The sequence below is a fragment of the Duganella sp. BJB1802 genome (genome assembly GCF_013369445.1).
Classification (GTDB): domain Bacteria; phylum Pseudomonadota; class Gammaproteobacteria; order Burkholderiales; family Burkholderiaceae_D; genus Rugamonas; species Rugamonas vulcania_A.
In genome coordinates this window covers 170,479-228,149 of the sequence record NZ_JABWEF010000011.1, presented here as the reverse complement: position 1 = coordinate 228,149, position 57,671 = coordinate 170,479, and the positions used below count along the sequence as shown (strand labels likewise).

General features: G+C 65.8%; 48 protein-coding genes. 25 read left to right on the top strand and 23 right to left on the bottom strand.

Annotated elements, in window-relative coordinates; all coding sequences use genetic code 11:
- Window positions 1–105 precede the first annotated feature (105 nt).
- A complete protein-coding gene (locus tag HUX88_RS18635; protein WP_176362727.1) occupies window positions 106–1,839 on the top strand; it encodes a bifunctional diguanylate cyclase/phosphodiesterase in 1,734 nt (577 codons plus the stop codon).
- On the opposite strand, the gene HUX88_RS18630 is transcribed toward HUX88_RS18635, so the two are convergent.
- The 4 genes from HUX88_RS18630 to HUX88_RS18615 form a co-directional block, all read right to left on the bottom strand.
- Window positions 1,829–2,992 (bottom strand): esterase-like activity of phytase family protein, encoded by a 1,164-nt coding sequence (locus HUX88_RS18630; protein WP_176362726.1) that lies wholly within the window; start codon window positions 2,990–2,992, stop codon window positions 1,829–1,831. The genes HUX88_RS18635 and HUX88_RS18630 overlap by 11 nt on opposite strands.
- A 35-nt stretch (window positions 2,993–3,027) precedes the next feature.
- Entirely contained in the window at window positions 3,028–4,209 is a 1,182-nt protein-coding gene (hmpA, locus tag HUX88_RS18625) for an NO-inducible flavohemoprotein (RefSeq protein WP_176362748.1), read from the bottom strand.
- A 105-nt stretch (window positions 4,210–4,314) separates the two neighbouring features.
- The gene (locus tag HUX88_RS18620) at window positions 4,315–6,585 is read right to left on the bottom strand and encodes a TonB-dependent receptor (protein ID WP_176362725.1); all 2,271 of its coding nucleotides are present in this window, start codon (window positions 6,583–6,585) and stop codon (window positions 4,315–4,317) included.
- Window positions 6,586–6,658: 73 nt separating this feature from the next.
- Window positions 6,659–7,018 (bottom strand): DUF2946 domain-containing protein, encoded by a 360-nt coding sequence (locus HUX88_RS18615; RefSeq protein WP_117010610.1) that lies wholly within the window; start codon window positions 7,016–7,018, stop codon window positions 6,659–6,661.
- A gap of 95 nt (window positions 7,019–7,113) precedes the next feature.
- Between HUX88_RS18615 and HUX88_RS18610 the strand changes: the two genes are divergently transcribed.
- Window positions 7,114–9,183 carry a TonB-dependent siderophore receptor gene (locus tag HUX88_RS18610; RefSeq protein WP_176362747.1) on the top strand — a complete coding sequence of 690 codons (2,070 nt, stop codon included), beginning with the start codon at window positions 7,114–7,116 and terminating at the stop codon, window positions 9,181–9,183.
- Window positions 9,184–9,190: 7 nt separating this feature from the next.
- Here the strand turns inward: HUX88_RS18610 and HUX88_RS18605 are convergent, their stop codons facing one another.
- From HUX88_RS18605 to HUX88_RS18565, 9 genes are all read right to left on the bottom strand, one after another.
- Entirely contained in the window at window positions 9,191–9,421 is a 231-nt protein-coding gene (locus HUX88_RS18605; protein ID WP_161088589.1) for a hypothetical protein, read from the bottom strand.
- 157 nt (window positions 9,422–9,578) lie between these two features.
- Entirely contained in the window at window positions 9,579–10,004 is a 426-nt protein-coding gene (locus HUX88_RS18600; protein ID WP_176362724.1) for a DUF29 domain-containing protein, read from the bottom strand.
- A gap of 57 nt (window positions 10,005–10,061) precedes the next feature.
- Window positions 10,062–12,434 (bottom strand): hypothetical protein, encoded by a 2,373-nt coding sequence (locus HUX88_RS18595; protein ID WP_176362723.1) that lies wholly within the window; start codon window positions 12,432–12,434, stop codon window positions 10,062–10,064.
- Entirely contained in the window at window positions 12,431–13,162 is a 732-nt protein-coding gene (locus HUX88_RS18590) for a hypothetical protein (protein ID WP_117010479.1), read from the bottom strand. Before HUX88_RS18590 ends, HUX88_RS18595 begins: the two co-directional genes overlap by 4 nt.
- 61 nt (window positions 13,163–13,223) lie before the next feature.
- Complete coding sequence (locus HUX88_RS18585) at window positions 13,224–14,663, bottom strand: catalase (protein WP_176362722.1); 1,440 nt, start codon at window positions 14,661–14,663, stop codon at window positions 13,224–13,226.
- 75 nt (window positions 14,664–14,738) lie between these two features.
- Complete coding sequence (locus HUX88_RS18580) at window positions 14,739–16,064, bottom strand: chloride channel protein (protein WP_117010481.1); 1,326 nt, start codon at window positions 16,062–16,064, stop codon at window positions 14,739–14,741.
- 62 nt (window positions 16,065–16,126) lie between these two features.
- Window positions 16,127–16,654: an OmpA family protein gene (locus HUX88_RS18575; protein WP_117010482.1), complete on the bottom strand. Its 528-nt coding sequence runs from the start codon at window positions 16,652–16,654 to the stop codon at window positions 16,127–16,129.
- A 114-nt stretch (window positions 16,655–16,768) separates the two neighbouring features.
- Entirely contained in the window at window positions 16,769–18,943 is a 2,175-nt protein-coding gene (locus HUX88_RS18570) for an ATP-dependent helicase (RefSeq protein WP_176362721.1), read from the bottom strand.
- A 3-nt stretch (window positions 18,944–18,946) separates the two neighbouring features.
- Window positions 18,947–20,080, bottom strand: a complete 1,134-nt coding sequence (locus HUX88_RS18565; protein WP_176362720.1) for a LacI family DNA-binding transcriptional regulator — start codon at window positions 20,078–20,080, stop codon at window positions 18,947–18,949.
- Window positions 20,081–20,271: 191 nt separating this feature from the next.
- On the opposite strand from HUX88_RS18565, the gene HUX88_RS18560 reads away from it, so the two are divergent.
- The 7 genes from HUX88_RS18560 to HUX88_RS18530 all read left to right on the top strand — a co-directional run bounded on the left by HUX88_RS18560 (window position 20,272) and on the right by HUX88_RS18530 (window position 27,309).
- Entirely contained in the window at window positions 20,272–21,522 is a 1,251-nt protein-coding gene (locus tag HUX88_RS18560) for an Hsp70 family protein (RefSeq protein WP_176362719.1), read from the top strand.
- A 16-nt stretch (window positions 21,523–21,538) separates the two neighbouring features.
- Window positions 21,539–22,159: a PolC-type DNA polymerase III gene (locus tag HUX88_RS18555; RefSeq protein ID WP_117010486.1), complete on the top strand. Its 621-nt coding sequence runs from the start codon at window positions 21,539–21,541 to the stop codon at window positions 22,157–22,159.
- 55 nt (window positions 22,160–22,214) lie between these two features.
- Window positions 22,215–22,562, top strand: coding sequence for a hypothetical protein (locus HUX88_RS18550; protein WP_117010487.1), 348 nt, complete (start codon window positions 22,215–22,217; stop codon window positions 22,560–22,562).
- 75 nt (window positions 22,563–22,637) lie between these two features.
- The gene (locus tag HUX88_RS18545) at window positions 22,638–24,122 is read left to right on the top strand and encodes a hypothetical protein (protein ID WP_176362718.1); all 1,485 of its coding nucleotides are present in this window, start codon (window positions 22,638–22,640) and stop codon (window positions 24,120–24,122) included.
- A 9-nt stretch (window positions 24,123–24,131) separates the two neighbouring features.
- A complete protein-coding gene (locus HUX88_RS18540) occupies window positions 24,132–25,037 on the top strand; it encodes a metal ABC transporter solute-binding protein, Zn/Mn family (protein ID WP_176362717.1) in 906 nt (301 codons plus the stop codon).
- Window positions 25,034–25,816 carry a metal ABC transporter permease gene (locus HUX88_RS18535; protein WP_117010490.1) on the top strand — a complete coding sequence of 261 codons (783 nt, stop codon included), beginning with the start codon at window positions 25,034–25,036 and terminating at the stop codon, window positions 25,814–25,816. The genes HUX88_RS18540 and HUX88_RS18535 overlap by 4 nt, the downstream gene beginning before the upstream one ends.
- Before the next feature lie 107 nt (window positions 25,817–25,923).
- Window positions 25,924–27,309, top strand: coding sequence for a tetratricopeptide repeat protein (locus HUX88_RS18530; protein WP_176362716.1), 1,386 nt, complete (start codon window positions 25,924–25,926; stop codon window positions 27,307–27,309).
- Between the two features lie 5 nt (window positions 27,310–27,314).
- On the opposite strand, the gene HUX88_RS18525 is transcribed toward HUX88_RS18530, so the two are convergent.
- On the bottom strand, window positions 27,315–29,135 hold the full coding sequence (locus HUX88_RS18525; protein WP_229213195.1) for a GGDEF domain-containing protein: 1,821 nt from the start codon (window positions 29,133–29,135) through the stop codon (window positions 27,315–27,317).
- Window positions 29,136–29,299: 164 nt separating this feature from the next.
- Between HUX88_RS18525 and HUX88_RS18520 the strand changes: the two genes are divergently transcribed.
- From HUX88_RS18520 to HUX88_RS18495, 6 genes are all read left to right on the top strand, one after another.
- The gene (locus HUX88_RS18520) at window positions 29,300–29,944 is read left to right on the top strand and encodes a methylamine utilization protein (protein ID WP_176362715.1); all 645 of its coding nucleotides are present in this window, start codon (window positions 29,300–29,302) and stop codon (window positions 29,942–29,944) included.
- Between the two features lie 14 nt (window positions 29,945–29,958).
- The gene (locus HUX88_RS18515; RefSeq protein WP_176362714.1) at window positions 29,959–32,358 is read left to right on the top strand and encodes a bifunctional diguanylate cyclase/phosphodiesterase; all 2,400 of its coding nucleotides are present in this window, start codon (window positions 29,959–29,961) and stop codon (window positions 32,356–32,358) included.
- A 129-nt stretch (window positions 32,359–32,487) separates the two neighbouring features.
- Complete coding sequence (locus HUX88_RS18510) at window positions 32,488–33,570, top strand: DUF5694 domain-containing protein (protein WP_117010494.1); 1,083 nt, start codon at window positions 32,488–32,490, stop codon at window positions 33,568–33,570.
- A 157-nt stretch (window positions 33,571–33,727) separates the two neighbouring features.
- A complete protein-coding gene (locus tag HUX88_RS18505) occupies window positions 33,728–35,899 on the top strand; it encodes a prolyl oligopeptidase family protein (protein WP_176362713.1) in 2,172 nt (723 codons plus the stop codon).
- Window positions 35,896–38,385, top strand: a complete 2,490-nt coding sequence (locus HUX88_RS18500) for a zinc-dependent metalloprotease (RefSeq protein WP_176362712.1) — start codon at window positions 35,896–35,898, stop codon at window positions 38,383–38,385. The genes HUX88_RS18505 and HUX88_RS18500 overlap by 4 nt, the downstream gene beginning before the upstream one ends.
- Before the next feature lie 182 nt (window positions 38,386–38,567).
- Window positions 38,568–39,770, top strand: coding sequence for an ammonium transporter (locus tag HUX88_RS18495; protein WP_161082743.1), 1,203 nt, complete (start codon window positions 38,568–38,570; stop codon window positions 39,768–39,770).
- On the opposite strand, the gene HUX88_RS18490 is transcribed toward HUX88_RS18495, so the two are convergent.
- Entirely contained in the window at window positions 39,771–40,346 is a 576-nt protein-coding gene (locus tag HUX88_RS18490) for a helix-turn-helix domain-containing protein (protein WP_176362711.1), read from the bottom strand. It lies immediately after the preceding gene.
- A gap of 159 nt (window positions 40,347–40,505) precedes the next feature.
- Between HUX88_RS18490 and kbl the strand changes: the two genes are divergently transcribed.
- From kbl to HUX88_RS18475, 3 genes are read left to right on the top strand one after another with little or no spacing between them, the layout of a single operon-like run.
- Window positions 40,506–41,711, top strand: coding sequence for a glycine C-acetyltransferase (gene kbl / locus HUX88_RS18485; protein WP_117010499.1), 1,206 nt, complete (start codon window positions 40,506–40,508; stop codon window positions 41,709–41,711).
- Between the two features lie 26 nt (window positions 41,712–41,737).
- Window positions 41,738–42,709, top strand: a complete 972-nt coding sequence (locus HUX88_RS18480) for an NAD-dependent epimerase/dehydratase family protein (RefSeq protein WP_117010616.1) — start codon at window positions 41,738–41,740, stop codon at window positions 42,707–42,709.
- Between the two features lie 33 nt (window positions 42,710–42,742).
- On the top strand, window positions 42,743–44,146 hold the full coding sequence (locus HUX88_RS18475; protein WP_176362710.1) for an L-serine ammonia-lyase: 1,404 nt from the start codon (window positions 42,743–42,745) through the stop codon (window positions 44,144–44,146).
- Here the strand turns inward: HUX88_RS18475 and HUX88_RS18470 are convergent, their stop codons facing one another.
- Window positions 44,147–47,275, bottom strand: coding sequence for a bifunctional diguanylate cyclase/phosphodiesterase (locus HUX88_RS18470; RefSeq protein ID WP_176362709.1), 3,129 nt, complete (start codon window positions 47,273–47,275; stop codon window positions 44,147–44,149).
- 190 nt (window positions 47,276–47,465) lie between these two features.
- Here HUX88_RS18470 and thrC point away from each other — a divergent pair, with 190 nt between their 5' ends.
- From thrC to moaD, 3 genes are read left to right on the top strand one after another with little or no spacing between them, the layout of a single operon-like run.
- Window positions 47,466–48,944 (top strand): threonine synthase, encoded by a 1,479-nt coding sequence (gene thrC, locus HUX88_RS18465; protein ID WP_117010502.1) that lies wholly within the window; start codon window positions 47,466–47,468, stop codon window positions 48,942–48,944.
- A gap of 2 nt (window positions 48,945–48,946) precedes the next feature.
- Window positions 48,947–50,182, top strand: coding sequence for a gephyrin-like molybdotransferase Glp (gene glp / locus HUX88_RS18460; RefSeq protein ID WP_176362708.1), 1,236 nt, complete (start codon window positions 48,947–48,949; stop codon window positions 50,180–50,182).
- Window positions 50,182–50,436, top strand: coding sequence for a molybdopterin converting factor subunit 1 (gene moaD / locus HUX88_RS18455; RefSeq protein ID WP_117010504.1), 255 nt, complete (start codon window positions 50,182–50,184; stop codon window positions 50,434–50,436). Before glp ends, moaD begins: the two co-directional genes overlap by 1 nt.
- Window positions 50,437–50,439: 3 nt before the next feature.
- Here moaD and HUX88_RS18450 read toward each other — a convergent pair whose 3' ends face one another.
- Window positions 50,440–50,691: a hypothetical protein gene (locus HUX88_RS18450; RefSeq protein ID WP_117010505.1), complete on the bottom strand. Its 252-nt coding sequence runs from the start codon at window positions 50,689–50,691 to the stop codon at window positions 50,440–50,442.
- A gap of 39 nt (window positions 50,692–50,730) precedes the next feature.
- Here HUX88_RS18450 and HUX88_RS18445 point away from each other — a divergent pair, with 39 nt between their 5' ends.
- Window positions 50,731–51,966 carry a TIGR03862 family flavoprotein gene (locus HUX88_RS18445; RefSeq protein ID WP_176362707.1) on the top strand — a complete coding sequence of 412 codons (1,236 nt, stop codon included), beginning with the start codon at window positions 50,731–50,733 and terminating at the stop codon, window positions 51,964–51,966.
- Here HUX88_RS18445 and HUX88_RS18440 read toward each other — a convergent pair whose 3' ends face one another.
- The 5 genes from HUX88_RS18440 to hpnD form a co-directional block, all read right to left on the bottom strand.
- A complete protein-coding gene (locus HUX88_RS18440) occupies window positions 51,967–52,773 on the bottom strand; it encodes a head GIN domain-containing protein (RefSeq protein ID WP_176362706.1) in 807 nt (268 codons plus the stop codon). It lies immediately after the preceding gene.
- A gap of 12 nt (window positions 52,774–52,785) precedes the next feature.
- Window positions 52,786–53,586, bottom strand: coding sequence for a DUF1700 domain-containing protein (locus tag HUX88_RS18435; RefSeq protein WP_176362705.1), 801 nt, complete (start codon window positions 53,584–53,586; stop codon window positions 52,786–52,788).
- 4 nt (window positions 53,587–53,590) lie between these two features.
- The gene (locus HUX88_RS18430; RefSeq protein WP_158568796.1) at window positions 53,591–53,728 is read right to left on the bottom strand and encodes a hypothetical protein; all 138 of its coding nucleotides are present in this window, start codon (window positions 53,726–53,728) and stop codon (window positions 53,591–53,593) included.
- A gap of 116 nt (window positions 53,729–53,844) precedes the next feature.
- Complete coding sequence (gene hpnE / locus HUX88_RS18425) at window positions 53,845–55,251, bottom strand: hydroxysqualene dehydroxylase HpnE (RefSeq protein WP_176362704.1); 1,407 nt, start codon at window positions 55,249–55,251, stop codon at window positions 53,845–53,847.
- Window positions 55,244–56,077, bottom strand: coding sequence for a presqualene diphosphate synthase HpnD (gene hpnD / locus HUX88_RS18420; RefSeq protein WP_176362703.1), 834 nt, complete (start codon window positions 56,075–56,077; stop codon window positions 55,244–55,246). The genes hpnE and hpnD overlap by 8 nt, the downstream gene beginning before the upstream one ends.
- Window positions 56,078–56,224: 147 nt before the next feature.
- Here hpnD and HUX88_RS18415 point away from each other — a divergent pair, with 147 nt between their 5' ends.
- From HUX88_RS18415 to HUX88_RS18405, 3 genes are all read left to right on the top strand, one after another.
- Complete coding sequence (locus HUX88_RS18415) at window positions 56,225–56,659, top strand: VOC family protein (RefSeq protein ID WP_117010510.1); 435 nt, start codon at window positions 56,225–56,227, stop codon at window positions 56,657–56,659.
- Window positions 56,656–57,066: a VOC family protein gene (locus HUX88_RS18410; protein WP_176362702.1), complete on the top strand. Its 411-nt coding sequence runs from the start codon at window positions 56,656–56,658 to the stop codon at window positions 57,064–57,066. Before HUX88_RS18415 ends, HUX88_RS18410 begins: the two co-directional genes overlap by 4 nt.
- 84 nt (window positions 57,067–57,150) lie before the next feature.
- Entirely contained in the window at window positions 57,151–57,450 is a 300-nt protein-coding gene (locus tag HUX88_RS18405) for a hypothetical protein (protein ID WP_217916368.1), read from the top strand.
- Here the strand turns inward: HUX88_RS18405 and HUX88_RS18400 are convergent.
- Window positions 57,439–57,636: a hypothetical protein gene (locus HUX88_RS18400; RefSeq protein WP_117010513.1), complete on the bottom strand. Its 198-nt coding sequence runs from the start codon at window positions 57,634–57,636 to the stop codon at window positions 57,439–57,441. The two genes, HUX88_RS18405 and HUX88_RS18400, sit on opposite strands and share 12 nt — an antisense overlap.
- Window positions 57,637–57,671 lie beyond the last annotated feature (35 nt).

The following is a 57,671-nucleotide window of genomic DNA, read 5'->3' as shown; positions in this document are numbered from 1 at the left end:
CATGGTAGAGATGTGTAACTGGCGTTTCCTTGATCCAGATCAATTAATTTCTTGATTAGGATCAGTAACCTTCCCTTACTTGATGGATAGCACCAAAGGCACTACATGACTCTAACCTTGAGCGCGCGCGCACCCGCGCAGATCGCCGCTCCCGATACCGATGCGGCGTTGCGCCTCGCCGCGACCGTGTTCGAAGCCGCGCAGGGCATGATGGTGACCGACGCGCGCGGCCGCATCATGCGGGTCAACCAGGCCTTCGTACGCATCACCGGCTACAGCCCGGAGGAGGTGCTGGGGCAGACGCCCAACCTGCTGAGCTCCGGCCGGCACGTGCCCGGCTTCTACGCGTCGATGTGGGCAGCCATTGTCCGCGATGGAAAATGGGAGGGGGAGATCTGGAACCGCCGCAAGAACGGCGAGGTCTATCCCGAACACCTGAGCATCACCGCCGTGTACGACGAGGATGGCGAGATCACCAACTATGTCGCTTCGCTAACGGACATCACCCTGAGCAAGGCGGCCAACGATGAAATCCGCAGCCTGGCCTTCTACGATCCGCTGACGCAGCTGCCGAACCGCCGGCTGCTGCTGGACCGCTTGCGGCAGGTGCTATCGGCCAGCAACCACCACGACCGCTATTGCGCGCTGATGTTCATCGACCTGGACAACTTCAAGACCCTGAACGACACGCTGGGCCACAACGTCGGCGACCAGCTGCTGTTGCAGGTGGCCGAGCGCCTGCAATCGAGCCTGCGCAAGGGCGACACCGTCGCGCGCCTGGGCGGCGACGAGTTCGTGGTGCTGGTGGAGGGCCTGAGCAGCGGCGCGGAGGAGGCGGCCGGCGAGATCGAATCGCTGGGCGCCAAGATCCTGGCCGCGTTGAACCGGCCCTACGAACTGGGAAACCACAACTGCCGCAGCACGCCGAGCATCGGCGCGACCTTGTTCCACAACGGCCAGCCGCCGCAGCCGGATGAACTGCTGATGCAGGCCGATATCGCGATGTACCAGGCCAAGCAGGCGGGCCGCAACGGCATGCGCTTCTTCGACCGGCAGATGCAGGACCGCATCAGCGAGCGGGCGAAATTGGAAAACGATTTGCGGCACGCGATGGAGCGGCATCAGTTCGCGCTGCACTATCAGGTGCAGGTGGATTTGCACGGCAAGCCGCGCGGAGCCGAGGCGCTGCTGCGCTGGCGGCGCGCGGATGGTTCATGGGTGCCGCCAGCAAGCTTCATCCCGCTGGCCGAGGAAACCGGCCTGATACTGCCGATAGGCCACTGGGTGCTGAACGCCGCCTGCGCGCAGATCAAGGAGTGGCAGTCGGTGCGCGGGATGGAGCAGCTGATCCTGGCGATCAACGTCAGCGCGCAGCAGTTCCGCCAGCCCGATTTCGGCGATGTGGTGCGCGCGGCGGTGGAGCGCCACGGCATCGATCCGCGCTTGCTGAAGCTGGAGCTGACCGAGGGCGTGCTGCTGGAGAAGATCGAGGAGACCATCTCCTGCATGCACGCGCTGCGGGCGATCGGCGTGCGTTTCGCGTTGGACGATTTCGGCACCGGCTACTCGTCGCTGCAATACCTGAAGCGCCTGCCGCTGAACCAGCTGAAGATAGACCAGTCCTTCGTGCGCGACCTGGCCAGCGACAGCAGCGACCAGGTGATCGTGCGGACCATCATCGCGATGGCGCGCAGCCTGCAGCTGGACGTGATCGCCGAGGGCGTGGAGACGGAAGCGCAGCGCGTGCTGCTGGAGGAACTGGGCTGCCGCCGTTACCAGGGCTATCTGTACAGCCGCCCGGTGCCGGAGCCGCAGCTGCGGGCCTTGATCACGGGATGACTTCGAACAGCAGCAGCTGCGTGACCTGGTTCTTGCCGAAGTTGTCGTCGGAGATCAGCACCAGGCTTGCGTGGCCGTTGGCCAGCGTGGGGCCGAAGGACATGCCTTCCAGGTTGTCGACGATGGGCAGCTTGAGCTGGTTCACATCGAGCACCAGCCGCTTGCGCGCCGGTTGATAGCTGGCGCCGCGCAGCGACGGCAGTTGCCGGATGTCGGATGCGCCGTCCGTGTCGATTTCGAACAGGCGCACATAATCCTTGTACTTGCCGTCCGCGCCCTGCACGCCGGAGCGCTCCATCGCCAGCAGCCGCGTGTCGCTCAAGGCCACGATTTCCGAAATGCCGTTGTCGGCGAACTTGCCCTTGCCGGGCGTGGCTGGAATGGCGCCGAGCGGGTAGGCGAACTGCCCCAGCACCTTGCCGTCGCGGGCGAAATGGGTGATGCGGTTGACCGCGCCCTGTTCGGGCGTCGGCGCCTCGCCGTCCTGGTACAGCGGGCCTTCCATCGACACCCACAGCGTGCCGCCGTCCGGCGCGAAGCTCAGTCCCTCGAAACTCAGGTTGTTGCGCGGCCCGGTCTTGTGGTCCGCCGAGACGCTGAACAAGGCCGGCAGCGGCATCGTCGAGAGATAGCGGCCATCCCGCGTGGCGTGGCGCACGAAGGGATCGAGGCCCAGGCCGACGTCGCCCTCGCTGGCGTACCAGATGCTGCCGTCGCGCGGATCGACACGGATGGTCTCCAGGTCCGGCACGACACCGCCGCGAACCTTGTAGTCTTCCTTGGATGGGTAGGTGCTGCCATCCGGCTGCAGCAGGACAGTGACGCCGGTCAGTTCGACGGCCTTGAATGCCTGTGCGTCGTAGGCCAGGCGCGCGCTGTAGTAGCGGGCGGGGTTGTTGGCGGAACGGTCGTCGCTGATGATCACCCATTCGCCGCTGGCGGCGTCGTAGTCGATGCCGGACAGGCCGCCGACCATGGTGTTCTGGAATTGCTGGCGCCAGGGCAGTCGCTGTTCGCCGATGAAGCGAAGGCTTGCTATCGACGTTGGCGGCGCCTTGGTCTCGGTCAGCGGGGCGCAGGCGGCCAGGATGAATGTGCAGGCGATGAGCGATGCGGCCTGGCGCCGCATCGTGAAGAAAATATTCGTGTTCATCGCCGCAGTATAGCGCGGCTGACGCGCTTAGACGATCAGGCCAGTGCTTCGGCGGGGCCAAAGAACTCGTAGTAGGTCTGCGATTGCGGCACGCCCAGTTCCTGCAGGTGCGACTTGATCGCCTTCATGAACGGCGTCGGGCCGAGGAAGTAGGCTTCGACGTCGCGCGTCTCCGGCATCCAGGCGTTCAAGCGCTGCTGGTCGATGTAGCCGGTGGCGTGCGGCTGCGGGCCGCTGTCGTTGGCCGCTTCGTAGCAGTAGAAGCGCTGCAGTTGCGGGTGCTGCGCCGCCAGCGCGTCGACCTGGTCGCGGAAGGCGTGCACATTGGCGTGGCGCGCCGCGTGGATGAAGTGGATGCGGCGGCCGGTGGTCAGCGCTTCCGTCAGCATCGCCAGCGTTGGCGTGATGCCGACGCCGCCGCTGATCAGCACCAGCGGCTTGTCGCTGTCGGCCAGCGTGAAGTCACCGGCCGGCGGCACCAGTTTCAGGTTGTCGCCAATGCCGACATGGTCGTGCAGGTAATTGGACACCGCGCCGCCCGGCTCGCGCTTGACGCTGATGCGGTAGGTGCTGCCGTTGCTGGCAGCGGACAGCGAATACTGGCGGCGCTGTTCTTCGCCGTTCACGTCGACCACCAGGCCGATGTACTGGCCCGGCGCATGCGCGACGACCTTGCCGCCGTCCGCCGGTTGAAGGACGAAGGAGGTGACTTCATCGCTCTCCGCCGTCTTCGACACGACCTTGAATTCGCGCGTGCCGCTCCAGCCGCCTTCGGCCGCCGCGTTCTTGTCGTAGACGCTTTGCTCGGCGCCGGCCAGGATGTCGGCCAGCTGCCCATAGGCCGCGCCCCATGCGTCGATCACCGCGTCGGTGGCGACTTCCGCGCCCAGCACTTCGCGGATCGCCTTCAACAGCGAAGCGCCCACCATCGGATAGTGTTCGCGCTGGATCTGCAGCGACACGTGCTTGTTGACGATGGTCGACACCAGCGGACCCAGTTGCTCCAGGCGGTCGATGTTCTTCGCGTACATCAGCACCGCGTTGGCGAGCGCGCGCTGCTGGTTGCCGTCGGCCTGGTTGGCCTGGTTGAAGATCGGCTTCACCTGCGGGAAGTCGCGGAACAGCGTCATGTAGAAATGACGGGTCAGGGTCTCGCCGCCTTGTTCGAGAATGGGAACGGTGGCGCTGATGATGGCTTTTTGTTCGGTGCTGAGCATTTTGCTGTCCATGTGTGGTTTCGACATAAAGAAGTATATCACATGAATCTTTAAAGTGTCGGCGCAGGCGTAACCGAAAACCGGCGGCGCCTGGGAGGGACTGGCTTACAGATCGAACTTCAGTTCCGCCACATAGGTCCGCTGCGGGTAGGGGTGGAAGTTCCAGTACTTGTAGTTGTTGAGGTTATCGATACCCACCGCCGCGCTCCACTGCCGGTTGATGCGGTAGTGGACGCGCACATCGGTGGTGAAGTATTTGCTCGCGCCCATGTAGGCGAAGCCGTTGGGGTCCGTGTTGTCGAGCGTCGAATACTGGCTGCCGCTGTAGCGCGCGGCCAGCGTCAGCGCCAGCTTGTCGTTCGGCGCGTAGGTGGCCACGCCGGTTGCGCGCCATTCCGGAATGCGCGGCTGCCACTTGCCGACGCTGGCCTGGAACTTGTCGTTGCGGTCTATCTTCGAATCGGTCCAGGTGACGCTGGAGTTCAGCGTCAGGCCGCGCACCCAGACGTCGTCCGCCGTGTAGGCCACTTCCAGGCCCTTGGTGTTGATGCGGTCGACGTTCTGCACGGTGCTGACCACGGAGCCGGCCAGCGTATTGGTCTGCGAGTACAGCGCGTCCTGGGTGCGCTCGCCGAAGGCGGTCAGGCGCAGCAGGCCGGCGGCGAGCTTGCGTTCCGCCGTCAGCTCGGTGGTCCACGATTTTTCGGGCTTCAGGTTCGGATCGTTGTTGATCAAATCGCCGGCGGCGTTGATGCCGCCCTGGTAAAGCTCGGACACCGTCGGCATGCGAACGGCGCGGCCCAGCGAGGCTTTCAGCACCCAGTCGTCGCTGGCCTGGTATGCCAGCGCGGCTTTCGGCGACACGAAGTTCTCGCTGCGCTCCGGATGCGCTGCGGTCGCGGCGCGGTTGGAGGTGGCGCCATCGTGCGCGGTCCAGCGCTCGAAGCGGACGCCCAGCACCGTCTTCCACAAGGACGCGAAGCGCCAGCAGTCCTGCGCATACAGGCTGTTGATTTCGGTCTTGCCGGTGAAGGCGGCGTTGCGCTCGCCCGGCGCACCGTCGATCCAGTTGCTGGCGGCGTTTTCGACGCTGGCCAGTTTGTAGGCCTGCCGCTGGTAGCCGAATTCCGCGATGTGCTCCACGTTCGGACGCCATACGCCCTTGCCGGACAAGGTGTTCCAGCCGGTGCCGCCCTGGTTGACGATGCGTCCCGCGCCGCCGGACAGCGCGGCCGGCAGCGCCACGGTGGCGGCGCGCAGCACGTCCTTGTCGTAGTCGTACAGGCTGGCCGCGATCTCCCAGTCGAACACGCCCTTGGTGTGGGACTTGACGGTCAGGCCGTGCATCACGTGCTGGATGTCTTCGTTCGACAGGTTGAAGTCCGTCGGCGCCAGCGTGTAGCTGCGGCCTTCGATGTTGACGGCGCCGCTGTAGACCGGATTGCCGGCGGCGTCGCGCAGATAGGTTTGCGGACGGCCTTTCGAATCGTTGCGCCACAGGCCGAAGGTGTAGGAGGCGCGCACCGTCGGTGAAATATCGTAGGCCAGCTTGGCCTTGAACTGGTCTTGCACGGTGTGGTACTGCGTGGCCGTGCCGAGGATGAGCCATGGGTTGTTGCCGCGGTCCAGCCCTGCGACCGCGCCGGTGACGGGAAGGCCCGCGCTGCCTGGCTTGCCGGCGGCCGGCGCCTTGGTCGGGAAGGTCAGCGGCTGGCCGTCGCTGTCGGTGTGGCCGACGTCCACGTACCACGACCAGCCGCCCTGGCGGTCGCCCAGCGAGATGCTGGCCTGCTTGCCCTGGTAGTTGTCGTTGGTGTTATACAGCTTGAACGGCTGGTGTGTCAGCGACAGCTTGGCGTGGGCCTCGAACTTGGTCGGCATGCGGGTCATGTAGTCGACCACCGCGCCCACCGAGTTGCCGCCGTAGGCCGCCGAGAACGGGCCGTACAGCACATCGACACGCTCGACCTGCTCGGGGCTGACCATGCCCCAGCGCGGCGCGAACGAGGCGCCGTTGCCGAGATAGTTGGACAGCAAAATGCCGTCGGCGTACACCATCGAGCGCGCGCTGTTGCCGGTGCCGGAGGCGCGGGTGGACAGCACGGCGTGGTTGTAGTCGCCGATGTAGCGCTTGCGCACCAGGAGGCTGGGCAGGTATTTCAGCGCGTCCTCGGCGTCGGTGGCGTTGATGGACTGTTCGATGTCGTGGTGCGTGATGCCCTCGATGGTGGTCGGGATCTGCGACGGCAGCGACGTTGGCCGGTTGCCGACGATGGTCACGGTGCCCAGCATGTGGATGGGCGCCTCCTGGGCGCAGGCGAGGGTGGAGAAGGCGGCAAGCAGCGCCAGCGCCATTGGCGTTATGGTCGTTTTCATGATGTTCCTGATGTGGGGATGTTGGCCGCCTCCGCGGCTTGTGGCGGCGGGTGGCGGCGGTTACGGCAGACGATCAGGAACGGGTGGGCGGTCCGCGCGGCTTGGCGGCGGTCCAGCTGTGCAGCGGACGTGGAGCGCTGTAGAACAGTGCAGGGTAGTGGTCATGGCCGCCGATGACGGCGAAGCTGGCCGCGACCGGCGGCAGCAGCGCGTACGTGCCGCCGTGCGTGGCGCAATACGGGCAATGCTCCATCGCGTGGTCGGCGGACGGGGTGGGGGATTTCTTGACGGTGTCGGTGGAGCAGATCTCGCCGTAGCCGAACGGCGAGGCCGGGCTCATCGCCCTGGAGATCGACGGCGCGAGCGCGCTGAACAGGACGGCCAGCAGGGCGATCCAGATGTGCAGCGTTCGACGGCGCGCGAAATTGAACATGGGCAAATTATAGCGCATCCAAAAAAACGCGTACTTTCATTTGAGAATGAGAAGTGTTATCATTTGCATTGTTGAAACGCACCCTCCTGTACATCATGCCGCTGACCGCCATTCCATACCAACGTTCCCTTATTGCCGTCGCTGTCGCCTTGCTGGCGGTTCCCCTCCATGCGCAGGAAGCCGCCGGGCCGATCGAATCGATCCAGGTCTCGGGCAGCTGGCTCGGCTCGGGTTTGCAGAACAGCGTCAAGAACTTCGCCGGCGCCCGCACGGTGATGAAGAAGGAAGACATCGACAACACCGGCGCCGCCGACATCGGCGACGTGATGCGCCGCATTCCGGGCGTGCAGTCCACCGACAATTCCGGCTCGGCCGGCAGCGCGATCTCGCTCAACATCGGCGTGCGCGGCCTGACCGGGCGCTACTCGCCGCGCTCGACCGTGCTGCTGGACGGGATCCCGCTGGCGGTGGCGCCGTATGGCCAGCCGCACCTGTCGTTCGCGCCGGTCAGCCTCAACAACATTGAATCGATCGACGTGGTGCGCGGCGGCGGCGCGGTGCGCTACGGTCCGCAGAACGTCGGCGGCATCATCAACTTCCGCAGCCGCTCCATCCCGGATGCGCCGGGCGTCAGCGGCGACGCCTCGTTCCGCTACAACGACTTCGGGCAGGGTGGCCAGAACCGCCAGTACAGCGCCTTCGTCGGCACCCAGCAGGACAACGGCCTGGGCGTGGCGGTGCTGTACTCGGGCATGGCCGGCAGCGAATGGCGCGCGGGCAGCACCGAAAAGGTCAACGACCTGGCGCTGAAGTTCCGCTACCAGCTGACGCCGCACAGCGAGCTGAACGCCAAGCTGTCCTACTACGAGGTCAATTCGCGGACACCGGGCGGGCTGACGGTGGCGCAGTACAACGCCGATCCGTTCCAGAACACGCGGCCCACCGACTTCTGGAGCGGCGACCGCCGCAGCGCGGATGTCGGCTACCTGAACACCTTGTCGGCCACGCAGGAGTTCGAGGTCAAGGCCTACTACAGCGACAGCTTCCGTCAAAGCTCGCTGATCAACGCGTCCAAGACCCAGCTGACCTGGCAGCCGCGCAACTACGAGGTGTTGGGCCTGGAGCCGCGCTACACGCAGCGCTTCGCCACCGGCGGCTTGACGCATGACGTCACCGTCGGCTACCGCTTCCTGCGCGAGCGGGGCGACGACAACAACTACATCCAGACCGTGTCCACCGGCGCCAGGGGCGCGATCTCGACCTTCACCAACAGCACCGACGCGCACGCGGTCTACATCGACGACCGCATCGCCGTGGGCGCGTGGCGCATCACGCCGGGCCTGCGCTACGAGCACATCTCGTCCGAGCGCAACGACCTCGGCGCCAAGTCGGTCTTCGAGAGCGACAACAACAAGGCGCTGCCGTCGCTGAACGTGGCCTATCTGCTGAACCGTTCGCTGACCGTGTTCGCCAACTACACCACCTCGTTCGGGCCGGTGCAGAACACGCAGCTCAATTCGCAGACCCCGGCCAATCCGCTCAAGCCGGAACTGGCGAAGACGGCCGAACTGGGCGCGCGCTGGAAGACCGGCGCGGCCAGCGCCGAAATCACCGCCTTCAAGCTCAAGTTCGACAACCAGATCCTGCAGGTGCCCGGCACCGTGCCGGCCGTGTTCCGCAACATCGGCGCCACCAATCACGACGGCATCGAAACGGCGGCCGACTACACCTTCGACGACGCCGGCGCGCTGGCCGGCCTGAACGTGTACGCGAACTACACCTACACCAAGGCGATCCAGGATTCGGGCGTATCGTCGGGGATGGATGTGCCGTTCTACTCGCGCAACACGGACACGCTGGGCGCGCGCTACAGCGTCGGCGCGTGGACGGCCAACCTGTCGACCACGCATCAGAGCAAGCAGTATTCGGACTCCGCCAACACGGTGGCCGAGGCGGCCAACGGCAGCAACGGCATCGTGCCGGGCTTCCGTCTGTGGAACGCGCAATTGACCTGGAAGATGCCGGGCAAGCCGGGCTATGAGGTGATGGCCGGCGTCAACAACATCGCCGACCATCGCTATTACACCCGCAACGTCGACGGCAATGCCGGCCGCATGGTGGGCGCGCCGCGCATGGCCTACGTGCAGCTGCGCGCCAGGTTCTGAGGGGAGCTTAGTGCAGCACCCGCACTGCGGCGGGCTGCACGCTGAAGCCGGTGTAGTTCATGAACGGCGCGGCCGACATGGCCTCGGCCTGGTCCAGTTTGCGCTGGACCAGCTTGTGCCAGGCGCCGGCCCAGCGGGCCGCCAGCTGGGATTCTTCCGCCGAACGCGCACACAGCGTTCGTTCCACGGCGATTTTCTGTCTGTGCAGGGCGTAGGTGGCAGATATCAGAGTAGTCATGGTGGCGGCGAGACTGGCAAGGGTTAATTAGTATGCGGCCCTATTTTGCCCCGGCCCGCCCCCGTTTGAATGTGCGCTAGTTCACCCAAGCCATGGGAATCTCGATTTAGATGCCTAAAAGATAGATTCTGTTGCGTTTTTACATCGTTTTTCGCGGTTATGGCATGAAAGCCTGATCCATTAGTTGTTCGATGGAATAGGGCAGGCTGTGCGGAAACACGTCTTCGCCGAGGCCGGTTTCCTCCGCGGCGCGGCGGCGGGCGATCGGATAACATTCGGTGGCGTATTTCGGAACCAGTTTTCGTGTGCTGGGGCTGGTCTTCAGCAATCGCGAAAGGCGGTAGCGCTGCTCGATGAGCGTCGACCTCCATTTGTTTTGCGGATAGTCCTTTTGATACTGGCACTTGAGCAGGTGCATGATCAACACCGTCAGCCGGCTGTCCAGTTCGTGCTCATATTGCTTTTTCATGCCATCGAGCTCCGCGACCAGGTTGTCCACGTCCAGCTCGGCGAACCTGTGTTCCAGCAGCAGTTGGATTTGTGCGTCCATCCACAGCGCCAGATCCTCGTCGTAGGTATGCATGTCGCACCTCCAGAGTCGTCAGGCTAATCCTATGCCGCTTCCCGCGTTTGATGCCACTCAATAGAAATACGGGGTCTTGCGCGCCCATTCATTGTTCTTGTAACGCTTGTGCAGCAGGGTGAACGCGCTCTTCGACAGCGTCTTGGCGTCGGCGTCCAGGCAGCCGCCGCGTGTCGATTGCACGGTCACGTACAGCAGCCATGGCAGTTCCGGGTCGGTCGGCACGGCGGTGGCGCGCCGCATGACGTAGTCGCCGATGTAGCCGGTGGCCGTCTTCAGGCCGGCGAGCTGCGCCAGCTCCTGGTTGCGCGCGGCGCTGTTGCCCAGCTCGGGCATCGGCAGCGTATGTTCGGCGTCGATGTTTTCGCCGTAGCTGGCGCCGGGCTTGGCGGGCAGCTTGCACCACATGTCGGCCAGCGTCTCGTCCGGTGCGCGCATCTTGATCTCGGCGGTGGCGCCGCTGTACATCGGCGACAGGCCATACTTCACGGCGTTCAGCAGCATCCAGTAGCGGTGCTCCGGCGTGCCGGCCAGCTTGCGGTACTTCTGCATGACGGGCGCCAGCACCGGCGCGTTCTGCTCGATCTGCTGGGCCGCGTTCAACGCCGCTTCGTCCTGTCCCAGCAGGTCGGAGCGCATCCACGCCGCCACGGCGATCTGCGTGCGCAAGGGCTTGGACAGTTTGGTGTTCGCGGCCAGCGCCGACAGGTCAGCCACCGACAGGCCGCTGTTCAGCCATCGCGTGCCGTCCGCCGCGACGTCCACGCGGACCTTGTCGGCGCCGCCTTCCTCGCTGGCCTTGGCCTGTTCGCCCGTGTCGGGATCGAGATCGCGGCTGGCGGTGCGCAGCAGATAGTTGGCGGCGTCCGCCGGCGACGACGCCACCGCGAAGCGCTCCTGCAGGAACTGGTTGCGCGTGCTGCTCGAATTGCTGGTCGCCAGCGCGGGGCCGGCCAACGCCGCATCGCCCACCGCGCGCGCCTTGTCGGCCTGATTGCTCAAGCGGTAGTGGCGGGCCAGCGCGTGGCGCATGGTCAGGTATTCGGGCGTGCCGGACGCCACCTGCTGCGCCGCCTTCTCCAGCTCCGGCGTCAGCCTCTCGGACAACATGACGGCGGCCAGCAGCCACACGCGAGCCTGCGCCTTGTTGCCCTCCTTGGCGTAGCGGTTCCACAGGTCGACCGCGTGCGCGCGCTCCACCGCGCAGCTGCGTTTGGCCTCGTACTCCTGGCATTGCTGGACGGTCTGCAGCCAGTCGATGAAGCCGGCGCTGGCGCGCAGGGCGGGGCGGGCGTCGGTCTGGTCGGCGCCGGGCGGCTGCAGCAGGTCGTTGGCCAGCACGCGCCAGTCGCCCAGATGATCGTCCTGGTACGGATTGGCGCGCGGATCGTCCAGCAACTTGCTCAGTTCCGCGAAGCGCAGCGTAGGCGTGAGCCGCACCTGCATGCTGCGCACGATGGCGCGGGTGGCCTCGTGCAGCGACGCCAGTTCCGGGTTGGCGAGGATATGATCGGCGCTGGCCTGTATCGCCGCCAGCTTCTTCTGCGCCGCCGCCAGGCGTGCCGCGGCGGCGGCCGGACTTTCGCGCTTCGCGTCGAGCCGTTCCTGCCAGGCCGCCTGGTCGGCGTTCGGGCCCGGGACATACGTGGCGGCGCGCGCCTGCGAGCGCAGGCTCAGATACTCGCCCCACTGGCGCAGCGGATGCTTGTCGGTGGCGCCGATCCTGGCGAACAGGTTGGCGCTCAAGGGGTAGTTCTCGCCGTAGAACGCGGCGGAGGCCAGCTGATATTGCTGCACCTGGCGCCAGTACAGCGCTTCCGTGGCGGGCAGCTCGGCCGGCGCGGGGATCACGCGTTTGGTTTCATCGAAGCGGTTGCGTGGCGCATCCACATCGTCGCCGCAGAATTTGAAGACCTGCCGCTGCGTCGCCACCCATGCGTTGAGACGCGCCGGCGTCGCATCGGGACGGCGCGCCAGGTCGTTCAGCGTGGACGTGGCGAAGGTGTAGCCGCCGAGCGGACAATTCAGGTAGCCGTTGGCCATGCTGTCGTCGGCCTTGGGCGCTGCGGGCGCCTGCTTCAACGCGGCGCCGACGGCGGCCAGCCAGGCGCCATAGACCTTCTTGCCCTCGGTGGCATCGACCCAGCCGCCATTGCGGCTGCCGATGGCGCGCAGCAGGCCGCCCTGCGGATTGGGCACGGACTTCAAGCCGTCGGCGCCCAGTTGCACGGTGCGCCAGGCGGTGTACAGGTACATGCGGTCGTAGCTGGGCAGCAGCACGCCCAGTTCGCCGGATTGATAGCGGTTGAGCGCGATATCCGGCCCGCTGCGGTTGACGTAGGGATCCCACGGGCCGCCACTGCTGGCGGCGGCGTGGGCGCAGGCCAGCAGCGCCGTGGCGATGACGAGTGGGCGTAGAGGTTTGATCATGGGGAGCTCCTTGAAAGCGGCGGCAGGTCCGCACCGTCGCGCTTCCACGCGTAGCGGTCGAACCAGTAGGTTTTGCGATAGCGCGCCGCCACCTGCGGCGCGAAGGGTTCCTGCGGCGAGAAGCCCGCGCTGCCCGCGCGGCAGCTGGCGTGCAGCGTGGCGGGCGATTGTTCGACGATGTCGCGCATGGTGGCGCTGTCCCGGCCCATGCGGAAGAACATCGGCACCACCTCGTCGGCGGCCAGTCCGTCCAGCCAGGCCGGCGAGCGGCACCACCAGGCCAGCGCGGTCACGCTCAATTTGATCTGCGGCGGCAGCGCGCCGCGCAGCTGCCGCACCAGCGAACGATAGAACTCGCGTTGCGACGGCTTGGCTTCCATGTCCAGCTGCACCCAGCCGGAGGTGCTGGCGGCGGCCGCGTCGAGCAGCGCGTGCACGATGATCGCGCGGCTGGCTTCAATGTCCTGCGGCGGGTTGACGGTGCTCACTTCGACATGCAGCACCGGCGTGATCCGCGTGGCGGCGGGCATCGCGGGCTGGCGCATGCGCGGACGCGTACGCACGGCGTCGCCGGTCAGCAGGATGTGGCGTTGCAGGACCGCCGCCTCGGTGGTGGACCACGAAGGCAGCAGGGCTTCATCCCACAGCCAGGCGACTGCCTGCGCGCGCGCGGCGCAGTGGCAAAGCAGCAGGGCGCTGAGGATAAGGCGAAGAAAAAGGGAGGGCATCGGAAAACGGGGCGACAAGGTGCCCCATTTTACCGATGTTTATTATTTACGCAAGATTGATCTATTTGCCTTCCAGCGCGGCGATGGCCGCCGCCACGCCCGCGCCGTAGGCTGGATCGGCCTGCGTGCAGTGGTGGATGTGCCGCTGCTGCACGGCCTTCGACACGCCGTGGATGGCGCGCGCCGTGTTCTCGAACAGCAGCTGCTTTTTCTCGGCCGTCAGGAGGCGGAACAGATTGCCCGGCTGCGAGTAGTAGTCGGTGTCGACGCGATGATCCCAGTGGCCGGCCGCGCCTTCCAGCGACAGCGGCGGTTCGGCGAACTGCGGCTGTTGCTGCCATTCGCCATGGCTGTTCGGCTCATACGAGGTGCTGGCGCCGTGGTTGCCGTCGGTACGCATGGCGCCGTCGCGGTGGTAGCTGTGGAACGGGCACTTCGGCGCGTTGACCGGGATCGCGTGATGGTTCACGCCCAGGCGGTAGCGGGCCGCGTCGCCATACGAGAACAGGCGCGATTGCAGCATGCGGTCCGGCGAGAAGCTGACGCCGGGGACCACATTGGCCGGCGAGAAGGCCGACTGCTCGACCTCCGCGAAGTAGTTCTCCGGATTGCGGTTCAGTTCCAGCACGCCGACGTCGATCAGCGGGTAGTCCTTGTGCGGCCAGATCTTGGTCAGGTCGAAGGGGTTGTACGGCACCTTGGAGGCCTCGGCTTCCGGCATGATCTGCACCGCCAGCTTCCAGCGTGGGAAGTCCTTGTTCTCGATGGCGTCGAACAGGTCGCGCTGCGAGCTTTCGCGGTCGCGGCCCACCACGTCAGCCGCTTCGGCGTCGCTGAAGTTCTCGATACCCTGCTGGCAGACGAAGTGGAACTTGACCCAGAAGCGCTCATTCTTCGGGCTGATGAAGCTGAAGGTGTGGCTGCCGAAACCGTGCATGTGGCGGTAGCCTTTCGGGATGCCGCGATCGCTCATGACGATGGTGATCTGGTGCAGTGCCTCCGGCAGCAGGGTCCAGAAGTCCCAATTGTTTTCGGCGCTGCGCAGATTGGTCTTGGGATCGCGCTTGACGGCGTGGTTCAGGTCCGGGAACTTGAGCGGATCGCGGAAGAAGAACACCGGCGTGTTGTTGCCCACCACGTCCCAGTTGCCTTGCTCGGTGTAGAACTTGACGGCGAAGCCGCGGATATCGCGTTCCACATCGGCCGCGCCACGTTCGCCGGCCACGGTGGAGAAGCGCATGAAGATGTCGGTCTTCTTGCCCACTTCGGAGAACAGCGCCGCGCGCGTGTACCGGCTGATGTCGTGGGTGACGGTGAAGGTGCCGAAGGCGCCCGAGCCCTTGGCGTGCATGCGGCGCTCCGGGATCACCTCGCGCGCGAAGTGGGCCAGCTTTTCAAGATGCCATACGTCCTGCAGCAGCGCCGGGCCGCGCGGGCCGGCGGTCTGGATGTTCTGATTGTCGACGACCGGCGCGCCGGCTGCGGTGGTGAGGTTCTTCATGTCGTTCCTTCAGCGGTGTTGAGGGTGAATGGAAAACGCCAGCATAACCAAGCGCGGCCCGCCGCGCAGCCCCCATTAGGGAGAGTGCGCCGCCGGAAGACGCTGCATCTGCGCCAGCGCCAGGGTCGGATACAACGGTGGACTGAGCACGCGCGCCACCGTGCGCGCCATCATGGCGCAGGCCATCAGGCTAAGCACCATCGCGTGGCCGTCCACCATCTCCATCACGATGATGAAGGAGGTCAGCGGCGCCTGGGTCGCCGCCGCCAGGAAGCCTACCATGCCCAGCGCGATCAAGGCGCTGGCCTGGGGATAGGCGAGCAATTGGGCGATGTCGTTGCCGAGCGCCGCGCCGATCGCCAGCGAAGGCGCGAAGATCCCGGCCGGTACGCCGGACCATGCGGTCAGCCAGGTGGCGATGAATTTGAAGAAGAAAAAGATGGCGGGGCTGTGGCCGGAGCCGTCGATCATCGCCCGCGTGTGGCTGTAGCCGCTGCCGTTGACGGCGCCGCCCGACAGCAGGCCGATGCCGGCGATGGCCAGGCCGCAGCCGGCGGCGAAGATGACCGGCCAACGCAGCCGCATCCGGCTGAACCAGTCCGGCGAGGTTCCGCTCAGGGAAGCCAGCAGCAGGCGCGAAAACAGGCCGCCCGCCAGGCCGCTCAGCAGCGTCACCAGCAGGCCTGGGAGCACCAGCGACAGGTCGATGCCGGCGGCGTGGATCATGCCGAAGTAGGTGGCGTTGCCGTTGACCGAGACCGCCATCAGGCCGGCCAGCACGATGGCGGCCATCAGCAGGCCGCTGCTGCGCTGCTCCGGTGTGCGCGACAATTCCTCGATGGCGAACATGACGCCGGCCAGCGGCGTGTTGAAGGCGGCGGCGATGCCGGCCGCGCCGCCCGCCACCAGCAGCCCGTGGGCGGTGACGGCGCTGCGTTCCGGCAGCCAGCGGCGCGCCGCCAGCATGACGCCGGCCGCGACCTGCACCGACGGCCCCTCGCGGCCCAGCGAGAGGCCGGCCAGGAAGCCGGCCGCAGTCAGCACCAGTTTGGCGACGCTGAGCTTGAGCGAGACGAACAAGCCCAGTTGGTGGCTGGCGACGCCGGGCTCCAGTCCCGCCATCACCTGCGGGATGCCGGAACCGGCGGCGCCGGGCACATAGCGGCGCGTCAGCCAGACGATGGCGGCGGTGGCCAGCGGCGTCCACAGCAAGGGTGCCCACCAGTGCCATGCGCACAGCGCCACGAATTGTTCGAAGGCGTGCTCGGACAACCAGGTAAAGCCAACCACCACCAGGCCGGCGAGGGCGGCGAAGGCCACCACCAGGCTGCGTGAGCCCCAGACGCGCCAGTCGCTGAACTCCTTGCGGAAAGCGCGGCGGATATTGTGCTTGGTCTGCATAGGCTGAAACCGGGCGCCCAAGTAAAAACGCCCGGCTTGCGGCCGGGCGTTGGAGGGGATGCTTACTTGCTTGGGTAGACGATGTCTGCGCGGCGGTTCTGGGCGCGGGTGGCGTCGTCCTTGCCGGAGGCTTTTTCTTTACCGTAGCTGATGGCTTCCATCTGGCCGTCTTTCGCGCCTTGTACTTTCAGGGCGGTGATCACGGCTTGCGCGCGGCGCTGGCCCAGGGCCAGGTTGTATTCCGCGCCGCCGCGTTCGTCGGTGTTGCCTTCGACTTTGACCGACACGTTAGGGTTCGACGACAGGAACTTGCCGTGGTCGGCGACCAGGGCGTTGAACTCAGGCTTGACGTTGTACTTGTCGAAGTCGAAGAACACGCTGCGGTTCTTGTAGATCGAGCTGTTCGGGTCCAGGTAGGCTGGCAGCGACACGGCGACTGGAGCGGCCACTGGAGCTGGTGCTGGTGCGGCCGGTGCGGCTTTGACTGGCTCTGGTGCCGGTGCTGGAGCGACGACTGGTGCTGGGGTGCTGCAAGCGCTCAGAACAGCCAGTGCGCAGGATGCCAGCAGGATTTTTTGTTGTGCTTTCATGGAATACTCCCGAAATAGTTCAATTGTTTTGGACTTGCATGGGGTGTGAGGCTTGGACACCAGCCGCGACCGACATTATATAAGGGTTTCCCTCAGAAGTATTGGCTTGCTGCATTATTTTTTTATCCAAGGCGAAAAAGGGGCCAGATCCTTGCCCGCTTCCACGTACCAGGCGCGGCGCGTGATGTCGAACTGGGCGCCCAGGGCCTTGACCTGGTCCTTCTCCTGATAGGTGGCGGTCAGGTATTGGCGCGCGGCCGGGGCGGCCAACGGCGCGGCCGGCCTGGCCTGGTTGCGGGCGATGGCGGCCTCGGCCGCCGCAGCCGATTTCTGCAGGCGCATCTGCGCGATGAAGCCGCTGCGCAGCGCGGCGTCGGCCGGCGAGAGCAGCGTGAGGCGCGCGCGGGCGCGGGTGGCGCCGACGTAGAACAGGTTTTCCTCCTCGGCCTTCGGTTGCGTCGGGTTCGGGAATTCGTCGGCCTGCAGGAAGGGCAGGATCACGTGCTCGAACTCCTTGCCCTTGGCGTTGGCCACGCATTCGATCAGCACCGCCTTGCGGTCGCGCCTGCGGCGCACGAAGGCTTCGCGCGCGTTGAGCGCGGCCCAGAACTCGGCCAGCGTGTGGCCGGAGGCGGCCGCCGCGTCGAGCAGGCCGGCCACCGATTTGTTGACCACGCCCGCCTCGTACGGCCGCACGAAGATGCGGCGCGCGGTCGCCACCAGCTTGACGCGCTCGCACATCTCGGTCAGCACGGCAGCCGCCGGTGTGGCCGGATCGACTTCCGACAGCCAGGCGATGGTGGCGATCACGGCCCGCTTGGTGGCCAGGCTGGCGACGTCGCGGTAGTTCGGCTCGTCGCCGTCGCGCTGCTCGTCGTCGATGTGGAACAGTTCCCCCAGCAGCGCCGGGTCCTTGGTGATCTGGGCCTTGAAGTTGTCCATGCGCCGCGCCGGGAAGCGCATCTCGCTGAAGGCCACCATGGCGTCGACGATGGCGGTACGCACCTGCTCCGATTTGACGGCGCTGAAATCCTTGAGCGCGATCGCCAGCAGGCCGCGCAGGAACAGGATCTCGTCGCGCTGCAGGTAGCCGGCCATGGCGGGCGTGCGGTAGTCGATGTCGGCCTCGATCAGCGCGTTCTCGATCGCCATCGACTGGTGGCGGTCGCGGATCAGGATGGCGCAGCCGTCGAGCGCGTGGCCGTCGGCCTTCCATTGCCGGATCGCGGCCACGGCCTGCTGCGCGCAGGCGGCGGCGTTGTCGTAGTGGGCGTGGCGGATCTCGGTGTGCAGCGGCAGGCTCGATTCGACCGGCTTCTGCTTGAACTCCGCCATCGCGTAGGCCAGGTGCGGGCCGTGGCGGTAGGTGTAGGTCAGCGGGTAGCGCACCAGCTTGGGGTAGTTCTGGCCGAAGCGGCGGTTCAGGTATTCCTCGCTGGCGCCCAGCTTGGCGTGGATCACCTGGTCCTTGTCGCCGGCGCCGACGAAGAAGCACTGCGGCCTGGCGATCAGCGCGTCGAGGATCCGGAAGGCCGCCTCGTTCAGGTCGTGCAGCTCGTCGCACAGCACCAGCCGGTAGTCGGGGAAGTGCTCGGCCAGGCGCGCGCCCGCCTGCAGGTTGCAGGCCAGGTCGTAGGTGGCGTCGAACGGGCCGCGGAACACCGCGCCGGCGCCGCCGTCCAGGCGCAGGGTCTCGTATTCCACCGTGGTCAGGTAGTCGGTCAGCGGCACGCCCATCTGCTCGGCGATGTCCTCAAGGCCCATGTATTCGACGTCGGCGGCCAGCGCCATGGTCGCCTTCAGTTGCAGCTGCACGTCGAGGAACTGGGCCAGCGCGATGCTGTGGGTTTGCGGATCGAGGCCGTCCAGGCGGCCGGCGTAGCGCTCGGCCACGCGGTCGATCGCGGCCAGCGCGTAGTCCTTCAGCTGGCGCGCCTCGGCGCATTGCCGCAGGCCGTCGCCGTCGATGGTGTCGAGCTGGAACGCGGCGAAGTCCTCGAAGGTCAGCACGGCGACGCGGCTGGCCAGCGCGTGGGGCACGCCGACGTCGAGCAGGCGCTGGCGCATGACGTCGCGCGCTTCCGGCGTGAAGGTCAGCGCCAGGATCTGTTCCGGCGCCAGCTTGCGCGCCAGCGCCTCGCCGATGCGCAGCGCCAGCGTGGTGGTCTTGGCGGCGCCGGCGTTGGCGTCGACCAGCACCACCTTGTGCTGCGCCAGCTGGATGGCGGTCTGCTCGGGTGTGGGGATCAGGCCTTGCGGGGTGAAGCGGGGAGGATTGGCATCGTTCATCCGCTACATTATAGCGACCGGCGCGCGGGTGCCGGTGACGGATGCCGCCGTTGCCGCCGTGACGGGCGGCTTCGGGTGCAGGCGCGCGGTGGCCCCTTCGATGAACTGGGCGCTGAACAGGCGCCGTTCCACCAGCGTTTCGCGGCTGTCGATGACGGCGCACAGCAGGTTGGCGGCGGCGGCGGCCATCTTGGGCATGGGCTGGCGCAGCGTGGTCAGGTTGTAGCTCAGCCAGTTGGATGGCTCGACCGCGTCGAAGCCGGCCACCGACAACTGGCCCGGCACGTCGATGCCCAGTTCATGGCGGGCGCAATCGAGGCAGCCGATGGCCATCACGTCGCTGCCGCACAGGATGACGTCCGGCACGCCGCCCATTTTCTCGATCAGCGCCTTCAGGCCGGAGGCGCCGCTGTCATAGTCGTACTCGCCCGGCACGATCACCGGCGGCGGCAGGCCCAGCTCGGCCAGCCGTTCGCAGGCGCCGCGGCGGCGCTCGCCGGCCACGGTGGTGTCGGTGGTACCGCCGATGATGCCGAAGCGGCGGTGGCCGGCGGCGGCCAGGCGCGAGACCAGCGTGCGGCCGGCCTCCAGATGGTCGCAGGTGACGGTGTTGACCGACTGGTTGCGCAGCGTGCGGTTGAACAGCACCAGCGGCATGCCGCGCCGCTCGAATTCGGCCACGTGGTCGTCGGACAGGCGGGCGGCCACGATCGCGCCGTCGACCTGGAATTGCCAGACGTCGTTGAGCACGCGGTCGACATCGGCCTCGCGCGCCAGCGGGAACAGCAGCACGCGCTTGCCCAGCGCGCTCAGTTGCTCGCTCAGCTCGGCCAGCAGTTCCGGGTAGTAGAGGTTGGACTTGTTGGTGATCAGCACCGCGACCATGTTGGAGCGGCGCGTGATCAGGCTGCGGGCGGCGGCGTTGGGAATGTAGTCCAGCAGCGCGGCGGCCTTCATCACCCGCGCGTGGGTGGACTTGGATACGCTGGCGCCGGGCTTGAAGCAGCGCGACACGGCCGATTGCGACACCCCGGCCACGATGGCCACGTCGTACGAGGTGACGCGGCGGGCTTCACGGGCGATACTGGCTTTGTGTTCGGTCGCGCAGACTTGGATGGTCGGCTTGGATTTGGTCATCGTCTCTGGCCTGCAGGCTGCGGCTTGCTTATTTATTAGTGAAACCAGCATAATCAAAATCTTACTCGATAGCAATAATAATCGTTTTTCTTTCAAGAAATATTCAGCCAGGTGTGGCCTCCCTGCAATTTTTCCTGAGGGCGCGGGATTTCTGCTAAAATAACGCCCCTTTATTCACGTGAAGGGTCGACATGGCCAATGCTTGCGGCGTCGATTTTGGCACGTCAAATTCCACGGTGGGCTGGGTGCGTCCCGGACATCCGGTGATGTTGGAACTGGAAGACGGCAAGGCCACCTTGCCGTCGGTGGTTTTCTTCAACGCCGAGGACGAAGAGGTCACCTTCGGACGTGCGGCGCTGGCCGAATATCTGGCCGGCTACGAGGGGCGTTTGATGCGCTCCATGAAAAGTTTGCTCGGCACCAGCCTGATCGACGGCCAGACCGAGGTGGGCGGCCGCGCGCTGCCGTTCCGTACCTTGCTGTCGCAGTTCATCGGTGAGGTGAAGCGCCGCGCCGAGCAGTCGGCCGGGCGCCAGTTCACGTCGGCCGTGTTCGGCCGTCCGGTGCACTTCATCGACGACAGCCGGGAAAACGACCAGTTGGCCGAGGACACGCTGGCCGAGGTGGCCCGTTCCGTCGGCTTCAAGGACATCGCCTTCCAGTTCGAGCCGATCGCGGCCGCGTTCGACTACGAGTCGCAGATCAGCCGCGAGGAGCTGGTGCTGATCGCCGACATCGGCGGCGGCACCTCGGACTTTTCGCTGGTGCGCCTGTCGCCCGAGCGCGCCAAGAAGACCGAACGGCGCGACGACATCCTGGCCAACGGCGGCGTGCACATCGGCGGCACCGACTTCGATAAATACCTGAGCCTGTCTTCCGTGATGCCGCTGCTGGGCTATGGCAGCCGGCTGCGCAACAACAGCGAGGTGCCGTCCAGCTACTTCTTCAACCTGGCGACCTGGCACACCATCAACCAGGCCTACACCAAGAAGATGTGGACCCAGCTGTCCGACCTGCTGCGCGATTCGGCCGAGCAGGAAAAGCTGGGCCGCCTGCAGAAGCTGATCGACCAGCGCGCCGGCCACTGGCTGGCGATGAAGTCGGAAGAGGGCAAGATCGCGCTGTCCGACGCGCCGAAAGTCACGCTGGAGCTGGACCGCCTGTCGCCGGCCGTGACGCTGGAGCTGTGCCGCGAACAGTTTGACGACGCCATCGGCCATCTGGTCGGCTCGGTCGAGAGCACGGTGCTGAGTCTGCTGCGCGACGCCGGCGTGGCGCCGGCCGACGTGGACACGGTATTCTTCACCGGTGGTTCGAGCGGCGTGCGGATGCTGCGCGAGCGCATCGGTGCGCTGGTGCCGTCGGCCCGCAAGGTTGAAGGCGACCTGTTCGGCAGCATCGGCGCCGGTTTGGCGCTGGACGCCGTGCGCAAGTTCGGCTAATCAAAAAGGGATCACCATGCTCGACCAACCCATCGTCATGCTCGACTTCGAGACCACCGGCCTGTCGCCCGACATGGGCGACCGCATCACCGAGGTGGCGGCGTTGCGCATCGTCGGCGGCAAGGTGGTCGACCGCTATGTGTCGCTGATTAACTGCAATGTGCGGATTCCGTCCTTCATCACCGGCCTGACCGGCATCACGCAGGCCATGGTCGATGGCGCGCCGCCGGTGTCGCGGGTGGTGCCGGAGCTGCTCGATTTCATCGGCGGCGATGCGCTGTCGGCCCACAACGCCAGCTTCGACGACAAGTTCCTGCGCGCCGAGGCGGCCCGGCTGGGCCTGACGCCCGGCTACCAGGCGCTGGTGTGTTCGCTGAAGCTGTCGCGCCGCGTGTTCCCGAAGCTGCCGAGCTACAAGCTGGGCACTCTGTCGGACCAGCTGGGCATCCGCTTCAAGAGCGCGGCCCACCGGGCCGAGTCCGATGCGGAGGTGGCGGCCGAGGTGCTGATCCATATCGGCAAGCACATCGGCTCGACCTACGGCCTGGCCGGCGTCGACACCTCGCTGCTGGTGGCGATCAACAAGCTGGCGGCCGCCAAGGTGCACGCCTTCCTCGAAAAACAAAAAGTGCGCTAAAACTCCGTGGCTCGCATTACAATACCGGCACTGATGTATCGATAGTTGGTATTTTGTGAACATACGCCGCAACTTCCTTTATGTGCTGCTGTCGCTTCTGCTGGTGTTCTCCCAGCAGATGGGGTACTCGCACGCGCTGTCGCACGCTTCGGCCGCGACCGGCGTGGTGCAGGTCGCCGCGCAGCAGGATGAGGATGCCAGCAGGATCACCAAGCTGGGGCTCGATCACAATTGCGCGCAGTGCCTGGCGTTCGCGCAGATCGCCTCCGCTGCCGATACCCATTTCTATTCCTTCCCACTGGCCGCCGATACGTCGGTGGCCGTGGTCCACGCGCCGGCGCCGCTCGACTGCCAGCGCACCGTCTGCGGCTTCCGATCGCGAGCGCCGCCCGTCCTGTCCTGATCGCACACCCTTGGTCCGTCGCCACTGCCGCTTGAGCAGGGGCGCGGTCTATCGTAGCCATCCACAGGAAATCACATGTTGAAACACAGCGTACTCGCGGCCGCACTGAGCGCCGCCGTGGCGGCCCCGCAGGCCTATGCCGCAGATAAAAAAGAACAGAAGGAACTGGCGGCCATCCGCGCCGAGATCCGCGAAATGAAGGCGGCCTACGAGGCGCGCCTGCAAGCCATGGAACAGCGCCTGCAGCAGGCGCAATCGGACAGCGCCGCCGCCAAGGCGCAGCTGGCCACGATCAATGCGGGCGCGCCATCCGCCGCGCCGGCTGCTTCCGCAACAGCAGGCGCTGGCACCTCGGCCGCCGCGCCTGCCGTGGCGGCCTACGTCGAGTCGCCCGCCGCGCCGCCGTCCGCGAGCGGCGCCGCCCCGGCCAGCAATCTGTTCAATCCCAACATCTCGATGATCCTGGGTGGCACGCTGCAGAACCTGAAGCAGGATCCGTCCCAGTACCGCCTGCAAGGCTTCGCGCCGAGCGGCGGCGAGGTCGGCCCCGGCAAGCGAGGCTTCAGCCTGGGCGAATCCGAGCTGACCATGGCGGCCAACATCGATCCGCAATTCGCCGGCCAGCTGACGTTCTCGCTGAGCGGCGAGAACGAGGTCAGCGTTGAAGAAGCGTTCATCCAGACACGCGCAATGGAGAACGGCCTGAACATCAAGGCCGGCCGCTTCCTGTCGGCCATCGGCTACCTGAACGGCCAGCACGCCCACACTTGGGACTTCGTCGACGCGCCGCTGGCGTACCAGGCCTTCCTCGGCGGCCAGTACAAGCCGGACGGCGTGCAGGCCAAGTGGCTGGCGCCGCTCGACCAGTTCCTGGAGATCGGCGCGGAGGCCGGCAGCGGCGCGGCCTTCCCCGGCAACGACCGCAACAAGAACGGCGCCGGCGCCGTCAGCGTGTTCGCCCACATCGGCGACGATATCGGCGCATCGTCCAGCTACCGCGCGGGCTTGTCCTACCTGCACACCGCCGCCGAGAAGCGCGCCTACGAGGACGAGGGCCTGACCAACAACTTCAGCGGCAAGTCCAACACCTGGATCGCCGACGCCATCTACAAATGGGCGCCGAACGGCAACCCGACCAACACCAACTTCAAGCTGCAGGGGGAATACTTCCGCCGCAAGGAGACCGGCACGCTGAACTACGCGGTCGACACCGACGCGGCGGCCAGCGGCGATTATCGCAGCGTGCAGTCGGGCTGGTACCTGCAAGGGGTCTACCAGTTCATGCCGACCTGGCGCGCGGGCCTGCGCTACGACCGGCTGTCGTCCGGCTCGCCGCGCATCGGCCTGATCGACAGCGGCGCGCTGGCCTGGGCCAACCTGCCGATACTGCAAGCCTACAATCCTTCGCGCAGCAGCTTCATGGTGGACTACAGCCCGTCCGAATTCTCGCGCCTGCGCCTGCAATTGGCGCGCGACCAGTCCCGCCCCGGCGTGACCGACAACCAGATTTTCCTTCAATACATCATGAGCCTGGGCACGCACGCGGCCCACTCGTTCTAAGGAGCAGGCATGCAACGCACACTCAAACATCTGCTGATCGCCGCCGCCTGCGTGGCGGCCACCTCGGCCCACGCGGCCGTCAACGTGCTGGCCTGCGAGCCGGAATGGGAAGCGCTGACCACCGAGCTCGGCGGCGACAAGGTCAAGGTCTCCAGCGCCACCAACGCGCTGCAGGACCCGCACCGCGTCGAGGCGCGGCCGAGCCTGATCGCGCGCACCCGCAACGCCAACCTGCTGGTGTGCACCGGGCTGGAACTGGAAGTGGGCTGGCTGCCGGTGCTGGTCCAGCAATCGGGCAACAGCAAGATCGCGGCCGGCCAGCCCGGCTATTTCGAGGCTGGCGCCTTCGTGCCGCGCCTCGACGTGCCGGGTAAGGTCGACCGCAGCGAGGGCGATGTCCATGCCGCCGGCAATCCGCACATCCAGCAGAACCCGCACAACATCGCACTGGTGTCTGTGGCGCTGGCCAAGCGCCTGGCCGAGCTGGACCCGGCCAACGCCGCCTACTACCAGACGCGGCAGAAGGACTTTGCGGCGCGCTGGGATGCGGCCATGCTCAAGTGGGAGAAGCAGGCTGCTCCGCTGAAGGGTGTGGCCGTGGTCGAGCACCACAAGAACATGGAGTACCTGATGGGCTGGCTCGGCATGCATCAGGTCGGCACGCTGGAGCCCAAGCCGGGCGTGGAGCCGAGCGCGGCCCATTTGTCCGAGTTGCTGTCGCAGTTGCAGCGCGCGCCGGCCAAGATGGTGATACGCGCCGCCTACCAGGACGGCCGCGCATCGCAGTGGCTGTCCGAGCACGCCAAGATACCGGCCGTGGTGCTGCCGTTCTCGGTGGGTGGCGACGACAAGAGCAAGGACTTGTTCGGCCTGTTCGATTCGACGGTACAACGCCTGCTGGAAGCCAATAAATGAACGCTGAATCGCTCGATCTGATGATCATCGCGCCGGCGCTGCTGGCCGGCCTGTTGGTGTTGCTGACCCACGTTCCGCTCGGCGCACAGGTGCTCAAGCGCGGCATCGTGTTTATCGATCTGGCGATCGCGCAAATCGCCGCGCTGGGCGTGATCGTCGCCGGCGCCGCCGAGCTCGATCCGCAGAGCTGGGCGGTGCAGGCCGCAGCCGCCGCGGCCGCCGTGTGCGGCGCGCTACTGCTGACCTGGACCGAGAAGCGCTGGCCGGAAGTGCAGGAGGCGCAGATTGGTGTGATGTTCATCCTGGCCGCGACGGCGGGCTTGCTGCTGGTGGCGCACAATCCGCACGGCGGCGAACATTTGCAGGATCTGCTCGCAGGACAGATCCTGTGGGTGCGCTACGACCAGCTGCTGCTGCCTGCGGTCGGCACGGTGGTGATCTGCGGGCTGCTGTACTTCCTGCGTGAGCGCCTGAGCCGGTTGGGCTTCTACCTGATCTTCGCGCTGGCCGTGACGGCGTCGGTGCAACTGGTGGGCGTGTACCTGGTGTTCACCAGCCTGATCGTGCCGGGCCTGGCGGTGCGCCATTATGTCGGCAAGAAGCGGCTGGTGCTGGCCTATCTGATTGGCGCAGCGGGCTATGCCAGCGGGCTGGTGTTGTCCACGCTCTACGATCTGCCATCGGGCGCCTTGATCGTCTGGTGCCTGACGGTATTGGCGATGGTGGTGTACGCGTTCGGCCCGAAACCCGACGGCACGCGCCGGGTCGCGCATCACTGAAAAACGATAACATTTTATCATGGTCCGTTTGAGCGCGGTCAAACTCTGGCCGGGACCGCGTTTTACACTTTAACCAACAATGTTGTGGTGTTGGCCAGGGGTGTACCATGAAGAATCAAAGCTCGGCACGGGCAGGTTACGACACCTTTTTATGGTACCGGGAAGCGGCTGAGCGCGGCAATCCCTACGCGCAGTTCAATCTGGCATTGGTCTATAAAAAAGGGCAGGATGTCGCGCGCGACGAAGTGCGCGCATTCTACTGGATGCTCAAGGCGGCCCAGCAGGGCCTGGCGTTCGCGCAGAATCACCTGGGCGTGATGTACTACAACGGCCGCGGCGTCGCCAGCAACGACAAGGAAGCTGTGCGCTGGTTTCGCGCCGCCGCGCTGCAGGGCGAAGTCTCTGCCCAGCAAAACCTCGGGCAGATGTACAAAAAGGGACGCGGCGTGGCGCGCAACGACGAGACCGCGGTGTCGTGGTTCTACCGCGCCTCCGAGCAGGGCGTCGCCAGTGCGCAGACCCTGCTGGGCGAGGCCTACGTCCACGGCGCCGGCGTGCGGCGCAACTATCCGTTGGCGCTGGCCTGGTTCCGCAAGGCGGCGCTGCAGAACGACGCCAGCGCTCAGCTCAATCTCGGTTTGATGTACAAGCACGGTCACGGCGTGGCGCGCAACGAGGCGCAGGCGCTGGCGTGGTTCAAGCAGGCGGCGGCGCAGGAATGCGCCGTGGCCCAGCGGCTGGTGGGTGTGGCCTACGCCGAGGGGCAGGGCGTGGCGGCCGATCCCTTGCGCGCCTACGCCTGGCTGGTGCGCGCGGCCGAGCAGGAGGACGCGGACGCGCAATTCAACCTCGGCATCATGCTGGCCAACGGCAAGGGCGTGGAGCGCGACGACGAGCTCGCCTTCACGTGGTATCGCCGCGCGGCCGAGTCCGGCCATATGCTGGCCCAGTACAACCTCGGCGGCATGTATGCGCGCGGGCGAGGCGTGGCGCGCGACGACCAGCGGGCGCTGGAATGGTATCGCATGGCGGCCGAGCAGGGCGCGGCCAGCGCCCAGTTCAACGTCGGCGTCATGTACGCCAACGGCCACGGCGTGGCCAAGGACGAGGCGCGCGCGGTGGCCTGGTACCGCTGCGCGGCCGAGCAGGGCGACGCCAGCGCGCAAAACAACCTGGGCGTGATGTACGCCAACGGCCTGGGCGTGGAGCGCGACGAGGAGGTGGCCGTCGGCTGGTACGGCAGGGCGGCCGAGCAGGGACATGCGCTGGCGCAGTTCAACCTGGGCGGCATGTATGGCAGCGGGCGCGGCGTGGCGCGCGACGACCAGAAGTCCTGCATGTGGCTGACGCTGGCGGCCGAGGCCGGCGAACTGGCCGCCGCCAGCAACCGCAGGAATGCCGAACTGGACCTGACGCCGCAGGCCAGGGAGGTGGCGGCCGCCTCGGCCCGGCGCTGGCGCGCCGCGCACGCCACGCGCGCGCGGCCGGTGTGACCGGCTCAGGCCGTTTGCTGGCGGCGGTCCATGAACAGGCTGTTGCCGTGGATCTTTTTGGCCTGTTTCTTCGATTCAGCGGCGGCGGTGGCGATCTGATGGTGGGTATGGTACTTGTGCGGATCGACCCGGATCGCGCCTATCGATAGGCTCATCAACGAGTAAAACACCTTCTTGCCCTGGCGGTCCTCGCTGAGGTAGCCGCCGCGTTCGCGGTCCTCGATGCTGTAGAAATCCTGCACGTGGCGGCCGAACTCCTGCAGGATGACGTTGCAGCGCGCCTCCCAATCCTCGCTCTGGAACAGCACCATGAAGTCGTCGCCGCCGATGTGGCCGACGAAATCGCGGTCGGCGTCGGTGCGCTCGGCCAGCAGCTTGCCGGTCAGCTGGATCACGTCGTCGCCACGGCGGTAGCCGTACACGTCGTTGAACGGCTTGAAATGGTCGAGGTCGAAATAGCAGACCCAGAAGCGCGCACCGCTCTCCAGCAGGCGGTCGATGTGCTCGTTGATCGGCACATTGCCCGGCAGCTGCGTCAGCGGATTGGCGTAGCGGGCGGCGGTGATCTGCATCTGCGTGATCTCGCGCATCAGGTCGTGGCCGGTGCCCATGCCCAGGTAGCGGCCCTGGTCGGTGATGATGAAGCCGTTGAACAGCTGGTGGGCGTCGGCCTGGGCCATGCGGAAGCTCAGGTCCTGCAGGCTGGTGTCCTTGTCGGCGACCAGCGCCTGGCTGTCCATGAACTGCTTGCAGGACTTCTTGCCGTACAGCTCGCGCTGGTAGGGGCGGGCGAAGTGGTCGATCATGTCGAAGCGGCTGATCAGGCCCAGCGGCAGGCCATCGTCCACCACCGGAATGATCAGCAGCTTGGGCTGGCGCGCGAAGATCTCGTAGACCTCGTTGTTGCTCAGGCTGGACGGCACCGCCTCCACCCGATGCAGCAGCTTGGAGATGCTGGCGCCGTGCTTCTCGGCGCCGCGCTGCGGGTAGACCGCCACGCCGTTGCGCGCCAGCGCCTTGACCACCTCGGCCGGCGCCGTGCGCGCGGGCTGGGCGTGCGGCCGGCCCAGGTGGTAGCCCTGGCCGAAGGCGACGCCGACATCGCGCAGCACCAGCAGCTCGGCCTGGGTCTCGATGCCCTCGGCGATCACCAGCGTGTCGGACTTGTCGGCGATCTCCTGGATCGAGCGCACGAACTGCAGCTTGACCGGATCGTGGTTGATGCCCTGGATGAAATGCATGTCGATCTTGACATACTCGGGCCGCAGCTCCGACCACAGCCGCAGGCTGGAGAAGCCTTCGCCCAGGTCGTCGATGGCGATCTGGAAGCCCATGTTGCGGTAGTGGAGCACCGCGTCGCGCATCAGCTCGTAGTCGTAGGTCGGCTGGTTTTCGGTCAGTTCGATGATCACCCGGTCCGGGTTGATGCCGATCTGGTGGATGTACTCCAGCGTCTCGCCGTGGCGCGCGTCGCGCTGCAGCAGGCATTCCGGGCTGACGTTGAGGAACAGCTTGCCCGGCAGGCCGAGCTCGGCGAAGCGCTCCAGCACCACGCGCCGGCACAGGTGCTCGACCTCGACCGTGAGTCCGTTGGCGCGCGCCACCTTGAACAGGTTCATCGGCGCGTGCAGCGGGCTGTCGGACGGCCCCCGTATCAAGCCCTCGTAGGCGATGATCTCGCCGCTCTGCATGTGGATGATGGGCTGGAACAGCGCGCTGAGCTGGCGGCGCACCAGGATGTCGAACAGATGCGCGCGCAGCACCGCCTCCTCATCCTCGCCCTTGGGCTGAAGATAGCTGATGTTGGAGCTGAGTACGGAGTTCACGGTGGGTGGCCAAGGTCGGTTTAACGGCACGATATTAGTATCTTTTTGTGACCGGTTGATGACCAGTGGAAATATTTTTCAGCAAACTGCGAAAAACCGCTCCGTGGATCTTTTTCCAGGCGCTACAATCGGAGCTCAACCTTAAAAACGAGACCAGGTCCGCCATGCTCCGTGAAGTCATCCGCCAGACGGTATTTCCCCTGTTGTTGCTGAGCGCGGCCGGCGCGGGCGCCACCGGCGTCACCGTGCTGGTGCAGGACGCCGGCGGCAAGGCCCTGGCCGACACCGTAATCTACGTGGAGCCGGAAAGCGGCCAGGCCAGCGGCCGCGCGCCGGCCACGGCCGAGATCGAGCAGAAGGGCTTGAAGTTCCTGCCGCTGGTCACCGTGGTCCAGACCGGCGCCAAGATCTTCTTCCCGAATAACGACAAGGTCCGCCACCACATCTATTCGTTCTCGCCGGCCCACAAGTTCGACCAGAAGCTGTATTCCGGCCAGTCGGCCACGCCGCAAGTCTTCGACAAGGCGGGCACCGTGGTCCTGGGCTGCAATATCCACGACAAGATGCTGGCCTACGTCAAAGTGGTCGACACGCCGTACTTCGCCAAGACCGACGCCGCCGGCGCCGCCCACGTCGAGTTGCCGGCCGGCGGCAAGTACGTGGTCAAGGCCTGGCACTACAACACGGTCGGCGGCGCCACGCCGGAACAGCTGGTGACGGTGAAGGCGGGCGACGCCCCGGCCAGCGCCGCCTTCAAGCTGCCGATGAAACCGACCGTGGCCGACGACGCCTCGTCGACCACACTTTGAGGGACAGCCCGAGCATGCACATGCGCTTCCGCAGCCTGGAGAGCCGGATCGTCACACTGTTCCTGGTGCTGATCGTGGCCGTGCAGGTGATCGGCCTGCTGGTGATCCAGCGCGGCATCGACAACAACGCGCGGATGTCCATCAGCAGCGAGTTGGCGAACGGCGCCAAGGTGTTCCGCCGCCTGCTCGACCAGAACGCGCAGAGCCTGCGCTTCGGCGCGCGACTGCTGGCGCGCGACACCGCCTTCGTGGCCACCATCGGCAACAACGACGAGAACGACCGCAGCACCATCCTGTCGGCGCTGGACAACAGCGGCAAGCGCATACACGCCTCGCTGTCGATGCTGATCAACGCCGACCGCAAGATCAGCGTCGCCACCAACCTTGAGCAGGCGGCCGCGCTGGAGAAGCAGGTCGCCAGCATGCTCGATACCGCCGAATCCTCGGGCGGCGCCAACGGCATCGCCATCGTCGAACACCGGCCCTACCAGATCGTGGTCATGCCCATCCTGGCGCCGACCACCATCGGCTGGATCGTGATGACCTTCCCGATCGACCGCCAGTTGGCCACCGACATGCGCGAAGTCAGCGCGCTCGACACCAGCGTGCTGACCCGCGACGCGCAGGGCAAGTGGCTGGCGGTCGGCTCGACCTTCAGTGGCGCCGTCGCGCAAACGGTGATCGACCAGATGCAAGCGATGGAGGCCACGCCGGCCGGCCCGTTCGACCTGACGCTGGACGCCGGCAAGTACAGCGCGCGCCTGCTGGCGATCGGCCAGGACGGCGGACAGACCGCCAACGTGCTGCTGGCCCGCTCGATCGACGAGGCGACCGCCGAATACAGCCGGCTGGAACGCTGGCTGATCGCGCTGACGCTGGGCGGCATCGTGGTCTCGGCGCTGGCCATCGTCTTCACCGCCAAGCGCATTGCCCAGCCGATCAGCGAACTGGCCGTGACCGCGAGACGGCTGGAGCAGGGCGATTACAAGGGCCAGATCGACACCAGCCGCGAAGACGAAATCGGCGCGCTGGCCCATGCCTTCGACGCCATGCGCGAAGGGATCGCCAAGCGCGAACAGGAAATCCGCCGGCTGGCGTACTGGGACACGCTGACCAACCTGCCGAACCGCGCGCAGTTCGTGCTGCTGCTGAACGACGCGCTGGCCGATGCCGCCAAACGCGAGGAGACCGTGTTCGTGCTGATGATGGACCTTGACCGCTTCAAGCACGTCAACGACGTGATGGGCCTCAGTTTCGGCGACGCCTTGCTGCGCCAGGTGGCCGGCCGTTTGCAGCTGCTGCTGGCCAACCGGCGCCAGTCGTCGGCGCAGGTGGCGCGGCTGGGAGGCGACGAATTCGCCGTGCTGCTGCCGGCCTCCGACCGCGACTCCGCGCTGCGCATGGCCGAAGAGATCCTGCATGCGCTGGAGACGCCGCTGTCGCTGGAAGACCAGACGGTGGACATCGGCGCGGGCCTGGGCATCGCCGGCTATCCGGAACACGGCAGCGACGGCGAGGCCTTGCTCAGCATGGCCGAAGTGGCGATGTACGCGGCCAAGCAGCGCAACGACGGCGCCGTGGTCTACGACGCGGCGATGGACAAGTCCAGCGAGAAGAGCCTGTCGCTGCTGACGGAACTGCGCAACGCCATCGAGCGCAACGAGTTCCGCCTGCACGTGCAGCCGAAGATCATGCTCGATACCGGCAAGGTGGTGGGCATGGAGGCGCTGGTGCGCTGGGTGCATCCGGAGCGCGGCAATGTGTTCCCCGACGAGTTCATTCCCTTCGCCGAGCAGACCGGCTTTATCCGCGTGCTGACGCGCTGGGTGATGGAGAAGTCGGCGGAGCTGTGCCAGGAGCTGGCCTCCAAGGGCTATCCGTTGAAAATATCGGTCAACCTGTCCACGCGCGACCTGATGGACCAGGACCTGCCGGCCAAGTTCGCCGAGACGCTGGCGCGCCACAAGCTGGCCCCGGCCTCGTTCTGCCTGGAGATCACCGAGAGCGCCATCATGGACGATCCGGTGCGCGCCCAGCACACGCTGGAGCGCCTGAGCGCCATGGGCTTCGATTTGTCGATCGACGATTTCGGCACCGGCTATTCGTCGCTGGCCTACCTCAAGCGCCTGCCGGTGAATGAGCTCAAGATCGACAAGTCCTTTGTGCTGAACATGGAGAACGACATCGGCGACACCAAGATCGTCCTCTCGACCATCGACCTTGGTCACAACATGGGCCTGCGCGTGGTGGCCGAGGGCATCGAGAGCGAGGCCGTATGGCGCCTGCTGGCGGAGCTGGGATGCGACCAGGGACAGGGCTACTTCATGAGCCGTCCCATCCCCGGTGAGCAGTTGATCGCATGGCTGGAGAAGTGGCAGGCGCCCGCCCGCCACGAGGTCGATATCGGCGGTTGATCCAGTCCATGCGTCCCATCCGGGATATTTGCGTTTCGGTGGGCGGAATCTGCGGTACGTCGCATAATCCGGACACGCAAGCCACGGCCTCCTTAAGCTGGCGCGATTCCATCTATTCCAGGAGGTTCCATGCAGCGTATGTCCGCCGGTATTCTTGTTGTCGCCGCGCTTTTCGGTAGTGCCATCGCCGCCGAATCGCCCGGCCAGGAGTTCAAGCCCGGCGCGTTCAAGCTGCAACGAGGGCCGCAGAACGAGCTGATGGTGCTGGGCACCGCACATCTTTCGCAATTGCCGAAGTCCTTCGATCCCGCCAGTCTGAGTGTGCTGATGGAGCGCCTGGCGGGCTGGCAGCCCAAGGCCATCGCCATCGAATCGCTCTCCGGGACGCAGTGCGCCTACCTGCGCAACTACCGCGAGCGCTACGACGATACGATCAAGTCCTATTGCTGGGACCCGGCGCCGGCCGCCAGCGCCACCGGCCTTGACGTCCCCGCCGCAACCGCGCAAGTGGATCGCACGCTGGCCACCTGGCCGTCGGCGCCGACCGCCGCGCAGCGCCGCAAGCTGGCGTCACTCTTCATGGCGGCGGGCGAACCCGCGTCCGCGATGGTGCAATGGCTGCGCCTATCGGCCGCCGAGCAGCATGCTGGCGACGGCTTGAACGATACACTGGTGGAGATCCTCAACGGCCTGCGCCAAAAGCGCAACGAGACCTATCTGATCGCCGCGCCGCTCGCCGCCCGCTCCGGGCTTGAGCGGCTGTACGCGATGGATGACCATACCTCCGACTCCAACGTGGACGACGAAAAAGCCTACGGCGCGGCGATCATGAAAGCCTGGGACAATCCCGCCAACGCGGCCCGCAAGCGTCAGGACGAGGCCTTGCGCGGCGCGTTGACGACACCGGCCGGGCTGCTGGCGATGTACCGCGCCTACAATGCCGCCAGCGCCGCCGAACAGGTATTCCACAGCGACTTCGGCGCCGCGTTGGAGGAGCCGTCACCCAAGCATTATGGCCGTGGCTACGTCGCCTATTGGGAAACGCGCAACCTGCGCATGGCCTCCAACATCCGCGAGGCGATGAGCTATCTGCCCGGCAGCCGCACGCTGGTCATCGTCGGCGCGTCGCACAAAGGCTACCTGGAAGCGTACCTGAACCAGATGCACGACGTGCGCGTGGTCAGCACGGACGCCATCCTGCGCGCCGAATAAACCACGCCGATAACGCTTTCCTATCATTGCTTATTTGTCACAAAGCAAGCTATGATTTACCACTGCACCCGTTGTAACGACGGGTGCCAATGAGCCTTGGCGGCGCCGCAGCCCGGTCAGCCGCTTCCGAATATTCTTCGATCTTACGGACTTTCGCATGAAGCATTTGAAATGCGCTGCCTTGGCGGCCGCCGTCCTGCTGGCGCACAGCGCCTCCGCCCAAACCTGCGCCGTCTCCGGCCCCGGCATGAACTATCCCGTCACCCGCACCGTCGACCAGACCGACGACTACCACGGCGTCAAGGTGGCCGATCCCTACCGCTGGCTGGAAGACGCCAACAGCGACGAGACCCACGCCTGGGTCGAGGCGCAGAACAAGCTGACGCAGGGTTACCTGTCGCAGATCCCGGGCCGCGACGCGATCAAGAGCCGCCTGACCAAGCTGTGGAACTTCGAGCGTTTCAGCGTCCCGTTCAAGGAAGGCGGCCGCTATTTCTACAGCCGTAACGACGGCCTGCAGAATCAGTCGGTGCTGTACACGATGAAGACGCTGGCCGATGTGCCACGCATGCTGCTCGACCCGAACACGCTGGCCGCCGACGGCACCGTCGCACTGGCCGGCCTGGCGGTGAGCCCCAATGGCCGCTACCTGGCCTACAGCACCGCGGCATCCGGCTCCGACTGGAACGAGATCAAGGTGCGCGACATCGACAGCGGCAAGGACATCGAGGATCGCATCCAGTGGGTCAAGTTCTCCAACACCGCGTGGCTGCACGACGGTTCCGGCTTCTTCTACAGCCGCTACGACGAACCGAAGGAGGCCACCAAGCTGGCCGACGTGAACTACTTCCAGAAGCTGTACTTCCACAAGATCGGCACGCCGCAAAGCGCGGACACGCTGGTGTACGACCGCCCGGACCACAAGGACTGGGGCTTTGGCGCCGAGGTCACCGAGGACGGCCGCTTCCTGATCATCTCCGCCTCGCAAGGCACGGAGAACAAGAACCGCGTCTACTACAAGGACCTGTCGCGCAGGGACGCCAAGGTGGTGCCGCTGCTGGAGGACTTCGACGCGTCGTACAACTTCATCGGCAACGATGGCATGGTGTTCTGGTTCCGCACCGAGCGCGATGCGCCGCGCGGCCGCATCATCTCCATCGACACCCGCAAGCCGGGTGTGCTGAACTGGAAGCAGATCGTCCCCGAGAGCTCGAACACCATGGTGTCCGCGTCCATCGTCAACAACCAGCTGCTGGTGGACTACCTGAGCGACGCCCACAGCCTGGTCAAGGTGTACGACCTCAAAGGCAAGCCGCTGCACGACCTGGAGCTGCCAGGCCTCGGCTCGGCGGGTGGTTTCGGCGGCAAGCGCAATGATACGGAGACCTTCTATTCGTACACCAGCTTCACCACGCCGACCACCATCTACCGCTACGACCTGAAGGCCAACAAGAGCAGCGTCTATCGCCAGGCCAAGGTGGACTTCGATCCGGCCGCGTTTGAAACCCGCCAGGAGTTCTTCACCAGCCGCGATGGCACCCGGGTGCCGATGTTCATCGTATCGAAGAAGGGCCTGAAGCTCGACGGCAGCAATCCGACCTACCTGTACGGCTACGGCGGATTCAATATCTCGCTGACGCCATCGTTCTCGGTCGCCAACCTGGCGTGGCTGGAAATGGGCGGCGTCTACGTGATGGCCAACCTGCGCGGCGGCGGCGAGTACGGCGAATCGTGGCACGCGGCCGGCACCAAGCTGCAAAAGCAGAACGTGTTCGACGACTTCATCGGCGCGGCCGAATGGCTGATCGCGCACAAGGTCACGTCGCCGGCCAAGCTGTCCATCGGCGGCGGCAGCAACGGCGGCCTGCTGGTCGGCGCGGCGATGACGCAGCGTCCCGAGTTGTTCGCCGCGGCGATCCCGCAGGTGGGCGTGCTCGATATGCTGCGCTTCCACAAATTCACCATCGGCTGGGCGTGGACTTCGGACTACGGTTCGTCCGACAACGCCGACGAGTTCAAGGCGCTGGTCAAGTATTCGCCGCTGCACAACCTGAAGAAGGGCACCTGCTACCCGGCGACCATGATCACCACCGCCGACCATGACGACCGCGTGGTGCCGGCGCACAGCTTCAAGTTCGCCGCCACCGCGCAGGCCGACCAGGCGGGCGGCGCGCCGATCCTGATCCGCATCGACAGCAAGGCGGGCCACGGCGCCGGCAAGCCGACCACCAAGCAGATCGAGGAAGTGGCGGATCGTTGGGGCTTCCTCAGCCGCGCGCTGAAGATGGACGGCGCCACGGAGACCGTCAAAGCGGCGGGCCAGCAGTGAGGGCCGCGCCAGCCGCCGGACCGCTGCTGTTCGCCATCTTGATGTCGGGCGTGGCGCCGGGGCTGGCCACCGCCGCAGATAATACGGCCGCCGCATCTTCGCCAGCGGTCAAGAAGATCGTCGATGTCACGCGCGGCATGCAATCGCAGCCGGGCTTCATCGACGTCTGGCGCGACACGGACAAGGGCAGGGTGCTGCTGTCCGTGTCGGCGCTGGAGCAGCCCTTTCTGCTATTGAGCTCCTTGCCCTATGCGCTGGGATCAAACGATGTTGGTCTCGATCGCGGCCAGCCGGGCGAGATGCGTATGGTGCACTTCGAGAAGCACGGCGCCAGGCTGTTCCTGGTGCAGGAGAACACCAACTTCATCGCCGCCTCGGCGGACAAGGACGAACGCGCCGCCGTCGCCGAATCCTTCGCCAGCGGCGTGCTGTGGTCCGGCGACATCCTGGCCAGCGAGGGCGAACGGCACCTGATCGACTTCTCCAGCTTCCTGCTGGCCGACCGTCACGGCGTCGGCGCGCGGCTGGCCGCGGCCAAGCAGGGCGCGTATCAGGTTGATGCGGCGCGCAGCGCTGTGCTGGCGGAGCAGGCCAAGGCCTTCCCCGACAACGTCGAGCTGGAATCGCTGCTGACCTTTGCCGGTCCGGGACAAGCCGAGTACGTGCGTCAGGTCGCGGCGGATGCCGGCAGCCTGTCGCTGCGCCAGCGCATCAGCATGGTGCGCCTGCCCGCGAGCACCAGCGGCTGGCGCCCGCGCAGCTACCATCCATATTCCGGCGGCTTCGACGCCAGCTACTACGACTTCGCCACGCCGCTCGCCAGCAGCATCGACGTGCACTGGCAGGTGCGGCACCGCCTTGAGAAAACCGATCCATCGGCGGCGGTCAGCACGGTCAAGAAGCCCATCGTCTACTACGTCGACCGTGGCGCGCCGGAGCCGGTGCGCTCGGCGCTGATCGCCGGCGCGTCGTGGTGGGCCAGCGCCTTCGAGAAGGCCGGCTTCAAGGACGCCTATCGCGTCGAGCTGCTGCCCGAGGGCGTGGACGCGATGGACATCCGCTACAACGTGATCCACTGGGTGCACCGCGCCACGCGCGGCTGGTCCTACGGGAACGCGCTGGCCGATCCGCGCACCGGCGAGATTATCCGTGGCGCCGTCACACTGGGTTCGCAGCGCGTGCGGCAGGACATCCTGATCGCCGAAAGCCTGCTCGCCCCATACGGCAAGAACGCCCCGGCCGACAAGCAGAAACTGGCCGAGGCCATGGCGCTGGCGCGCCTGCGGCAGCTGGCCGCGCACGAAGTCGGCCACACGCTGGGCTTCGCCCACAACTTCGCCGCCAGCCGCATGGGCAATGGCTCGGTGATGGACTACCCGCATCCCATCCTCAAACTGGACGCCAAAGGCAACGTCGATATCGCCGATGCCTACGGCGTCGGCGTCGGACCGTGGGACGACTACATCGTCAAATACATCTACGGCGATTTCGGCAGCGGCGCCCAGGAGCAGGCGGCGCTGGCCAAGCTGCGCGCCGACGCGCGCGCGGCAGGCATGCTGTACTCCAGCGACCAGGACGACCGCTCGCCCGGCTCCAGCCATCCCGACGGCCTGCTGTGGGACTTCGGCGCCGACTCGATCAAGACCTGGGACCAGCTGGGCGCCGTACGCCAGCGCGGGCTGCAAACCTTCTCGGCAGATGTGCTACCCGACAGCCGGCAGCTCGGCGAACTGGAAGCGCGACTGGTGCCGCTCTACCTGCTGCAGCGCTATCAAGGCGAAGCGCTTGCGCGGCTGATCGGCGGCGGCGATTTCGATTACGCCAGCAGCGGCGACGTCAAGGCCGGCATCGCCAAGGCGGGCATCAAGGCGGTCGACGCATCGGTGCAGCGCCAGGCGCTGAACCGGCTGGCGGACAGCCTGCGCGCCGAATACCTGGCGCTGCCGGCCAATGTGCTCGACGTCCTGACGCCGCCGGCCATGGGCCATGAGCGCAGCCGCGAATACTTCGCCACCCGCATGGACTCGGTGTTCGACGCCTTCTCGATCGCCGAGGCGGGCGCCGCGCAGACCGCCGGCTTCCTGCTGGATCCGGCCCGCATCAACCGCGTCGCCTGGCAGCACGCGCGCGACGCGCAGCAGCCCGGCGTGCAGGAAGTGCTGTCGCTGCTGCTGCAAAAGACATGGAAGCGCGAGCCGGTGCCCGCCTCGCTGGCTGGCGGAGAAGCGGTGCAACTGGCCGCCAACTGGGTCGTGATCGATGCGACCTTGAATCTGCTCGATAGCGGCAAGCTGCATCCGCAAGTCGACGCCGAGGTGCGCCAATCGGCGCGCGAGCTGGCGCAATGGCTGCAAAAGAACCCCGGCAAAGGCGTCACCGCCGACAGCCGCAAGCAGGCCGCCGCGCAGATCACCGCTTATCTGGCAGATCCGCACAGCGTCAAGCTACGCGCACTGCCGGCAATCCCGCCCGGCGCCCCGATCTGAGTCCCGAGTCCGCACGCACCAAAATGACGCCTTATTTCGGTGCGCACGGACTTGGTGCGGCTTCCTGCACAAAATAAAAACATCATAAAATCAACCACTTAAAATCTGCACCAAATTGGAACGAAAATTGCTTTTATCAGTGCTCGTTGTCAATTTTTGCATTATTTTGGGGAGAGATTTTGATGGATGGATACAAAGACGGCGCCAATGCATTGTTCATACTGCTAGGCGCCATCATGATTTTGGCCATGCATGCCGGCTTCGCGTTTCTGGAGCTGGGCACGGTGCGCAAGAAAAACCAGGTCAACGCGCTGGTCAAGATCCTGGTGGATTTCGCGGTATCGACGATCGCCTACTTTTTCGTCGGCTACAGCATCGCCTACGGCGTCAACTTCTTCTCCTCGGCCGAGGTGCTGGCCGCCAAGAACGGCTATGAGTTGGTCAAGTTCTTCTTCCTGCTGACGTTCGCCGCCGCCATCCCGGCGATCATCTCGGGCGGTATCGCCGAGCGGGCGCGCTTCCATCCGCAGCTGATCGCCACCGCGCTGCTGGTCGGCCTGGTCTATCCATTCTACGAGGGCATCGTCTGGAACCACCGCTTCGGCGTGCAGGAATGGTTGATGTCCGCGTTCGGCGCCGAGTTCCACGACTTCGCCGGCTCGGTGGTGGTGCACGCGGTCGGCGGCTGGATCGCCTTGCCGGCGGTGCTGCTGCTGGGCGCGCGCCGTGGACGCTACATGAAGAACGGCGCCATCGCCGCCCATCCGCCATCGTCGATTCCCTTCCTGGCGCTGGGCGCGTGGATCCTTACGGTGGGCTGGTTCGGCTTCAACGTCATGAGCGCGCAGGCGCTGGACAAGATGAACGGCCTGGTGGCGGTGAACTCGCTGATGGCGATGGTCGGCGGCACGCTGGTCGCGCTGCTGATGGGGAAGAACGATCCCGGCTTCGCCTACAACGGTCCGCTGGCCGGCCTGGTGGCGGTGTGCGCCGGCTCGGACCTGATGCACCCGCTGGGCGCACTGGCCACCGGCGCGATCGCCGGCGCGGTGTTTGTCTGGATGTTCACGCTGGCGCAGAACAAATGGAAGATCGACGACGTGTTGGGCGTGTGGCCGCTGCATGGCCTGTGCGGCGCATGGGGCGGCATCGCGGCGGGGATCTTCGGCCAGAAGGCGCTGGGCGGCATCGGCGGCGTCTCGTTTGCCGCGCAGTTGGGCGGCACCGTGTTGGGCGTGGTGATCGCGCTGGCGGGCGGCTTCGCCATCTACGGCGTGCTGAAAGCCACACTGGGCCTGCGCCTGGACCCGGAGGACGAGTTCCAGGGCGCCGACCTCGCCATCCACCGCATCAGCTCCACGCCGGAGCGTGAATCGAACTGGTAATTATCGGTGTATGACCACCAGCACCGCCTTCGCCTCGGTCTTGCCGACGTTGCGGATGATGTGCTGCTGGTCCCCCGGGTAGCGCGCCGTGCTGCCCAGCTTTACCTTCTTCTTGTCGGTTCCGACCTCCACCTCCACTGAGCCGTGCAGCAGCGTCAGATGCTCCTGCGCGCCCGGATCGTGTCCCTGCGACGCCAGCTCTCCGCCCGGCGCCAGCGTCAGTTCATACCACTCATATTTGCTGGCCAGTTCCAGCGGACCCAGTATGCGCAGCACGTAGCCGGCATGATGGCCGGGCAGGGTGGGGATTTCGTGCGCGTCGATCACACGGATGGTCTCCGTTTCCCGTTCGGCTGTCGCCAGCAGCTCGCCGATCTGCACTCCCAACGCGTTGGCCAGCCGCCAGGTGATGGCGATGGTCGGATTCGCCTTTTCCCGCTCGATCTGGGACAGCATCGACTTGGAGACGCCGGCAATGCGCGACAGATCCTCCAGCGTCAGGCCACGGGCCAGGCGCAGCCGCTGCAGGGCGGCGCCGACTTCTGGAGGTGCATTGGTCGAAACGGGTGTGTTCATTGTTTTATTCGGCAGATGGGCTAAATTTCAAGTGAATGATTGCGCGCGCACGGCTTGCGCTGTTCACTGGTGTTCTGTAATATTCGATATATTGAATTTGAGTTTGATATAACGGATTTCTCATAACGTAGTGAAATCGTACCACAGACAGGAACCATCATGACCACTCCAGCAAAAAGCACCTTCTTCAGCGGCCTGCAGCAAAACCTCGACCAATTGCGCGAGCAGGGCCTCTACAAGCCAGAACGCGTACTGGCCTCGCGCCAGGGCGCGGAAGTGATGAGCGAAGACGGTCGAATGCTGATCAATATGTGCGCCAACAACTACCTGGGCCTGTCCGGCCAGGAATGGGTGGCGCAGGCGTCCATCGCGGCGACCGAAAAATATGGTTATGGCCTGTCCTCGGTACGCTTCATCTGCGGCACGCAGACGGTGCACAAGCAGCTGGAGCAGGCGATCTCCAAGTTCCTCGGCACCGAGGACACCATCCTGTACGCGGCGGCCTTCGACGCCAACGGCGGCGTGTTCGAGCCGCTGTTCGACGAGAACGACGCCATCATCTCGGACGCGCTGAACCACGCCTCCATCATCGACGGCATCCGCCTGTGCAAGGCCGCGCGCTTCCGCTACGCCCACAACGACATGGCCGACCTGGAAACGCAACTGCTGGCCGCCGCCGGCAAGCGCCACAAGGTCATCGTCACCGACGGCGTGTTCTCGATGGACGGCACCATCGCCCAGCTGGACAAGATCTGCGACCTGGCCGACAAATACGGCGCGCTGGTGATGATCGACGAATGCCACGCCTCCGGCTTCATGGGCAAGACCGGGCGCGGCACGCATGAGCACCATAACGTCATGGGCCGCATCGACATCATCACCGGCACCCTGGGCAAGGCCCTGGGCGGCGCGATGGGCGGCTTCACCTCGGCGCGCAAGGAAGTGATCGACATGCTGCGCCAGAAGTCGCGTCCCTACCTGTTCTCGAACACGCTGGCGCCGTCGATCGCCGGCGCCTCGCTGGCCGTGCTGCAAAAGCTGTCGGAATCGACCGAGCTGCGCGACCGCCTGCACGAAAACACCGCCTTCTTCCGCAAGGAGATCGAGCGTATCGGCTTCACCATCAAGCCGGGTACGCACCCTGTAGTTCCTGTCATGTTGTTCGACGCGCCCGTCGCGCAGAAATTCGCGGCACGAATGTATGAGCTGGGCGTTCTGCTCAGCGGCTTCTTCTACCCCGTGGTCCCGATGGGCCAGGCGCGCGTGCGTGTCCAACTGTCGGCGGCCCACAGCCGCGAACAGCTGGAGACCGTGCTCAAAGCATTCGAACAGGCAGGCCGTGAACTTGGCCTGCTGAAGAACTAAACATGAAAATCGTCAGGAACAACAATATGAATACCCAAGAACGCATCCTCGTCATCGGCGCCAACGGCCAGATCGGCAGTGAACTGGTGGAGGCGCTGGCCGCCCAGCACGGCGCGCAAAACGTCATCGCCGCCGACATCAGCCCGACCAATTTGTACAACGCGGCGCGCTACACCACGCTCAATGTGCTGGACAAGGCGGCGTTGTCGGCGCTGGTCACGGACGAGGGCATCACCCAGGTCTACCAGCTGGCGGCGATGCTGTCGGCCACCGGCGAAGCGGCGCCGCTGAAAGCCTGGACGCTGAACATGGACGGCCTGCTCAACATCCTGGAAGTGGCGCGCGAGCGCGGCGCCATCGGCAAGCCGCTGCGTATCTTCTGGCCTTCGTCGATCGCCGCCTTCGGCCCGAACACCCCGGCCGTCAACACGCCGCAAACCACGGTGATGGATCCGACCACGATCTACGGCATCAGCAAGCTGGCCGGCGAGCGCCTGTGCGAGTACTACTTCATCAAGTACGGCGTCGACGTGCGTTCGATCCGCTACCCGGGCATCATCAGCTTCAAGTCGCCACCGGGCGGCGGCACCACCGACTACGCCATCGCCATCTTCCACTCGGCGTTGCGTGGCGAACGCTATGAGTGCTTCCTCGGCCCGCAGACCACGCTGCCGATGATCTACATGCCCGATGCGATCCGCGCCACCATCGAACTGATGGACGCGCCGGCGGAACAGGTGAAGGTGCGCTCGGCCTACAACGTGGCTGGCGTGTCGTTCAACCCGGAGCAGCTGGCCGCCGCGATCACGCGCGCGCTGCCGGACTTCAAGATCGGCTATAAGCCGGACAGCCGCCAGGCCATCGCCGACACCTGGCCGCAAAGCCTGGACGACACCACCGCCACCACCGACTGGGGCTGGAAAGCCCGCATCGGCGTCGACGAGATGGTGGCCGACATGCTGGCCAACGTCGACGTCCACCTGGGCAAAGCGGCGTAATTCAAACACATATAAAAAAGAGAGAGACAACTGATGGACATGAGCGTATTCGACCTGTTTAAAATCGGCATAGGGCCGTCGAGTTCCCACACCGTGGGACCGATGGTGGCGGCCCGCCGTTTTCTGCTCGATAGCGCTCCGCTGGACGACGTCACCGGCGTCACCGCCGAGCTGTATGGCTCGCTGGCGTTGACCGGCGTCGGCCACGCCACCGACAAGGCGGTGATCCTCGGCCTGATGGGCGAGACGCCGCAGGACGTGGTGCCCACCAGCGTCGACTCTCAACTGGCGAAAGCCGAAGAAATGGGCGAGCTTTTGTTGTTGGGCTCCCACAAGGTGCCGTTCAAGCGCGGCACAAACTTGATCTTCCACATGGCCGAGTCGCTGGCCGAGCATCCGAACGGCATGCGATTCACGCTGACCCGCGCCGACGGCAGCACCTTCAGCAAGGTGTACTACTCGGTGGGCGGCGGCTTTATCAAGGAGGAGGGTGAAGCCCACCAGGCCGCGCCGATGGTGGGCAGCGCGCCCGCCGCCGCGATTCCCTTCGCCTTCGACACCATGGACCAGCTGCTGGCCCACGGCGAACGCACCGGCCTGACCATCCCGCAAATGCTGCGTGCGAACGAAAACGTCAAGCGCACCGACGATGAGCTGAACGCCGGCATCGACAAGATCTGGCACGTCATGCGCGACTGCATCGCCCACGGCCTTGAAACGGCGGGCCAACTGCCGGGCGGCCTGCACGTCAAGCGCCGCGCCGCCAACCTGTGGAAGCAGGCCAGCGACGCCAAGGCGTCCGACAACCGCTCCAACGACCTGCCGCACGACGCGCTGCACCAGGTCAGCCTGTATGCGATGGCGGTCAACGAGGAAAACGCCGCCGGCGGGCGCGTGGTGACGGCGCCGACCAACGGCGCGGCCGGCATCATTCCGGCGGTGCTGCGCTACTACGCGGAAGACTGCAAGCCGAGCGACCCGGTCACCGGCGTGCGCAACTTCATGTTGACGGCTGCCGCCATCGGCATGCTGTGCAAGCGGAACGCCTCGATCTCGGGCGCGGAAATCGGCTGCCAGGGCGAGGTTGGCGTGGCCTGTGCGATGGCGGCGGCGGGCCTGGTGGCGGCGCTGGGCGGTTCCAACAACCAGATCGAAAACGCGGCGGAAATCGGCATCGAGCATCACCTGGGCATGACCTGCGACCCGATCGGCGGCCTGGTGCAGATTCCCTGCATCGAGCGTAACGGCATGGGCGCGGTCAAGGCCATCACCGCCGCCTCGCTGGCCCTGAAGGGCGACGGCACCCACTTCGTCAGCCTGGACGAAGTCATCGAAACCATGCGCCAGACCGGCGCGGACATGCAGGCCAAGTACAAGGAAACCTCGCTGGGCGGCCTGGCGATCCACGTGATCACCGTCAACCACGCGGCCTGTTGATCAGAGATCCTTGGCGGCCATCTCCAGCGCGAGCTGCTCGAACGCCGCCGGCTGCACCGGTTTGCTGAAGTAGTAGCCCTGCATTTCATCGCATTGCTGCGCGCGCAGGAAGGCCAGCTGCTCCGCCGTCTCCACGCCTTCGGCGATGGTCTTCAACCCGAGGCTGCGCGCCATGTTGATGATGGCGCTGACGATGGCCTTGTCCTCGGCATCGGTGCTGATGTCGCGCACGAAGGACTGGTCGATCTTCAGCTTGTAGACCTTGAACTTCTTCAAATGACTGAGCGACGAGAAGCCGGTGCCGAAATCGTCGATCGACATCCGCACGCCGCGTTGGTGCAGTTCGTTCATGATCGCGATCGCACCCTGCGGATCATGCGCCGCCACGGCCTCCGTCAACTCCAGCTCCAGGTACTCCGGCGGCAGGCCTTCCTCGTCCAGTATCCGCGTGATCAGATTGGGCAGCTCGCTGTTGCGGAACTGGATGGCCGACAGGTTGACCGCCATGACGATGGGCGGCAAACCCTGGTCCAGCCAAGCCCGCGCCTGGCGCACGGCCTGGCGCAGCACCCAGGTGCCGATGGACTGTATCAATCCGCTTTCCTCCGCGGCCGGTATGAATTCGGCCGGCGACACCGTGCCAAGTTCCGGTGTGCTCCAGCGCAGCAGCGCCTCAGCGCCGACGATGCGTCGCTCGCCCAGCGACATCTGCGGCTGGTAGACCACGTGCATCTGATCGCGCTCCAGTGCGTAGCGCAGCGCGTTGACCAGCTGCAGATGGCGCGCGGCCCGCTGTTGCATGGCGGCGGTGAAGAAGCGCAGTCCGTGGCGGCCGCTGTTCTTGACCTGGTACATGGCGGCGTCGGCGCGCTGCAGCAGGGTCTCCAGGTCGGCGCCATCGGCCGGGTACATGGCCACGCCTATCGATCCGCTCACCTTCAGGTCGTGGGCGCCGACGCGCAGCGGCTGGTCGATCAGGTCCAGCAGCTTGCTGGCCACATCGGCAGCTTCATCGGCTTCCACCCGCTGGAGTATGAAAATGAATTCGTCGCCGCCCAGCCGGGCCAGGATGTCCTGCGCGCGCAGGCCGCCACGCAGGCGCTTGGCCAGTTCGCGCAACAGGTCGTCGCCGATGCTGTGGCCCAGCGAGTCGTTGATATCCTTAAAATGGTCCAGGTCCAGCATCAACACCGCCATCGGCTCGCGATTGCGCTCCGCCATGGCCAGCGCCAGGTGCGCGTGCTCCTGCAACTGTGCGCGGTTCGGCAGCCCGGTCAGGGAGTCGTAGTGGGCCAGGTACTGTATGCGCTCGTCGGCGAGCTTGCGGTCGGTGACGTCGCGGGTGATCCCGAGCAGTAGTCGCTGGCCGCCGGCGCCGTCCATCGGGGCGGCGTGCGTCTCCAGCCAGCGCATGCCTCCCTTCAGGCCTTGTATCTTGAACTCCAGCCGTCCCGGTTCGCCGCCGGTCACGCGCTGGTGCAGCGCCAGGAACGCTTCCCTGTATTCCGGCATGATCAGTTCAATTGTACCGTGCCGCTGCAACTGCTCCAGCGAGTCGGCGCCCATGATCGCCAGGCCGGCGGCGTTGATCTCCACCAGGCGGCGGTCCGCGTCGATCAGCAGGATGCATTCGGGGTCGGTCTCGATGATGGTGCGCAGGTGCTGCTCGCTGGTGCGCAGCGATTCCTCGGCATGTTTGCGGGCGGCCCGCTGGTCGAAGTTCATCAGCGCGAACTCCACGTCCAGCTGCATCTCCAACAGCAGCGCGCGCACTTCCTCGTCGAAGGCGTTGACGGTGTCGGCGTAGGGCGAGAACAATGCGACCACCCGGCCCTTGCGCCGCAGCGGGATCGACGCCGACGCCCTCCAGCCGTAGCGCGCGCCCACCTCATGCCAGCTTGCCGTCTCCGGCGCGTTGACGAAATCCTGGCACCAATGCGGTTCGCCGCTGCGGAAGGCCAAGCCTATCGGGCCGCGTCCCTGCGGCACGGCGGCGTCCAGCGACACCTGCAGGTTCGCCAGGTATTCGGTGCCGCTGCCGGCCGAGGCCACCGGCCTGACCTGCCCGGATTCGTGATCGACCATGCCGATCCAGGCCATCGTCATGCCGCCGTGGGTGACGATCGCCTGGCAAATCTGTTCGAACAGTTCGGCCTCGCTGCGGCAGCGCACGATGGCCTGGTTGCACAGGCTCAGCGCCGAGTACAGGCGGCTGACGCGCCGCATGCGTTCCAGTGCGGCCTCGCGCTCGGCGTCGAGCCGCGCCAGGCTTTGCTGCGTTTGCGCCAGCCATCCCCAGACGCTGTCGCGCGCGTCGGGTGCGACAGCCAGCGGTTCGGCGAAATCGCCGCGGCCCAGGCGTTCAATCCCGGCGCGCAGCTGATCGACACCGCAGCCCAGCGCCGCGTCCAGGCTGCGCTTGGTGCGCCAAAGGAGCACCATCAGCAGCAGCGCGATCAGCGTGAACACGTTGCGGGCGATGCTGGCGTCGAAGGCCGCATTCTCGACGGCCTCGCGGGTGCGCAGGTCCACGCTGGCGTTGACCTTCGCGATCGGCCCCATGATGCCAGCCTTGGCGCGATGGTAGGCCGCGTCGTGCAGCATGGCCACGGCGCCGGGCAGCGCCTGCGGATCGCCGCCGGCCCTGATGGCGATGGCGGCGTGTTCGATGCCGGTCAACCGGTCCGAGTTCTGCTTGGCCTCGGCCAGCAGCGCCATTTCCGCCGTGCTGAAGCCAGCGGCCCGCATCATCTCCAGCAGCGGGATGCCAACGCCCGCCGCGCGCGGACGGTGGGTCTGGTCCAGCACCAGGTCCCAATAGACGTTGTCGTAGTCCAGCGGACGTGGCAAGCGGCCTTCGCGGATCTCGATGATTTCCTGATAATGCAGGCGATAGCGCTCCTCGCCGGTGACCACGTAGGTGCGCGCCATGCGGGTCAAGTCGTCCGACGACTGGCGCAGCTCGTCGACGATGCTGTGGGAGTGGTAGCGCAGCTCATTGGCGCGGTCGATGCGCCTTTCCGTCCACACGTAGACCGAAAAGGCCAGCGCGGCGACGAGCAAAAACCCCAGGCAGAGCCACAGATAGTTGGCGAAGCGGTGCGGCTGGCGGTGGTCTGACTGGCTCATTTCGTTAATTTTTTGGGAATATGCTCCATAGTATAGGGGGAGGGGCGAGCCCAAGGCCAGCCCCCGCGCCCGGCGCCGATAACCATAAAACAACGCGAATTTCACGGGAACCGGCGCGGCGCACTATAATATCCGCTCGCTTTGTACCGTTCTGCCTTTTATCCGTCAGCTCAACCGGACTTTCTAATCTATGCAATACGTGTCTACCCGCGCCGCCGCATCGGCCGCTTCGTCTTCTTCCCAACAATTCTCCGACATCCTGCTGGGTGGCCTGGCAGCCGATGGTGGCCTGTTCCTGCCGACCGCCTACCCGCAAGTGACCGGCGCCGAACTCGATGCATGGCGCCAGCTGTCGTACGCCGACCTGGCCTACGAGATCCTGAAGAAGTTCGCGACCGATATTCCGGAAGCCGACCTGCGCGCGCTGACCGCCAAGACCTACACCAAGGAAGTCTACAAAAACGCCCGCAAAGGCGAAAAGGCCAGCCAGATCACGCCATTGCGCGTGCTGGAAGAGGGCGCGAACGGCACCAAGCTGGTATTGCAGGCGCTGTCCAACGGCCCGACGCTGGCCTTCAAGGACATGGCGATGCAATTGCTGGGCAATCTGTTCGAATATACGCTGGCCAAGCATAACGCGCAGCTGAACATCTTCGGCGCCACCTCCGGCGACACCGGCAGCGCCGCCGAATATGCGATGCGCGGCAAGAAGGGCATCCGCGTGTTCATGCTGTCGCCGCACAAGAAGATGAGCGCCTTCCAGACCGCGCAGATGTTCTCCCTGCAGGACCCGAACATCTTCAACATCGCCATCGAAGGCGTGTTCGACGACGCACAGGACATGGTCAAGGCGGTGTCCAACGACCTGCCGTTCAAGGCCAAGCAGAAGATCGGCACCGTCAACTCGATCAACTGGGCGCGGGTGGTGGCGCAGGTGGTGTACTACTTCCGCGGCTACCTGTCGGCGACCACGTCGAACGACCAGAAGGTGTCGTTCACCGTCCCGTCGGGGAACTTCGGCAATATCTGCGCCGGCCACATCGCCCGCATGATGGGCCTCCCGATCGACAAGCTGGTCGCCGCCACCAACGAAAACGACGTGCTCGATGAGTTCTTCCGCACCGGCGTGTACCGCGTGCGCAAGTCGTCCGAGACCTACCACACCAGCAGCCCGTCGATGGACATCTCCAAGGCGTCCAACTTCGAGCGCTTCATCTACGACCTGGTGGGCCGCGACGGTGACCGCACCCGTGCGCTGTTCCAGAAGGTGGAAACCCACGGCGGCTTCGACCTGTCCGGCAAGCCGGGCAGCGACGGCGACGAGTTCAAGCTGGTGGCCAAGTACGGCTTCAAGTCCGGCAAGTCCACCCATGAAGACCGCCTGAACACGATCCGCGACGTGGCCGACGACTACGGCATCGTCATCGACACCCACACCGCCGACGGCATCAAGGTCGCGCGCGAGCACCTGGAGCCCGGCGTGACGATGATCGTGCTGGAGACCGCGCTGGCCGCCAAGTTCAACGAAACTATCCTCGACGCGCTGGGCGAGGACGCCGAACGTCCGGAAGGCTTCGAGAACATCGAAGACCTGCCGCAGAAGTTCGTCGTCATGCCGCCGGACGTTGAAAAGATGAAGGCCTACATCGCCGCCAACACCGGCCTGTAACCATGAGCGACGAATCCAAGCCCAAGTTCCAGCCCAGGCCGATGCTGGCGGTCGCCGAAGCGCTGGCCCTGATGGCCGCCGCCGCGCGTCCCGTGGCCGATGTTGAAGTGGTATCGACGCTGTCGGCCAACGGCCGCGTGCTGGCGAAGGCGCAGGTGTCGGGCATGAACGTGCCGGGCATGGACAACACGCAGATGGACGGCTACGCGGTACGCGCCGCCGATTGCGCCAGCGGCCGCGCGGCCCTGACGGTTTCGCAGCGCATCCCGGCCGGCCACGTCGGCCAGCCTTTGCTGCCGGGGACCGCCGCGCGCATCTTCACCGGCGCGTTGATCCCGGAGGGCGCGGACGCGGTGGTCATGCAGGAGCAGTGCGAGCTGGCCGGCAACGTGGTCACGATCCGCCACACGCCCAAGTCCGGCGAATGGATACGCCGCGCCGGCGAGGACATCACCAACGGCAGCATCATCCTGCCGGCCGGCACGCGCCTGCGCAGCCAGGAGCTGGGGCTGGCCGCATCGGTCGGCCTGGCCGAGCTGCCGGTCAAGCGCAGGCTGCGCGTGGCCGTGTTCTTCACCGGCGACGAGCTGACGATGCCGGGCGAGCCGCTGGCGCCTGGCGCCATCTACAACTCCAACCGCTTCACGCTGCGCGCGTTGCTGGAAAACCTGGGCTGCGAGATCAGCGATTTCGGCATCGTGCCCGATTCGCTCGACGCCACCCGCTCGGTGCTGCGCGAGTGCGCGCAAGGCCATGACCTGATCATCACCTCCGGCGGCGTGTCGGTCGGCGAGGAGGATCACATCAAGCCCGCCGTCGAGGCGGAGGGCAAGCTGAATATGTGGCAGATCGCCGTCAAGCCGGGCAAGCCGCTGGCGTTCGGCGAGGTGGGGCAGGCCTTCTTTGTCGGCCTGCCGGGCAATCCGGTGTCGAGCTTCATCACCTTCCTGATGTTTGTTCGCCCGTTCGTGCTGCGCCTGCAGGGCGTGACCGAGGCGCTGGCTCCGCGCGCGTTCACCATGCGCGCCGATTTCAACTGGCCGAAGGCGGACAAGCGCAACGAGTTCCTGCGCGCGCGCATCAACGCGGCCGGCGGCCTTGAATTGTTCACCAACCAGAGTTCCGGCGTGCTGACGTCGACCGTATGGGGCGATGGCGTGATCGACAATCCCCCCGGCCAGGCCATCGCGGCCGGCGACACCGTTCGATTTATACCGTTTAGCGAGTTAATGCACTAATGTCTGTTACCGTAAAATTTTTCGCCAGCGTGCGCGAAGCGCTGGGCGCGTCGTCCGAGACGCTGGACCTGCCGGCCGGCGTGACCACCGTCGGCGCCTTGCGCGCCCACCTGGCCGCGCGCGGCGAGGCCTGGCAGCAGGCGCTGGGCAATCCGGCATTGCGCATGGCCTGCAACCAGGTGATGTGCGGCGCCGACACGGCGCTGGCCGACGGCGCCGAGGTGGCGTTCTTCCCGCCGGTGACCGGCGGCTAAGTCCTAGGGCTTTTTAGGCTTGGCGTTGGCGCCGCGCGCGGCGTCCAGGTTGTCGCACAAGGCGCAGGCCTGGGCGTTGCGGTAGCGGCGCCACGCCGCGTAGGTGAAAATGGCCGCCGCGAACAGCGCCCAGACGGCGGCGCTCAGATAGTCTTCGCGCGCGGTCGAACCTTTGAACCACTCCACCGCCGCCAGTATCGCAAACAAGGGTACTGCGGCCTGTAAATAGCGTTTAATCCAAAAAGTGGCGCCCATCGTATCTCCTGTAACTTTGTCTCATATCGGACCGAATTCATGCAGCCTAGTTTGACACCTTTTCGTGTCGCCGTCATCGGCGGCGGTCCCGCCGGGCTGATGGCCGCGCAAACGCTGGCGCAGGGCGGGGCGCAGGTCGACGTCTACGACGCGATGCCCTCGGTCGGCCGCAAGTTCCTGCTGGCCGGGCGTGGCGGCATGAATATCACCCACGCCGAGCCGTATGCCGATTTCGTCATGCGCTACGGCAAGGGCGCGTCGCCGCTGCGCCCCATGCTCGACGCCTTCGGCCCGCAGGATGTGCGCGACTGGGTGCATGGCCTGGGCGTCGACACCTTCGTCGGCACCTCTGGCCGCGTGTTCCCGACCGATATGAAGGCCGCGCCCTTGCTGCGCGCCTGGCTGCATCGTTTGCGCGAAAGCGGCGTGCGGTTCCACATGCGCCACCGCTGGCTGGGCTGGCGCGACGACGCGCTGATGCTGGATACCCCCGACGGCGAACTGCTGGTGCGCGCGGACGCGGTGGTGCTGGCATTGGGTGGCGGCAGCTGGGCCAGACTGGGTTCGGATGGCGCGTGGGTGCCGCTGCTGGCCGCGCGCGGCGTGGGCGTGGCGCCGCTGGCGCCTGCCAACTGCGGCTTCGACGTGGACTGGAGCGAACATTTCAGCAGCCGCCATGCGGGCGAGCCGCTGACCACCGTCGCCATCGTCTCCACCGGTGCGGACGGCAGGGAATTCCGCAAGCAGGGGCAGTTCGTCGTCACCCAGGGCGGCGTCGAGGGCAGTTTGATCTACGCCTTGTCGGCGGCCCTGCGCGACCAGATCACCGCGAACGGCTACACCACGATTTATCTCGACCTGCTGCCGGACCTGTCGTCGCAGCGGGTGGCGGACGAGGTGGCGCGGCCGCGCGGGGCGCGCTCGATGGCCAGCCATCTGCAAAGCCGCCTTGGCATCAAGGGCGTCAAGGCCGGCTTGCTGCGCGAGTGTCTGGGCAAGCAGCAGTATGCGGACGAGGACCAGCTGGCGCAGGCCATCAAGCGGCTGCCGGTGCGGTTGCTGCGGCCACGCCCGATCGACGAGGCGATCAGCAGCGCCGGCGGCGTGCGCTGGGATGCGCTGGAGGGGACGATGTTGAAGTCGGCGCCGGGCGTGTTCGTCGCCGGCGAGATGGTGGGCTGGGAAGCGCCCACCGGCGGCTATCTGCTGACGGCCTGCCTGGCCGGCGGCCAGGCGGCGGGGCGCGATGTCCTGGCTTGGCTGAAGCGCGGCTGATTATTCCCAGGTCACGTCGCCGGAGCCGGTGCGGCTGACGTTGCGGTTGTCGGGATTGCCGAATACGCGGATATCGCCGCTGCCGCGCAGCGTCAGGTCCGCCGACTGCTTGGCGAACACCTGGCTGGTGCCGGAGCCCTTCAGGTTGACCGTCACCTTTTCCGAAGCCAGGTGGCGCGCATCGAGGTCGCCGGAACCGGTCAACTCCGCGTCCAGCGTCTTGCAGCTGCCGGAAGAGGTGATCTGGCCCGAGCCCACCAGCACCAGCTCCAAATTCTCGCTGCTGCCCGCGTTCAGGTTCAGATGGCCGCTGCCGTGGGCACTGGCGGTCAGTTCGCGATAACGGCCGGTGAAGTTCACATTGCCAGAGCCGTGCATCTGCAGTTCCAGCTTGTCGCCGTTGAAGCCCGTGACCTTGGTCTCGCCGCTGCTGCGCACCACCAGCTCTTCCAGCTGCGGCAGCACCAGCTCCACCTGCAACGGGTGGCGCGGATTGAGCAGCATGCCCTTGGTGCCGATGTGCAGGTCGCGGCCGTCCTGGATGGTTTCGATATTGGCCAGCGAGCGCTGTTCGCCGCGCACCTTCAGCGACGCCACCGGCCCCTGGATCAAAATCAGGTCGATCGGGCCGCTGAGCTCCACGGCGGTGGCCATGGCGTCGATCTTGCGGGTTTCGCTGCCCAGGGAGCGGCCGGCCGAACTGGTCGGGCTGGTGCTGCCGTAGGCCTTCAGCATGCTGTAGCTGATGGCGATCAGCACGAAGGACAGCAGCAACAAGCTGGTCCCGATTTTGAATAATGCGCGCATGGTCATGACTCCTTAGCGTCCGCGAAGCAGGGACACGTTCATTGCTACATACCGTTTCAAGCCGATCATGGTGTAGCGGGTGACCACGATGCTGACCAGGCAAAGCCCGATCCCGCCCAGTATCAGGCCGAAGCCGATCAGCGATTGGCTGGTGCGCGCGCCGCTGTCGAAATCGGTGGTGATGTGCAGGTCGCCGGTGGCCACCGCCTCGGCGCGGTTCAGCAGGCGCCCGCTGCGGCTCAGGTTCTCGTCGCCGCTGGCGCTGTTGTCGCTGCCGTCCGGCTCCTTGTTGATCTGGACGCCCATGCTGTTGATCGCCATGCGCCAGCCCTGGATGTCCTGCTCTTCCTCGGGCGTGTCGAAATGCGAGTTGGTGAACTCCATCACATGGCGCAGCGGACCTTCCAGCGCCAGCTCGTTCTGGCCCGACAGGCCGCTCGACACCAGCGCGATGCCGGCGATGTAGAAGGCGAATGCCGACACATAGACGGCGCCCAGCAGCGATGCGTACACCATCGCCGGGATCACCATGAACAGGTTGAAGATCGCCAGGCCGATGAAGGACACCGCCATCCGCGCCAGGTTGACCGGGGTTTTCTTTTGCTCGAAGGCGTTCAGGTGGACGTTGGCGCGCAGCGTCATGGCGACCTTGCGCGGCTCGTCGAGCTCCTTGTAGACCTCTTCTTCGCTGCGGCCGGCGACCAGGCCGTCGATGAAGCGTTGCTCGTAGTAGGCCAGGGTCTTGGCCACCGTTTCCGGCGGCAGTCCCTGCATGGCCTGTTTGAGCGCGTCGAGGTATGCCTGCTTGTTCATGATATCAAATGCCTAATGTTGCGCTGTTGTGTGCCATGGCCATCGCGCTGCTTGCCACCGGTGCGCTCCGTACGATGGCCACCGTGCTGGCCGCGACGAAGGCGATCAGGGCAAGGGTTTTGAGGCTGAGGGCGATGTTCATGTTGATTCCAATGTTGGTCTTTTGTCGATGATGCTACTGTACGCAAGCGCCCGGCCGGGCGCCATCGGCATGAGACAGGCTGCATAAATAGCGGGGCAGACGACAAAAACCGGGGACTAGATGGCGGCCCCCCTGAGCAGCGCGGCGGCGGCCACGCCGCTGCGCCCCGCCGATTCCAGCGTGGCCGGGTGGTCGCCGGCGGTGTAGTCGCCGGCGATGACCAGGCCTGGCAGGCCGCTGTCGTTGGCCGGGCGGGCCACGCCGGGGGCGCAGGCGTAGGTGGCGCGCTTCTCGGTGATGACCTTGAACCACTTCGGCCGGCCCAGCTCCGGGCGCTGGAACACCGCCGCCAGCTGGACCGCCACCGCCTCGGCCAGCAGGTCCTGGCTTTGCGCTGCGGCGCTGCCGGAGGCGCTGATGACCACCGCCAGCAGGCCGGCCTGGCCGGCGTCGAGCTGGCCGCGGTCGAACACGAACTGGCCCCATTGATGGTTGTCCGGATCGTCCAGCAGCGCGAAGAAGGGCAGTTCCAGCCGGGTCGCGGCGTCGTATTGCAGGTAGCAGGTGGTGATGGCTTCCGGCTCGAACGCGGTCAGCTGGCTGCACAGGGCGGAGGTGTCGCAGTCCGGTATCCCGTGCAGCAGCGTGGCGGCCTGGCTGGCGCCGGTGGCCAGCACCACGCCGCTGAAATAGGTGCTCCAGTTGCCGCCCACGGCGGCGCCGCTGATGTCGAGCTGCCACAGGCGGCCTTCGATGGAGCGCAGCGCCTGCACCTTGGCGCCGGTGCGCACCGAGCCGCCGTGCGCCTCGACGTAGACCGCCGCCGCCTCGGGCAGCAGGGCGGACAGGTCGGCGCGCGGCAGCAGCATGTCCGAGGCGCTGCGCTTGGCGCCCAGGCTGTCGCGCAGCACGTTGAGGAAGACCTGGGCCGAGGCGCGTTCCGGCGGTGTGTTCAACGCGGCCAGGCAGAGCGGGCGCCACATCAGCTGGATCAGGCGCGGGGTCTGGTCGAAGCGTTGCAGCAGTTCGGCCACGCTGCAATCGGTGTGCAGGGTCCAGCCCATCCAGCGCGCGGTGGTGGAGAAGCGCGCCAGGCTGAGTTTATCGGCGCGGTCCAGGCCCTTGGCGCGCAGCAGCGCCAGCGCCAGGTGCAGCGGCGCGGGCAGGCGCGGCGCGACGAAATCCATGCCGCCGCTGCCGGCCGGGTAGCGCATCTGCAGGGGAAGCGACAGCAAGGCCTGCTCGCGGTCCACGCCGGTGAGCTTCATCAGCCGCAGCGTTTCGCTGTAGGCGCCCAGCAGGATATGCTGGCCGTTGTCCAGGTGGCGGTGGTCGGTTTCGATGCGGCGCGCGCGGCCGCCCAGCGTGCGCGCGGCCTCCAGCTGCGTGACCTTGTAGCCGGCGCGCGCCAGTTCGACGGCCGCCGCGCAACCGGCCCAGCCGCCGCCGATCACCGCGACCGCGCGCGAAGTGAGCCCCGGTTCAACCTTGCCGGTGCGCTGGTCGACGCCTTCGTTAGCCACGAATGTAGGTCTTCCACGCCAGCCAGAGCTTGCGGATAGGCGTCAGCGAAATGCGCTGCGTGAGCACGTGGAAGCCGTCGGCCTGCACTTCGTCGAGCAGCGTGCGGTAGATGGCGGACATCATCAGGCCGGGGCGCTGGGCGCGCCGGTCTTCCTTCGGCAGCAGCGCGAAGGCTTCGTCGTAGACCTTCTGCGCGCGCGCGGCCTGGAAGGCCATCAGCTTTTCGAAGTTCTCGCTGTGGCGGGCGTTGAGCAGGTCGGCGGCGGTGACGTTGAACTGCTGCAGCTCGTTGATCGGCAGGTAGATGCGGCCCTTGCGCGCGTCTTCGCCGACGTCGCGGATGATGTTGGTCAGTTGGAAGGCGTGGCCCAGTTTTTCCGCGTACTGCAGCGTCTCCGGCTTGGTCGCGCCGAAGATGCTGGCCGACAGGATGCCCACCACGCTGGCCACGTGCCAGCAGTACTTGGTCAGCGCCGCGTAGTCGAGGTAGCGGGTCTGGTTCAGGTCCATTTCCATGCCGTCGATGATGGCCTGCAGGTGCTGCTGTTGCAGATTGTAGGCGTTCAGGTGCGGCTGCAGCGCCTGAGTGACGGGATGGGTCTGCTGGCCCTCGTACATATTGGCGATTTCCTTGCGCCACCACGCCAGCTTGATGCGGGCGATCGATTCGTCGGTGCACTCGTCGACGGTGTCATCCACTTCGCGGCAAAACGCATACAGGGCGGTGATTGCACGGCGACGCTCCGGCGGCAGGAACAGGAAGCTGTAGTAGAAACTGGAGCCGCTCTGGGCGGTCTTTTGCTGGCAGTAGTCGTCGGGAGACATGGATAAAAAAGCAAGGATGACATCGAAGCCGCTATTCTATAGGTTAAGTGTAACAATGTGGGCCTCTGTCGGCACGGCGGGCATGGATTGGAGTACAGTTCCAAGTTCTCAATTAAACAAGATTGCTCACTAGCTAAGGGGAACCCTATGCATGCCACAGGCCGGCCGGAAGGCTGCAACACCGTCACACCGAACTGCATCGTCAGCAATGTGGCCGATGCGGTCGCGTATTACCGGAAGGTATTCGGCGCGGAGGAGTTGTTGCGTCTGCATACGCCGGATGGCAAAGTGGTGCATTGCGAGCTGAGGATAGGCGATTCGCGCATCAACCTGGGCGAATCCATGGAGGGCTGGCCGGAGCAACCGCTGCTGGCGCAGATCTACGTGCCGGACGCCGATGCCACCGTGGCGCTGGCGATCGAGTTCGGCGGGAAGGCGCTGAGCCCGGTCGGCGATATGTTCTTCGGCACGCGCGAGGGGCGGGTGATGGATCCGTTCGGGAATACATGGACCATCGCCACGCATAAGAAACAGGTCTCCGGCGCGGAAATGCAGCGCCTTTTGAATGAGATGTATGCATGATACAAATTCGTGAAATCGATCACCTGGTGCTGCGCGTCGTCGAGCTGGCGCGCATGCTGGACTTTTACTGCGGCGCGCTGGGCTGCACGGTCGAGCGGCGGCAGGATGAAATCGGCCTGGTGCAATTGCGCGCCGGCAGCAGCCTGATCGACCTGGTGCCGGTCGATGGCAAGTTGGGCCGCATGGGTGGCGCCGCGCCGGGCGCCGAAGGGCGCAATATGGACCATTTCTGCCTGCGGGTGGAGCCCTTCGACGAGGCGGCCATCCGCGCGCATCTGCTGGCGCACGGGGTGACGGCCGGGCAGGTGGAATCGCGCTACGGCGCGGAAGGCGAGGGGCCGTCCATCTATCTGACTGATCCGGAAGGTAATGTTGTTGAGTTGAAAGGTGCCCCAAATCAACTGTGACGACGGGTTTTTGTCATCGGGGATACAATAGGTTACGTTTCCCTGGAGATGCCACGTATGTATCAGCAGTCAGCCGCCGCCATCTTGCTCATTCCGCTGTTGTGGGGCTGCGGCCGCGCGCCAGCCGCGGCCGATGTACCAATGAAATCCGCCACTTATTACGAAATGCACCTGCAGGAGGCCGCGCAGGTGGCGAACCGTTGTCATTTGCTTAATGAGCAGCAACAACGCAAGCTCAGCGGGCGCGACTATCAGGAGTGGCGCATCTCGAATGAATGGGCCAATTGTCATACCGCGATATCGGTGACGGATGCGGCCGCGCTGCGCGATGCGCTGCTCAAGCCGCCGGCGCCGCACGGGGCGAACGCGGCGCTATCGCCGTAGGCTGCCGGCGCGGCGACGGCCGGGCGGATCGGACAGCACCCGCACGATGACGCTGAATGGGATATTCCTGCGGACCAGGAACTCCGACGCGAATGCCCGTCCACGGCTTTGCAGCAGGTTGACGCCCAATTCCACCACTTTCGATGTCTCCAAATCCGGCCGCGACGACCGATCTTCCGTAATCATGATGCCACCTCTCCATTTTCTGGGAAGGTAGCATA

Excerpts from the sequence above, each read along its gene's own strand:
- HUX88_RS18495 (WP_161082743.1), top strand. The coding sequence starts at position 38,568 with ATGGATGGATACAAAGACGGCGCCAATGCATTGTTCATACTGCTAGGC.
- hmpA (WP_176362748.1), bottom strand. The coding sequence starts at position 4,209 with ATGCTCAGCACCGAACAAAAAGCCATCATCAGCGCCACCGTTCCCATT.
- HUX88_RS18600 (WP_176362724.1), bottom strand. The coding sequence starts at position 10,004 with ATGCATACCTACGACGAGGATCTGGCGCTGTGGATGGACGCACAAATC.
- HUX88_RS18545 (WP_176362718.1), top strand. The coding sequence starts at position 22,638 with ATGTTGAAACACAGCGTACTCGCGGCCGCACTGAGCGCCGCCGTGGCG.
- HUX88_RS18535 (WP_117010490.1), top strand. The coding sequence starts at position 25,034 with ATGAACGCTGAATCGCTCGATCTGATGATCATCGCGCCGGCGCTGCTG.
- HUX88_RS18490 (WP_176362711.1), bottom strand. The coding sequence starts at position 40,346 with ATGAACACACCCGTTTCGACCAATGCACCTCCAGAAGTCGGCGCCGCC.
- HUX88_RS18630 (WP_176362726.1), bottom strand. The coding sequence starts at position 2,992 with ATGAACACGAATATTTTCTTCACGATGCGGCGCCAGGCCGCATCGCTC.
- HUX88_RS18565 (WP_176362720.1), bottom strand. The coding sequence starts at position 20,080 with ATGACCAAATCCAAGCCGACCATCCAAGTCTGCGCGACCGAACACAAA.
- kbl (WP_117010499.1), top strand. The coding sequence starts at position 40,506 with ATGACCACTCCAGCAAAAAGCACCTTCTTCAGCGGCCTGCAGCAAAAC.
- HUX88_RS18610 (WP_176362747.1), top strand. The coding sequence starts at position 7,114 with ATGCCGCTGACCGCCATTCCATACCAACGTTCCCTTATTGCCGTCGCT.
- HUX88_RS18475 (WP_176362710.1), top strand. The coding sequence starts at position 42,743 with ATGGACATGAGCGTATTCGACCTGTTTAAAATCGGCATAGGGCCGTCG.
- HUX88_RS18575 (WP_117010482.1), bottom strand. The coding sequence starts at position 16,654 with ATGAAAGCACAACAAAAAATCCTGCTGGCATCCTGCGCACTGGCTGTT.
- HUX88_RS18570 (WP_176362721.1), bottom strand. The coding sequence starts at position 18,943 with ATGAACGATGCCAATCCTCCCCGCTTCACCCCGCAAGGCCTGATCCCC.
- HUX88_RS18415 (WP_117010510.1), top strand. The coding sequence starts at position 56,225 with ATGCATGCCACAGGCCGGCCGGAAGGCTGCAACACCGTCACACCGAAC.
- HUX88_RS18480 (WP_117010616.1), top strand. The coding sequence starts at position 41,738 with ATGAATACCCAAGAACGCATCCTCGTCATCGGCGCCAACGGCCAGATC.
- HUX88_RS18440 (WP_176362706.1), bottom strand. The coding sequence starts at position 52,773 with ATGCGCGCATTATTCAAAATCGGGACCAGCTTGTTGCTGCTGTCCTTC.
- HUX88_RS18445 (WP_176362707.1), top strand. The coding sequence starts at position 50,731 with ATGCAGCCTAGTTTGACACCTTTTCGTGTCGCCGTCATCGGCGGCGGT.
- glp (WP_176362708.1), top strand. The coding sequence starts at position 48,947 with ATGAGCGACGAATCCAAGCCCAAGTTCCAGCCCAGGCCGATGCTGGCG.
- hpnD (WP_176362703.1), bottom strand. The coding sequence starts at position 56,077 with ATGTCTCCCGACGACTACTGCCAGCAAAAGACCGCCCAGAGCGGCTCC.
- HUX88_RS18540 (WP_176362717.1), top strand. The coding sequence starts at position 24,132 with ATGCAACGCACACTCAAACATCTGCTGATCGCCGCCGCCTGCGTGGCG.
- HUX88_RS18520 (WP_176362715.1), top strand. The coding sequence starts at position 29,300 with ATGCTCCGTGAAGTCATCCGCCAGACGGTATTTCCCCTGTTGTTGCTG.
- HUX88_RS18450 (WP_117010505.1), bottom strand. The coding sequence starts at position 50,691 with ATGGGCGCCACTTTTTGGATTAAACGCTATTTACAGGCCGCAGTACCC.
- HUX88_RS18505 (WP_176362713.1), top strand. The coding sequence starts at position 33,728 with ATGAAGCATTTGAAATGCGCTGCCTTGGCGGCCGCCGTCCTGCTGGCG.
- HUX88_RS18510 (WP_117010494.1), top strand. The coding sequence starts at position 32,488 with ATGCAGCGTATGTCCGCCGGTATTCTTGTTGTCGCCGCGCTTTTCGGT.
- HUX88_RS18635 (WP_176362727.1), top strand. The coding sequence starts at position 106 with ATGACTCTAACCTTGAGCGCGCGCGCACCCGCGCAGATCGCCGCTCCC.
- HUX88_RS18515 (WP_176362714.1), top strand. The coding sequence starts at position 29,959 with ATGCACATGCGCTTCCGCAGCCTGGAGAGCCGGATCGTCACACTGTTC.
- thrC (WP_117010502.1), top strand. The coding sequence starts at position 47,466 with ATGCAATACGTGTCTACCCGCGCCGCCGCATCGGCCGCTTCGTCTTCT.
- HUX88_RS18435 (WP_176362705.1), bottom strand. The coding sequence starts at position 53,586 with ATGAACAAGCAGGCATACCTCGACGCGCTCAAACAGGCCATGCAGGGA.
- HUX88_RS18560 (WP_176362719.1), top strand. The coding sequence starts at position 20,272 with ATGGCCAATGCTTGCGGCGTCGATTTTGGCACGTCAAATTCCACGGTG.
- HUX88_RS18410 (WP_176362702.1), top strand. The coding sequence starts at position 56,656 with ATGATACAAATTCGTGAAATCGATCACCTGGTGCTGCGCGTCGTCGAG.
- HUX88_RS18470 (WP_176362709.1), bottom strand. The coding sequence starts at position 47,275 with ATGAGCCAGTCAGACCACCGCCAGCCGCACCGCTTCGCCAACTATCTG.
- HUX88_RS18400 (WP_117010513.1), bottom strand. The coding sequence starts at position 57,636 with ATGATTACGGAAGATCGGTCGTCGCGGCCGGATTTGGAGACATCGAAA.
- HUX88_RS18620 (WP_176362725.1), bottom strand. The coding sequence starts at position 6,585 with ATGAAAACGACCATAACGCCAATGGCGCTGGCGCTGCTTGCCGCCTTC.
- HUX88_RS18580 (WP_117010481.1), bottom strand. The coding sequence starts at position 16,064 with ATGCAGACCAAGCACAATATCCGCCGCGCTTTCCGCAAGGAGTTCAGC.
- HUX88_RS18590 (WP_117010479.1), bottom strand. The coding sequence starts at position 13,162 with ATGCCCTCCCTTTTTCTTCGCCTTATCCTCAGCGCCCTGCTGCTTTGC.
- HUX88_RS18585 (WP_176362722.1), bottom strand. The coding sequence starts at position 14,663 with ATGAAGAACCTCACCACCGCAGCCGGCGCGCCGGTCGTCGACAATCAG.
- moaD (WP_117010504.1), top strand. The coding sequence starts at position 50,182 with ATGTCTGTTACCGTAAAATTTTTCGCCAGCGTGCGCGAAGCGCTGGGC.
- HUX88_RS18605 (WP_161088589.1), bottom strand. The coding sequence starts at position 9,421 with ATGACTACTCTGATATCTGCCACCTACGCCCTGCACAGACAGAAAATC.
- HUX88_RS18595 (WP_176362723.1), bottom strand. The coding sequence starts at position 12,434 with ATGATCAAACCTCTACGCCCACTCGTCATCGCCACGGCGCTGCTGGCC.
- HUX88_RS18615 (WP_117010610.1), bottom strand. The coding sequence starts at position 7,018 with ATGTTCAATTTCGCGCGCCGTCGAACGCTGCACATCTGGATCGCCCTG.
- HUX88_RS18530 (WP_176362716.1), top strand. The coding sequence starts at position 25,924 with ATGAAGAATCAAAGCTCGGCACGGGCAGGTTACGACACCTTTTTATGG.
- HUX88_RS18555 (WP_117010486.1), top strand. The coding sequence starts at position 21,539 with ATGCTCGACCAACCCATCGTCATGCTCGACTTCGAGACCACCGGCCTG.
- HUX88_RS18430 (WP_158568796.1), bottom strand. The coding sequence starts at position 53,728 with ATGAACATCGCCCTCAGCCTCAAAACCCTTGCCCTGATCGCCTTCGTC.